Genomic DNA, 57,538 nt, shown 5'->3' with positions numbered 1-57,538 from the left:
ATTACTTCCTTTACAATGTATTCGTCACGCAACGCTTCTTGCTCGACTATGCCCGCTTTTTCCAAAGCTTCAACAAAAAATTTGGAAGATCCGTCCAAAATTGGAGGTTCTGGGGAATCAAGCTCGATGAGCACGTTATCGATTTCCATACCGACCAAAGCGGCAAGCACGTGTTCCGATGTCATAATTTTGACCCCTCTTTTTTCAAGGTTCGTGCCACGTTGCGTATTCACCACATAGTTGGCATCGGCCTCGATAATCGGTTCGCCTTCAAGGTCGACGCGTTTGAAGGCATAACCATGATTTTCAGGTGCCGGAACGAACCTTAACGTCACGTTCTCCCCTGTATGCAGGCCTACACCTTTTAAGGTGGCCTCAGTGGCTATTGTTCGCTGTCTAGTTTTTGTCGTGCTCACCGTCAATCCTTTTTTTCAATTTGGTTAATAGCATTCACAATTTTTGGTAGATTTTTAAAATGGACGTATGATTTGTTATAATCGCCGTAATTTATAGCGGGAGACCCCTGCAGTACTTCACCGTTCTTGACATTTCTACCGATACCTGACTGTGCCTGTATCTTTACATGGTCTCCTATTGTAATGTGGCCCACAATTCCCACCTGTCCACCGATCATACAATGCTTTCCGATTTTGGTGGATCCTGCGATTCCGGTTTGGGCCGCAATGACCGTATGTTCCCCGATTTCAACATTGTGGGCAATCTGAATCTGGTTGTCAAGCTTTACCCCTTTTCGCAATATTGTAGAGCCTAAAGTCGCCCTGTCTATTGTAGTTCCGGCACCCACATCTACGTCATCTTCAAGTACCACATTACCTGTTTGGGGCACTTTTTTGAACGATCCGTTCTTGTTCGGCGAAAACCCGAATCCGTCCGCCCCAATAATTGCACCACTGTGAATAATGCAATTATTGCCTATTATTGTTTCTGAATTGATCTTGGCACCTGCCAAAATCACTACATTGTCGCCAATATTGACATTGTCACCGACATATACGTTCGGATAGATTTTCACGCCATTACCAATGCTGACATTATTGCCCAAGTAAGCAAAGGCGCCCAAGTAAAAATCCTCTCCGTAAGTGGTCGATTCAGAGATATATACCGGGTTTTCCAGGCCGACCTTCGTATTTTTGACTTGATTGTAATACTCCAATAATTTTGAGAACGATTCATAGGCGTCATCAACTTTTATGAGCGTTGTCTCAAGGCCATGTTCTGGAATAAAATCTTTATTGACAATGGTGATCGAAGCTTTGGTGGTATAGATGTACGAAGTGTATTTGGGATTGGCCAGAAAAGTAAGTGAGCCTTTTTCACCTTCCTCGATTTTAGCGAGTTTATGAACGGCTATCTCTGGATTTCCTTCGATTTCACCCTCCAGAATACCCGCAATCTGACCAGCTGTAAACACCATGGGCACAAAAGTAAGAAAAATAGTTATACAGATTCCTTGGGGTAACACATATAATATTTGATCACTTTTTTAGAGAGCGCTTTCAAGTTCAATTGATCGGATGCCTTGGCCACATCGACCAATTTTCCATTCTTTTTCAAAATATTGATGTTCTGCCTATCACGATCGTAAGCTTGATTTTCAATGATGCCCGAAAAAACGAAATATGAGGTCTCTTCATCGGTTAGGCGGTGCCGTAATTTGAACGCTTGAAAATGTTCATCTAACTTAGCTTTGTCAATCGGCCGGTTTTTTAATTTGATGTTCAGCAACCTGCGGTTAATGACCATTTGACACAATCTGGACAGTACAAAATCAGGATGGTCTTGCCACTGCTTGACGGCTGCCAATAGGTCAATATCATCCATTTGCGCAAATCTGACCAATACCTCTTTATCAAAGTTTTCTTGGTTTATTCGTTTCGATATAAAGTAGTAGAGCGTGCTGTCGCAGTTTACCACCACTCCATTCGACACCAACCCTTTTACCCTTTTCAAAATAAGTATGAGCAACTGTTCTGCGACCAAACCTGTTTTATGCAAATAAACCTGCCAATACATGAAACGTCTGGCCATTAAAAACTTTTCGACCGAGTAAATGCCTTTTTCCTCCACCACAAGATTGCCGTCGATCACGTTCAGCATGGTAATCAAACGCTCGGCATTGATATTACCCTCGGCCACACCGGTGTAGAAACTGTCCCGCTTTAGATAGTCGAGACGGTCCATATCCAGTTGACTCGATACTAAATGGTTCAGGAATTTTTTTGGGTGACGACCTTTGAATATTTCAATGGCGAGCGTTAAACTTCCGTTAAACTCACGGTTCAGTTGCTCCATAAAAAGTAATGAAATCTGCTCGTGCGAGATATTTTCCACCAGACTATGTTCCATAGCATGTGAAAAGGGGCCATGCCCGATATCATGCATAAGTATCGCACATAAGAGGCCGGCCTCCTCCTCATCAGTAATTGCAACACCTTTAAAACGAAGTACTTGTATCGATTGGCCCATTAAATGCATACTGCCCAAGGCGTGGTGAAAACGGGTATGATGGGCACCTGGGTAAACCAAATACGAAAGCCCCATTTGTGATATGCGGCGAAGTCTCTGAAAGTACGGATGTTCAATCAGGTCGAAAATAAGGGGGCTGGGAATTCTAATAAATCCGTAAATTGGATCATTGAAAATTTTAAGCTTCTTTGAGGTTGTCAAAACGGTTTTCGATTTGCTTAATTCATAAGGCAAAGTTAACCAAAAGCATGACTATCGAATTTGCAAAATTGCGAGTTTGACGATTTAGCAAAGTATCATGTGATAATATTGTCAACTTCATAACCCGATAACCCTTGCAAAAAAATGAATGAAATAACCATTCTCTGGGTCGACGATGAAATCGATTTGCTAAAACCCCACATCTTGTTCCTAGAAGGAAAAAACTACAAAGTAATTACCTGTAAAAGTGGACAGGAAGCCCTTGAAGAATTGGAGAACCAGCGCATCGACATTGTTTTTTTGGATGAGAACATGCCCGGCATATCGGGATTGGAGACCTTGAACGAAATCAAGATCATCGATTCTTCGATACCCGTTGTCATGATCACAAAAAGTGAGGAAGAGTTTATAATGGAAGAAGCCATTGGCTCAAAAATTGCCGATTATCTAATTAAACCAGTGAATCCCAATCAAATACTTTTATCACTCAAAAAAAACTTGGACCACTCGCGATTGGTATCCGAAAGAACTACGGCCAATTACCAACAAGAATTTAGAAAAATTGCCATGGACCTTTCAATGGTCAATAGTGTCGAAGAATGGATCGACCTCTATAAAAAACTGATTTATTGGGAGTTGCAGCTTGAAGAAATCGAAGATAAGGGCATGTTCGAAATATTGGAATCGCAAAAGGTCGAGGCCAATAACCAATTCGGAAAATTCGTCGAAAAAAATTATGCCGATTGGTTCGTTAATCATGATGGCCCCGTAATGTCACACACCTTGTTCAAAGAGTGGATTGTACCGGAAATCAAGGACAGGCCTACCCTTTTGGTCGTGATCGATAACTTACGCTACGACCAATGGTATGCTTTTGAAGACACGGTAAGTTCGTTTTTCAAAAAGACCAAAGAAAAATCGTATTTCAGCATTTTACCTACCGCGACCCAATATGCGCGCAACGCGATTTTTTCGGGATTGATGCCATTGGATATGGAAAAAAAATATCCGCAATGGTGGAAAAATGATACCGATGAGGGTGGAAAAAATCTTTTTGAGAACAAATTTCTCAATGAACAGATCAAACGATTAGGACTTGATATAAAGTGGGAATATCATAAAATCAGCAGTCTGAAACAGGGAAGACAGTTGTCACAAAATTTTAGATCTCAAAAAGACAACGACCTTACCGCCATAGTATATAATTTCGTCGATATGCTTTCACATTCAAAGACCGAAATGGATGTTATCAAAGAATTGGCATCCAACGACAAGTCATATCGTTCGTTGACCCAAAGTTGGTTCAAGAATTCCCCGCTATTGGAAATCATTCAGCAAGCCCAGGGAATGGGCATGAAACTGATCATCACGACCGACCATGGAACCATCAATGTAAAGCAACCGTCAAAGGTCATCGGCGACAAGGATACCAGTCTAAATCTGCGCTACAAAACAGGTCGAAGCCTATCTTATGAAGAAAAGGATGTTTTGGAGGCCCGTGATCCGCGCCGTATTCATTTACCAAGCATAAACATGAGCAGTTCGTTTATTTTTGCGAAAAATGACCTTTTCTTTGCATACCCGAACAACTATAACCATTATGTAAATTATTACCGAAACACCTATCAGCATGGCGGCGTATCTTTGGAGGAAATGATCATTCCCTACATTGTGTTAGAACCAAGATGAAAAGTATATTAGCAATTCAATGCTTCAACGACAGATTTACTTCGAACTCTTTGTCGTTGTTGCGGCAAGTAGAATTAATGAAATCGTAATGTAGTGCTGTCAAAACATTATAACATCGGGCAATTAAAAGAAACCGCCGAGCTAATATTAAATGCCGCTACCTCAAAAACTTTATGTTTTTATGGCACCATGGGTGCGGGCAAGACAACATTGATCAAAGCATTGGTCAAGCAACTGGAGGGACACGACACGGCCAATAGCCCTACCTTTGGCATTGTCAATGAATATCACTTTCAAGAAGGAAATCTTTTAGGGTACCATTTTGATTTTTACCGCCTTAATGATGAAACCGAGGCCTTGGATTTGGGGCTCGAAGATTACTTGGCCCAAGACTGTTGGGTCTTTATGGAGTGGCCTGAAAAAATACCCTCTTTTCTACCGATCGAAAGGACTGAGATCCAAATTGAAATTTTGGACGAGGTAACTCGTGAACTTCATATCACCAACATTTGAACTCGACCATACTTAAATACATCCCTTAAAAAGAGAGGGTCTAAAAAATACGATCGAATGTCATATTGAGCCTGTCGAATTATTCTGACTTATTGACCGTAAATAATTTGGGTTTTGACAAGATCAACCTGACAATAGGTTTAAATTGACTTTTTTAGATGCCCTCTTTTATCCCGTAATTCCGATGAAATGCATTTTTTTGGGACAAAATGTTTAATTTTTCCGTTGAAATACACATTTTAATAGTTTTTATTCTTACATTCGCAGCAAGTAGTTGTAAGAATTCTAAACTAAAAACCCCAAAAAGATGAACACTAGAAAAATTTTATTCGCCTTGATGGCCAGTTTTGCATTATTGGCCGCTTCTTGTACACCAAATACCGCCGAGGACGATTTGTACGATAATGGCGTAGATAAGACCAAAATACCATCTCAAAAGGATTAAGTTTGGAGGGTTAGGCGTATCACCTAAAGCAACAAACATTTATAGTTAGAGGAAACTTGACGATTTATTTAAGTTGTAGATGGTGGGTTAAATACTGCACTTAATCGATTTTAACGTATTTAGTAATTAGGGCAATCAATAAATTGCCCTTTTCTTCGTTACAAGAATTAATGCCATAATGTAATTCCAAGGTACGATGAAGAAGAGATTGTCAGAAAAAAGTGCTAAGGCCAAAAGAAGGCTCCTGATTGATTCTATTGGTATATTCCTAATTATTATTTCTCCTTTCGTCTTTAAATTACATCAATATCTTCCCGGCAACCCAGAAGCAACAATAGAATTTCTTGGCCTTACGTTCGATCGAAATGGTTTTGCAGACCTGAGTACCTATGGTTGGTTTCTTTTGAGTAAAATAGTTCCTTTCTACCTGTTGATAATGTGGTTTTTCACCTGTAAGCATTGGTGGTATCACATTATTTTAATCCCTATTTCGATGTATGCCTTTCAACTTTTCGAGGTAATCTATTCGGATGACAACATTGTTGACACGGACAACTTGCTTTGGCTCTTACCCGTTTGTATGGTAGTAATACCCTTCGTTTATTTGATTCGGATTAGATTATACGACCGTCATGTGCATGGTATCGATTTAGAGGCCATGGAAGCCGAATTGGAAATGCTTAGGGAAAAACATAAGGATAACGACTCATCCCCTGCAAATAAAGACATTGAGGAAGACCCCGTTGATCTTACCGAGCTATCATTTTCGGAAAGAATCGATTATTTATTGTCAACAAAAAAATTGGAATCGTATTTCAAGCAATTTCAACACTACGTACAGAATCATCTTCACTTAAAATTCTAGAGAGTAGTTGATGTTATAGCCCTTCGTTTCATCAAAAAAGTGTAATTTTAATTTTCTTGCTGCTATTGCAGTCCCTGACTTTATTTTGATTACATGGATCGACCAACTTCGCCATTTAGCAGGCAGCAATTGCTTCCACAAGAAGAAACCCTAGAGGTCTTAAAACAAAAAGGTGAACTTTTCATTGGTATACCAAAAGAAAACCAATATCAGGAAAAGCGTATTTGTCTAACCCCCGACGCCGTCAACGCGATTACGGCGCACGGGCACCGTGTACTTATTGAGGCGGGGGCCGGTGAAGGTGCCCATTATTCAGACATCGAATACACCGATGCCGGGGCCGAAATCACCAAGGACACCAAAAAAGTTTTTGGTTGCCCCTTACTTCTAAAAGTCGAACCGCCGACTTTGGCCGAAATCGATCTCATGAACCCCCAGACCACCATAATATCGGCATTGCAGATCAAAACACAGTCAAAGAACTATTTTGAGGAATTGGCAAAAAAAAGGATAACGGCCGTGGCGTTCGAATATATTCGTGATGAAGACGGTAAGTACCCTGCTGTGCGGTCACTAAGTGAAATTGCGGGAATATCCTCGGTGCTCATTGCTTCGGAGATCATGTCGAAGACCAACAAAGGCAATGGACTTATGTTCGGAAATATAAGTGGGGTGCCTCCCGTTGAAGTTGTTATCATCGGTGCCGGTACGGTCGGTGAATTTGCGGCAAGATCGGCCCTCGGCCTTGGCGGAAATATTAAGGTGTTCGATAATTCGATAACCAAATTGCGTAACATTCAGACCAATCTTAAACAGACCGTTTATACATCGACGATCCAGCCCAAAAACCTCCTAAAGGCTTTAAAACGTTGTGATGTCGCGATTGGAGCCACTAGGGGAAAAGACCGCGCGCCCGTAGTTGTTTCCAGCAGTATGGTCGAGCATATGAAGAAAGGGGCCGTGATCATCGATGTCAGTATCGATACGGGTGGCTGTTTTGAGACCAGCGAGATAACCACTCATGACAAACCTACCCGCGAAAAATTCGGGGTCATTCATTATGCCGTACCCAATATTCCATCAAGGTACCCGAAAACAGCGTCAATTTCTATCAGCAATATCTTTACGCCCTACCTATTGAAGCTCGGAGAGGATGGTGGACTCGAAAATTCACTACGGTTCGACAAGGGTTTGCGAAATGGGCTGTATCTTTACCACGGAATTTTGACCAATAAATCGGTCGGCGAATGGTTCGACTTGCAGTACAGCGATATTAATTTCCTCATATTTTAATCAAAACAATGGCTTTTTTAAAGCGTTTGGGATTTTACCTTCTCGGGCTTTCTATAGGAATGGTTTTTTTGGCATTCTTCTTCAAGAAAAAATCGGAAGAAACCGGGGTTTCTTTCTGCTATCTGCCCAATTGTAGAACATTAAAGGATATTAGGTCGAAACCTTTGGAATATTCAGATCGGATTTCTGATATGATCGCCGATAAAATAATAGATTCAACCGATATAGCACATTTTTTTCTTGAAGGGGATGTAGATTTTGGAAGCAGCGATACCAAATCAAAGCCTTGTAAATTCTACTTTATAGAGGGCGAAATCAACAACGGGCCTGCCGTACTCGAAGTCAAGAACTGCGAAGATAAAGTCGTGGCGGTCGATCTGCATCAATAAAGCCTGGCAGAATGGCACTGGATTCTTTTGTGTATCGACTATATTTTCCGTCGCTTGCGTTCTTTTTTCAATAAGGATAGCTCTCGTGTTGTCTGGCCGGCAACCGAAGTATTTTCTTCCGCCCTTCTTATCAGATAGGGCATCACATCGCGCACGGGGCCGAACGGAAGGTACTTGGCCACATTATATTTTTTTGCGGCCAGGTTGAACGATATATGATCGCTCATACCATAGAGTTGACCGAACCAGATTCTTGGGTCTGAGTTGGCAATTCCTGCCTCTTTCATGAGCTGCATTAATTTGTAGCAACTTTCTTCATTATGAGTTCCCGCAAAAAGTGATATATCGTCAAGATTATCTATCATATAGCTGACGGCAGTATCAAAATTTTCATCGGTTTCTTTTTTCGATGCACAGATAGGGGAAGGATATCCTTTTTTCTCGGCCCTTTCATTCTCTTTTTCCATATAGGCCCCGCGAACCGCTTTGATTCCGATTTTAAATCCGCCTTCCTTAGCTCTTTGATGTAAGGCCTTGAGATAGTCAAAACGGTCCCACCGGTACATTTGCAGAGTATTGAACACGATGGTTTTCTTCTTGTTGTACTTTTGCATCATAGCTTCGGTCAAAGTATCGGCGGCATCTTGCATCCAGCTTTCTTCGGCGTCTATTAGCAACGATACGTCCAAATCATAGGCTTTTTTACAGGTCTTGTCGAAACGTGCCACTACCCGGTCCCATTCCGCTTGTTCCGAAGCATCGAGTATTTTTCCTTCCCCTATTTTTTTGAAAAGAGCGATTCGACCATACCCGGTTGGTTTGAAAACGGCAAAGGGAATGGCCTCTTTTTCTTTCACAAAGGTGAGTACTTTCAGGATCATCTGAAGTGCATCGTCCAAAGGGTCTTCGGTATCCTTTCCCTCGACCGAATAATCCAAAATGGAACAAACTCCTTTTCCCCACATCTTATCAACTACCGGAAGGCAGTCAATTTCGTTGACCCCTCCGCAAAAATGGTCAAAAACGGTCGCACGAATCAGACCTTCGACGGGCAAGTGCGCCTTAATGGCAAAATTGGTCACAGCGGTACCCATGCGCACCAAGGGCTCGTTCGCTATCATTTTGAACAAAAAATAGGCACGCTCCAACTCAGAATCGGTCTTCAAAGCGAACGCCGTTGCAGTATCCTCAAAAATCCTGTCCATTTTTGTCGATTTTTTAGCGACCCAAATATAAAGACGTTAATTGTATTCTTTTGATAAAAATTAACCTTTATTTTGTGTCATAATCCTGATGGATAAACCGTTTTATGAAAGCCATGCAAAGAACCGACAAGCACTCGATTATCACATCTGAATACGCCGTGTATTTTAACACTCTTGCTTTTCAGGCACTTAATGAGCACTTGAAAAAGATCGCGTACTCAAAAATATTCATACTGGTGGACGAGAATACGAAAAGACATTGTCTACCCCTATTCTTTCAAGCGGTAAGCGGTTCAAAATCAATGCAGATCATAGAGATAGTTTCTGGCGAAGCCAACAAGAACATATCAACTTGTCTTAACGTTTGGAATACGCTTTCTGATTTCGATGCCGATCGTAAAAGTCTTTTGATAAACCTTGGGGGCGGGGTAATAACGGATTTGGGCGGTTTTGTGGCCTCCACTTTCAAGAGGGGCATTAAATTCATCAACATACCCTCTACTCTCTTGGCCATGGTCGATGCTTCGGTAGGAGGAAAAACGGGTGTAGATCTTGGTGCCTTAAAGAATCAGATCGGGGTGATCAACCAACCTGAAATGGTTCTTATAGTGACCGATTTTCTTTCGACCCTTGAACCACGACAGCTTCAGAGCGGCTTTGCCGAAATGCTGAAACATGGATTAATACTGGATCCCCAATATTGGAAAATACTTAATAAGGTTTCCGATTTCAATGGTTTGGACGAGTCGATCCATAAATCGGTTCAGATCAAAAACCATGTGGTCATGAAAGATCCGACCGAACTGAACCTTAGAAAAGTCTTGAACTTCGGCCATACATTGGGACATGCTATCGAGTCGTATTTTTTGGATAGTGAATCGCACGAACTCTTGCTGCATGGCGAAGCCATTGCCATAGGCATGGTAATGGAAGCATATCTTTCTTATAAACTAACAGGGCTTCCTGAAAATGAATTGACCGAAATCACGACGTCGTTCGTAGGTCGGTATGGCAAAGTAGAATTTTTGAACGATGACATCAAGCAAATTCTATCCCTTTTAAAATTTGACAAGAAAAACAGCCATGGCAATATCAACTTCGTACTTCTTGAAACCATCGGATCTCCTAAGATCGATGTCCGTGTTCCTGAGAATTTACTAGTGGAAGCCTTTGCTTACTACGCGGAACAATAACTTCATATACTAAAATCTACATTTGACAACTCTTTGCGCGAACCAATCTGAAAAATATATAGATTGGTTGAAAGTTTTCGTTATCGGTATAACTGTTCAAAACGATTAAACTGAAGATGTGATTAACCGCTTTGTCTAACCAACAAGCCAAACGACCTACTTATGTTACGTAAAATTGTAGATTACAAAAAGTTGGACCACCAGTTGGCCGCATTACTGATCGAGACCTACCCCGACGGGTACGGAGATGACGATATCATATCGTTCAAGAACCTTAGCGGTGAAATTGTAGAAGCCGTAGAGTTAAGGACGGACGATGTCATGTACCTTGTCAAAATCAGCAAAAGTTTGGCGAACTTTATTTCGAACTTCGAAGACAACATTGAAAAAGAACTGGAAATCGACGAGGAGGTCGACGCGGACCCAGTGCTTGAAGAAGTTGATTCAAATGGTATGGAGCTGGAAAAGGGCATCGATTCTGATACCGAAGACGAGTTCGACTTTGACTAAGCCTTCAGGTATCTTTCCCTTATAACATTTCTGTGATAGCGCTGATGGCCACATATTACAAAACCCAATGCAGCAACGCTCCATTCCAGATCACTGGCCAACCCTTTTAGCTCAAGCTTACTTCTATCGAGATTAGCAAAAAGTGCAATCGTAGATCTGCGAACCGTTTTGTATTCTTCGATTATACTTTCTTTGGTATATCTTTTTGTATTAAGACCGGCAACATAAAGGTCTTGTTCGAAACCTGGCAATGGTGTTTTGTCCCCACGACAAAAACGCAGGGCCCGATACTGAAAAACACGTTCAGAATCGATTATGTGCAATAGCACTTCGGTAATTGTCCATTTGCCTTCGCCGTACGAATAGTCCATTTGATCATCCGGGATGCTTTCAATGAACTTTGGGAAGTTGTTCATCTGCCTCCTGAGCATGTCCATCAATTCGACATCACCCAATGTATCAATATACTTTTTATAGAATGGTTCTGGTAAGGGAAGTATTATGTCGGTGGTTCTCATAGCTAAAAAAGTTCCGGTTACGGAACATGGTCAGAATTCGACGATAAATCTTTAGTGCTATATTTCGTTAAAAATCGTATGCATCAATCTTTTTTTATCATTGATGCTTTCTTCCAATGAAATCATGGTTTCGGTACGACTTATTCCATCAATGTCGTCGATCTTGAAAATAATGTTTTTCGCATGATTGGTATCCCTAGCACGTATTTTGCAAAAGATGTTGAATTTGCCCGTTGTTATATGGGCCACAGTAACATTGGGTATTTGATCCAACCGTTCCAAGACAAACTTTGTTTGGTGGGTCTTTTCTAAAAAAATACCGACATAGGCGATAAAGGCATACCCCAATTTTACATAATCAAGTGTCAGTGACGACCCTTTTATTATTCCGGCATCCTCCATCTTTTTTACCCGAACGTGTACCGTTCCGGCCGAAATAAGCAATTTTTTAGCAATATCGGTAAAGGGAGTTCGCGTATTATCTATCAATAAATCAAGAATCTGATGATCTATTTCGTCTAACTTAACTTTGGCCATATTCACAAAATTTTAGCAAAAATAAGGAATTGAAGAATTAAATTCATTCAAACTTGATTTTTTTTAACGAAAATGTAATATTTCGTTCCAATATGCCAAAGAAGTGCATTGTTACCTAAATATCAGTTCCATTATCCGGGTATCTTTTTTCAATGCGTTCAAACTTTGCTCGTCAGCACAGTCATATTCCCGATGCCCGAAAAAGTGCTTTAGATTTCCTTGTAAATCGATTTTGGGATTAAAGCTGATCTTGCCATTTGCCAATTCCTCATGATAAAGTATGCCAAGCGTTTCGTCTTTTTGACGTTTAGAATCGACCACATGGGCATTGTAGATCAGAATATCGCAGAATCTTTTGTTGTTCTCGGGTATTTGAAAATAAAGCTCCCTGTTAAAGTCTTTGAAAAGCCCATTTGCTATGGTATATAGCGCCTTTAGCATGGCGAAAAAAACAAACTTGCGCGTTTCTTCGCGTTGATAGTCCCCTTGGTAATGTCCTGCCTCAAAAAGTACGGTTGGTGTTTCCAGAATTTGAAAAGTATCACCGACACAGTTGGCGTTGAAAGCATCATCGTAGCGCCCTACCTGGCCGGGTATTATTTTTTGAAGCTCTTCATTCATGGCATGGATCAGGGCCATACTTTTCAATCTGGCAGGTGATAGGTCACGATTATCATTAAAAGCAGGCGACAGAAACGAGACCGTGGCGGGTTTATCGGTTTCACCGACATTGTAAATCGTGCGTTGGTCATGAAGGTTGAAACAATAGTTTGGCAAAAAATCATGATATACCTCTCGAAGCACCTGGCTTTCGGGCTGCGTTCTTTTTTGTGCATCACGGTTGAGGTCTACACCATTGGCATTGACACGCGTGTAGGCCTCGGCGCCATCAGGATTCAGCATAGGTATGATCTTGATCGTACAATTGTCGAGCAAATATTCTCCCTGTTGTGTGTCGTTGGCAAAATAATTGATCAGATCGACAACCGCTTTGGTAGTGGTCGATTCATTACCATGCATTTGCGACCACATCAAAACCTTTTGTGGCCCCGTACCCAAAATTATCGCTTGAATAGTTCTTTGTTCAACAGACCTACCGATCGTTTCGATATTGAAAGCGGTATTCTCTAGAAACCCCGAAATCTGCCCATGCGTTATATATCTTCCGGTTAGCGAATTCTCCTTAATAGAGATATAAGTCTCATCTGATATGATCATAAGCATTTAATACTAGAGCGTAAAAATACATGCAATATAAATTACATTTGTAAACATGGAGGTTATTTGCCTTGCACTTATCGATAGCTGTAACATTCATTCTATCTACATTTGTAATCAAAATTTTTTTAAATTTAAAATACTGTACATATATAATTAGTATTCAGATTTTTAAATTTACCTATTTTAAGCTTTAATTAATGATAATAAGTATTATGAACAGGGCTTCGTTGAATAAATCTTCAACCTTATCATTACTTTTGACGAACATATTTTACAATAGTGAACTCAGAAGACTTCATCAAACGTTTGGAGGAGATATTTCATTATCATGGAATATCGGCCTCGGTATTTGCCGATAGGATCAATGTACAACGCTCCAGTATTTCCCATTTGCTTTCGGGAAGGAATAAGCCCAGTTTAGAGTTCGTACTCAAAGTTGTCAAGGCATTTCCAGAAGTGGACTTGTACTGGCTTTTGCAGGGCAAAGGTACTTTTCCAATGGACCATAAGAAATTGGAGGACTCCGCCCCTACCGATCCCATGACGCAAAATCAGCTGAACGAAAAATCATTCAGGTCTGAAAAACAAATAGATCGAATCATTATTTTGTATAACGACGGAAGCTTTGAATCTTTCAATCCTTTTAATCATTGACCATATTGGTTTGATGATTCCAAAATTGCAGATCAAGAAATAAAATCCGTTATTTTGCATTATGAAAAAATCATTATGGCTTCTTGTTGTCATGGGGACTATGCTAGCCTCATGCCATCAGCCCGAAAGATACTGTGAGGCTTACCGAAATGGGGTGTTTTCATTTGACTATATCGCTGATGGAATTGCCAAAACCGGCAAATTTACGAGACAGGGAGATTTGAGCATCGAATACTACGACGGAAAAATAGATAGCTCTTCGGTACGGTGGATCAATGATTGTGAATATGTGGTCAAGAAAATAAATCCTAAAAACAAATCTGAAGAGCGTTCCATTCATATGAAAATATTGTCCACAACGGAGAATTCTTATACATTTGAGTATAACATTGTTGGAGATAGCAACAAATCTAGGGGAACCGCGATTAAAACCAACTAAACACTAAAACCATGTTTGAAATCTTCACAAGTCCAGATGCTTGGATCGCCCTTTTGACCTTAACATTTTTAGAGATCGTACTCGGTATCGATAATATAATATTCATATCGATAGCGGCCGACAAATTGGAAAAGACCCAGCGCAGAAAGGCCACGAACATCGGATTAATACTGGCCATGGTAATGCGGATCGTGTTATTGTTCGGAATAACTTGGCTAACGGCCATGAAAAAACCTTTTTGGGAGTTTGAACATGATTGGATATCGGGAGGTATTAGCGGACAAGCGTTGATACTTTTTGCAGGCGGACTTTTTTTATTGTTCAAAAGTACCAGGGAGATACACGAAAAAGTAGAGCACAAAGGGCACGATGAGGTTGAGATAAAACGGTCTCAGTCCAGCTCGCTATCCAAAGCGATTGTACAGATAACACTTATCAACATCGTTTTTTCTTTCGATTCTATCTTAACGGCCATAGGAATGACCAATGGCATTTCACCTAATCCGAACGATGCGCTGGTATTGATGATCATCGCCGTCGTAATTTCAGTAGTGATAATGATGCTCTTTGCGAATCCCGTCGGGGAGTTTGTCAACAAACATCCTTCGATTCAAATTTTAGGACTCTCGTTTTTGATCCTTATCGGTTTCATGTTGATAGCCGAAGCCGCGCATATTGGCCACCTTGTCGTGTTCGACCAAGAAGTAGGCGTAATTCCTAAAGGGTATCTCTATTTCGCCATTGCATTCTCACTATTGGTCGAATTTTTGGATCTGCGGATGAAGAAAAACACAAAATCGGAAATTCGGGAAATTACCGAGAACGACCAGTAAACATTCGAAAAAGGACCAAGCGCTTCAAACCATGATCGACAACATCCCCGATAAGAAGGGATATCTTTGTTGGAATGGAAATCGCTCATAAAGTCCAAAACCTTTGGAAAGCACTCGGAAGCATTCAACTTTCTCAAAAAAGAATATGGTGTCATCCACGGCTACGTGAATAATATTGTGCTCCTATCAAAAGAGAACGATGGCGACGACAATAATTTGGTGCTCAATACATGGAAAAAGAAGGTTTGCTACCCATACACAATAAGCATATTACCGTAATCGAAAACCTTGGCAATGATGTCAAGAAGTCTCTAAAAAGGCAAGTGTAAGCCTCGTACGGAACAAATAATTCGCATTGATAAGGCCTGCTACGAAGACAAGAATCGACTTAGGACTCAAAATTCGTGACAAGGGTACAACCGCAAGATTGGAAAATTCAGGCCCCTTTGGCAATATGTGCACGCCTAGGGTGCGAACAGATTCTGTTGACCAAATCGACGAAGAACTATTCAAATGGTTAAGGGAAGCCTATGAACAGGCCAACTGACCGTTGCGCTAATTTAAACCTTAGTTCGGTCGTTCGAACACCATATCAGGATTCATTTTCTTTTGCATTTCAAACAAACGTTGCTGTTGTTTGACGGTCAAAGTACTCCCATCATGGCTCCATCCTGGTGGGCCAAAAACATACATGAATTTGTGATATAGTTTTGGAGATTTCTTCATATCCTTCCAAATATCCTTGTACTCATGGGTCAAAATCTCTAAAGGGTTGTGATTCTTGGGTGGATGGATAACCCCGTATTTCACATCGATGTCATCATCAAGTTCTTTCCAAGTGCCGAAAAGCTTATCGAAAATATTCAGGAAGCCCCCATGGTTCTTGTCCAAGTACTCGACGTTCTGAGCGTGATGTACCTGGTGCATCGTATGGGTATTGAATATTTTTTCGATAATTCCCATCTTAGGCACGTATTGGGAATGTAGCTGAAATTGCCATAGGGCCTCGATGCCGAGACAGACCATCACCACTTCCGGAGGGAAGCCTACTGCTGGCAGCCACATGTAGAACAACGGTTTATAGAGTATGGTGAACCATCCGTTGCGAACGGCCGTGCCCAAATTGAAATTATCCGAAGAATGATGTACGATGTGTGCGGCCCACAAGACACGTATCTCGTGATTGGCCCTATGGAACCAATAATAGGTAAAATCATCGGCCAACTGGCAGAGCAAAAACACCCACCACGCATAGCCGAATGATTTATAGCCCAAAAGATTGGTACGCACGCCATCAACTTCTGGATTAAAGAATTCGAAAGTCGCCTCAAAAAGTACAATGGCAAAGACAACCTTGAAAAAGGGCCCGATGATCGCCGAACCCACACCCATGAATCCACTGGCGAACAAATCCTTCCATTCGTACAGATCATCATCTCCGTGGGTCTTGCTATAGGTGAGCTCTAAAAGAATAAAAGCAATAAAACAAGGTACTCCGTAAACCAGGGGGTTGGTAAAATCCATTTAAAATAATTTTCGTCTAAAGATAATCGAATATAATTTGTATGCAGATTTATTTCTTTATATCCCTCAAAAGTTCGTTCTGCTCTTTCATCAATTTCTCCAAGTTCGACAACAATTCGATATTTTTTGGGGTTTCGACTTCCGGATCTTCTGGGTTCTCCGCCTTATCGCGAAAACGATTGATTCCCTTTAATAGGATAAAAATTGTGAACGCAACAATTCCGAAATCCACAAAAACCTCTATCATTTCGCCATAGCCGATCGCGACCTCTTCGACGGTGTCGGTGGCTTCTCTGAGAACCATTTTTTTGTTCGATAAATTGACCCCATCAGTTGCCAGGGACAAAGGCGGCATGATGATTTTTTTGACCAGGGTATTGACAACGGCATTAAAAGAGGCGCCAATGATAATTCCAATGGCCATGTCGATCATATTTCCTTTGATCGCAAAATTCTTGAACTCCTGTACAAAGTTTTTCATTTATTAGAAATTTTATGCATTGATCAACCGCCTCGCTTTCGCATAAAAAATTTAACTATTTGAGTGGGTATGCAAAAAAAAAATGATTTTAGGCATGCCCATTTAATGGCGTTCTAGAAAAGTGTCGTTTGCCCATCTCCATCTATTTCTTCGTCTTTATCCGGTATGGCGCCTTTCGTGTTCGAGGATCCTTCTTGCCCCTCACTTCGGGCAGAAGAGGACACATTTTCTTCGTCCACGACCTCAATTTCTTCCGGTGGTTGTTGTTGAGGAGGTTCATAGGGCAATGCCTCAAGTGCATTGATCTCCAAAACCTTTTCCTTTGTCAATTGATTTCCCATTGCCGTTATACCTTTCACCGCAATGAATTCTTCAAGGTTTACCTCCATATTTTCCTTACGCTCGTGCCCTCTCTTCTTTGCAAAGACTACCTCGGTTCGAGGCCGATAATCTGTAAAGATCGTTTCGAGGTGCGATTTCGGATGGTCGGTAATGACCGTTTCTTCTTTATCGGGATTCTCTATCAAAAAGCGTTTGACATAATAAAGCTCTTTTTCTCCTTCCCAGTAGATGGCTGTCAAAGGTTTGGCGGGATCCCATTTTTCAAGTACTATGATATCGTCCTCAAAATGAAGGGTCAATTCAGGAATTACGGTTTTTACAATTCCTTTTTGATTGACGATCAATAATCGGTCGTCACTGGTGAATTCACCTAAAAACTCACCACGCTCATCGATATTCAAACGCTGAACGGTGTCGTCGAACCATAGTTTTCGAGGCTTTAGGGTAGACAACCCTTTCTCTTTCAGTTCAATACGTTTAACCGTGTATTTGGTGACAATATTTCCCTTTGACGCCCTGCCCTTGATTAACACATCGGCAAAATCCATGTCCCATTTCAATTTTTTGATGCTTCCGGCCTGACGTAAGTTGACCGTGACAATCTCTGCTTCTCCATTCGGATTGGCAGAAAAATAAAGCACGTCGGTACCTGCCTTGTCATTGGTAAGGTCGTACATTTTATCACGGGTGATACTGGTTACGGCGAATCTTTTGATATAGGTTGCACCACCTTTACCATCCTTGTAAATCATATTATAGATGGTGCGCTTGTCTTTTTTCTTAAAAACGGCGACATGAATGATGTTTTTGCCTACAAAGGTCTTTGAATCGACCTTGAACACCATCATCTTGCCTTCTTTTGTGAAAGCGATGATGTCGTCGATATCGCTACAATCGGTGACATATTCGTCACGCCTGAGCGAAGTGCCCACAAAGCCTTCTTCGCGATTCACGTAGAGTTTGGTGTTGCGGATCACCACTTTGGTCGCCTCGATATCATCGAAAATCTTGATTTCCGATTTACGCTCGCGGCCCTTGCCGTATTTATCTTTGAGATTTTTGAAATAATCTATCGAATATTCGATAAGATGGGCCAGATGGTGTTTGACCTCAGCAATTTTCTGTTCTAAATTATCAAGGTTTTGCTGGGCCTTGTCCAAGTCGAATTTTGAGATTCTCTTTATCCTTATTTCGGTCAACCGAACAATATCTTCTTCGGTAACGGCCCGCTTAAGATGTTTGGTGTGCGGCTTTAACCCCTTATCGATGGCAAGGATCACGCCCTCCCAGGTCTCCTCTTCCTCAATGTCCCGATAAATACGGTTTTCAATGAAAATACGTTCAAGTGAAGCTGCATGCCATTGCTCCTCGAGTTCACCCAACTGCAGTTCAAGCTCTTGTTTCAAAAGGTCGACCGTGGCATCGGTAGAGCGCTTGAGCATTTCGGTCACACCTATAAACAGTGGTTTATTGTCTTCAATGATACATGCCAAAGGTGATATGGAGGATTCACATGCCGTAAAGGCATATAATGCGTCAATGGTCTTGTCTGGGGAGATTCCGGCAGGCAAGTGCACCAAAATCTCGACTTCGGCGGCGGTGTTGTCCTCGATTTTTTTAACCTTGATCTTTCCTTTATCGTTCGCCTTTAGAATAGAATCTATTAAAGAAGAGGTATTGGTTCCATACGGTATTTCATTGATTACCAATGTATTTTTATCATGTTGGGATATTCGTGCGCGCACCCGTATCTTCCCTCCCCGCATACCATCATTGTAGTTTTCGGTATCGATGATACCACCCGTCGGAAAGTCGGGATACAACTTGAACCTTTTGCCCTGTAAATGTTTTATCGACGCATCGATCAGTTCATTGAAGTTATGAGGAAGTATTTTGGTCGAAAGTCCAACGGCAATACCCTCTGCACCTTGGGCCAATAGCAATGGAAATTTTACCGGAAGATTTATCGGTTCTTTCTTTCTGCCGTCATATGAAAGCTGCCACTCGGTAATTTTCGGACTGAAAACGACTTCTAGGGCAAATTTTGAAAGCCTTGCCTCGATATATCTTGACGCAGCGGCACCATCTCCGGTAAGAATGTTCCCCCAGTTTCCCTGCGTATCGATCAACAGGTCTTTTTGCCCGATTTGCACCATGGCATCGGCTATACTTGCATCGCCATGGGGGTGATATTGCATGGTGTGGCCCACTACATTGGCCACTTTATTGTAACGCCCGTCGTCAAGTTCTTTCAGGGCATGCATAATACGCCGCTGCACAGGTTTGAACCCGTCTTCAATCGCCGGTACGGCACGCTCTAGGATTACGTAAGAGGCATAATCCAAGAACCAGTCCATGTACATTCCCGAAACGCGCGTAAGTGCGTCATCGGCCACTGGCTGATTATTTTCTTCCCCTAAATTTTCGGTTTCATTGGTATCTACATCCGCATCACCACCGGTTGTCCCCTTGTCTTCAGAAGAGCCTCCTACCCCGTCATTCGGTAATCCTTCATCTTCGGGAGGCAGGTTCAGTTCGTCATTTTCTTCCATTCAGAAGTATGCCTATTTATTTAGTTAATAATTTGTTGTCATCTACAAGGTCAACTTCTACTTTAAGGTTTTCGATTATGAATTTTTGACGATCGGGCGTGTTTTTGCCCATATAAAAATTCAACAATTCCTCTATCGACATTGCCTTGTCCAACATTACGGGTTCCAAGCGGATATCGTCACCTATAAAATGTTGGAACTCGTCGGGCGAAATTTCGCCCAATCCCTTAAAGCGCGTTATCTCAGGTTTTCCGCTCAACTTTTCGATAGCCGCCCTTTTCTCTTCATCACTATAACAATAAATGGTCTCTTTTTTGTTCCGGACCCTGAACAGCGGCGTTTGCAGAATATATAGATGTCCTTCTTTGATCAATTCTGGAAAAAACTGTAAAAAGAAGGTAATCAAGAGCAATCGAATATGCATGCCATCAACGTCGGCATCTGTGGCGATCACGACGTTGTTATACCGCAGATCTTCCATGGATTCCTCAATGTTCAATGCGGCCTGCAACAGGTTGAACTCTTCGTTTTCATAAACGATTTTTTTTGACATCCCATAAGAGTTCAAAGGTTTGCCGCGCAAACTGAAAACCGCCTGGGTATTGACATCGCGCGATTTTGTAATAGAACCTGAAGCCGAATCCCCCTCCGTAATAAAAAGTGTGGTATCAAGGCGATTATCTTTTTTCATATCGCCCAAATGTACACGGCAGTCACGGAGTTTCTTATTATGCAGGCTCGACTTTTTTGCCCGATCACGTGCCAATTTACGAATGCCCGAAAGTTCTTTCCGCTCTTTTTCGGCCATCATGATCTTGCGCTGCAATTTTTCGGCCGTATCGGGATTTTTGTGCAGGTAATTATCAAGGTATTTGCCCACGAAATCATTGACATAAGTGCGTACTGTCGGAAAATCGCCGCCCATATCGGTAGAACCCAGCTTTGTCTTGGTCTGGCTCTCGAACACGGGCTCCATTACCTTAATCGAAATGGCCGAAATAATGGACTTTCGAATATCGGATGCATCGTAATTTTTGCCATAGAAATCGCGGACCGTCTTCACTATCGCCTCACGAAAGGCCGATTGGTGCGTTCCGCCCTGTGTGGTATGCTGCCCGTTCACAAAAGAATGGTATTCCTCACTGTACTGGGTCTTGCTGTGTGTTATGGCCACCTCAATGTCATCACCTTTCAAATGGATGACCGGGTAGAGCATATCATCCATATTGTTATTGTCTTCCAACAGATCCTTCAGGCCGTTCTCGGAATGGAATTTTTCTCCATTGAATACGATGGTAAGCCCCGGATTCAAATACACATAGTTCTTGAGCATACGCTCTACATATTCCGTACGGAACTTGTATTTTTTAAAAATGGCCTCGTCGGGCGTAAAGGAAACTTTTGTACCCTTGCGCTTTGTACTTGTCTCAGGCCCTTCTTCGGAAACAAGGTCTCCTTGTTTGAACCTTGCCGTCTTGACCTGATTGTCACGGGTGGATTGTACCTCGAAAAAACTTGAAAGTGCATTGACGGCCTTCGTACCTACTCCGTTGAGCCCTACCGATTTCTTAAAGGCACGACTATCGTACTTGCCCCCGGTGTTCATTTTCGAAACCACATCGACTACCTTGCCCAAGGGAATACCGCGACCGTAATCGCGGACTTTTACCACATTATCCCTAATACTGATCTCGATGGTCTTTCCGGCCCCCATGACAAATTCGTCGATGCAGTTATCTATGGTTTCCTTTAATAGAATATAAATGCCATCATCGGCGGAAGATCCGTCGCCCAGTTTACCAATGTACATGCCCGGCCGCAATCGGATATGTTCCTTCCAATCGAGCGAACGTATGTTTTCTTCGGTATACTGGTTTATTTCGGCCATTTGACGGGATTTTGGTTAAGTGATGCTAAAGATAACACGACTCGCAAAAAGATAAAACCCCTATACGTTAAAGTAATTAACAATGAAAATGGGGGTTTTGTTGATATTACCCATTCGCAGAAGGTCGGTTCAAGTGGTTGTCTTTTTTCTCGAAACCAAGGTTACACCTGCAATTACAATGTACATTCCGAATATTTGCACATAAGTGATACGCTCGTTCAAAAAGAAAAATGCCAAAATAATGGTCGATACCGGACCAAGGCTTCCAAAAATGGAAAAAGTTGAGGCCCCCAATCGTTTGATGGCCCCAGATACCATAAACGAGGGCAACAATGTAGAGAACAATGCCATAGCCGATCCCAAATAATAAACCTCTTTTGGATAATCGAACAAGTCAAAATCAAGCACTAGGGAATAATGAATCAAAATACATAACGTCGATACGATCATCGCATATGAGGTGAAGCGAAGCACCCCGAATTTTGGTATCAGCCAACCACTACCGACCAAATATGCAGCGTAGGTAAAGGCACTTAGAAAAATTAAGAAACCGCCCCAATATACTCCTTCCGTGGAAACCCCGATTTCATCCCAAAACGTAATGAGCACTCCCAAATAAGTGATGAGAATTGCCATAAATTGGTTCGAAGTCAGTCTTTTTTTAAAGAACAGCCAAGAAAGTAAGACCACAATGGTGGGATAGATAAAAAGAATGATCCTTTCTAAGCCGGCCTTGATGTATTTCAATCCCATAAAATCAAAAAGACTTGCCAAATAATAGCCTAGAAAACCGAAAAGAAACAGCCACAAATAATCTTTGGGTCTTAATTTTTGACCCGGTTCGGGTTTGGTGACCATAACGATGACCAAATAAAACGGTAAGGCGAAGACCATACGAAACAAAAGCAAGGTCAAATGATCCACTTGGTAGGTATAGGCCAATTTTACCATGACCGCCTTTGCGGAAAAAAGAACGACGCCTAGAATCGCAAGAAGGACACCAACACCAATTTCAGAAGGTCTTTTAAGCATCCGACGAAAATAGTGTCTACCAAAATATCGAAACATAAACTTGGTATAAGAATACGAAGTTCAGAAGAACATTGGGTCTTGTTAAACATTAAACCTGAAGTGCATCACATCGCCGTCCTTGACAATATACTCTTTGCCTTCGACGCGCATTTTTCCCGCTTCCTTGACCTTGACTTCGCTACCATATTTTACGTAATCATCATAGGCGATTACTTCAGCCCGGATAAACCCTTTTTCAAAATCGGTGTGTATAACGCCTGCCGCTTGTGGTGCGGTAGCACCCACGGGAATCGTCCATGCCCGTACTTCCTTTACCCCTGCCGTAAAATAGGTCTCCAAGTCCAAAAGTTTATACGCCCCACGGATCAGCTTGGCCGAACCGGGTTCAGAAAGCCCTAGGTCTTCCAAAAACATTTGGCGCTCTTCATAGGTTTCCAGTTCGGTGATGTCGGCCTCGGTACTTACGGCCAATACCAATACTTCCGCGTTCTCGCTCGCCACGGCCTCTTTTACTTGGTCAACATATACATTTCCTGAAACCGCCGATGCCTCATCGACATTGCAAACGTACATGACGGGTTTGTCGGTGATCAGTTGCAAGGGTTTGACAAATTCAAGATAATCATCCTGGGCAATTTTGATCGCTCGCACAGATGTTCCCGATTCCAATCCCTTCTTAATTGCATCTAGTACGGCCGCTTCTTTTTGGGCATCCTTGTTTCCCGTGCGGGCAGCGCGCCCTACCTTGTCCAACTTTTTTTCAACGGACTCCAAATCCTTTAACTGCAACTCTATATCGATGGTTTCCTTGTCACGAACAGGGTCGACCGAACCATCGACATGAACAATGTTATCATTGTCAAAACACCTCAAGACATGAAGAATGGCGTCGGTCTCACGAATATTTCCTAAAAACTGGTTTCCTAACCCCTCACCTTTACTGGCCCCTTTTACCAATCCGGCAATATCGACGATTTCAACCGTAGCGGGCAATACCCTTTCAGGATTTACCAATTCTTCAAGTTTTTGCAAACGCGTATCGGGCACATTGACGACACCAATGTTCGGCTCGATCGTACAAAAAGGAAAGTTGGCGCTCTGCGCTTTGGCATTCGATAGGCAATTAAAAAGGGTGGACTTACCGACATTTGGCAATCCGACGATACCTGCTTTCATTTTTTTTGGTTAGATACTAGACTTTAGAAGCTAGTTTGTTATTTTCGGGCGCAAAGATAACTTTTACTTATGTATTAACATCAAATAAAAAGCCCGAACAAAATTCGGGCAAGTCAATTGTTTGGCATCTAAAGATGGAATGGTCTATAATTATTCCTCAGGGTGCATAAATCGCTGTTTGCCCAAAAGTGTTTCCTCCGATTCCACGTGGTCCTCATCGGGCACGCAGCAGTCTACGGGACACACCGCGGCGCATTGCGGTTCTTCATGAAAACCTTTGCACTCGGTACATTTGTCAGGAACTATATAGTATATTTCATCACTAACAGGTTCTTGTACGGCATCGGCGTCGACCTCCTTGCCATCGGTAAGCACCACATCGCCCTTTAGTGAAGTACCATCTGAATAGCGCCATTCATCGGCACCCTCATAAATTGCCGTATTTGGGCATTCTGGCTCGCAAGCCCCACAATTGATACATTCATCCGTAATAATAATGGCCATAATCTTCTTTTTATGCCGCAGTTGTTGCGGTATCTCTTTCAATGAATTCCAAATCTGGATCCAACGGCAATTTTTGCTTTTCTATTGCTATTTTTGCGCAAAGGTAAAATGCAAAACCAATTCCAGCAAATATATGAACGACCGTCTGAAAACATTTATTGCTTTCGCTAAACTTGGCCAATTTCTTAGGGATTTCATAAATAATACACCTAAAGAAACCGAATGGTCGAATAAACTTCAAGATGCTATCATTTTGGCCGGTCATAAAAACGGATGGTTCACCGAAGAAAACATTAAATATACTTTAGGCCAATGGTCTGAATTGCTTACGGAAGATCGTTTGAACGAATGGTTTTCAAAATACGATGTCGAAAAAAACAAACTAAAAAAGGTAGCCCTGATCATGGCCGGAAATATTCCCTTAGTGGGGTTTCACGATTTTTTGGCGGTTCTGCTAACGGGCAATTCGGTACTTATCAAACTATCATCGAACGATTCGGTTTTACTCCCCTTTCTTTCGGAGTATCTCATTGAAGTCGAGCCTTCAATTCGCAATAGAATTGAATTTAAAAAGGATCAGCTAAAAGATTTCGATGTGGTAATCGCAACGGGAAGTAACAATACGGCCCGTTATTTCGAATACTATTTTGGGAAAGTGCCCAATATCATCCGAAAAAATCGAAATTCGGTGGCCGTACTTACCGGTGAGGAATCTATGGAACAATTGGAGGCCCTAGGAGAAGATATTTTTAGGTATTACGGCCTTGGGTGCAGAAGTGTTTCGAAATTATTTGTACCCCAAGGCTATGACTTTGATCCTTTTTTCAAGGCGATCTATACCTATCGCGATATCATAGAACTAAAAAAGTACGCCAATAACTATGATTACAATAAAGCCGTCTATTTGATGAGCGAATTCAAGATTTTGGACAATGGTTTTCTCATACTCAAGAAAGATAAAAGCTACGCCTCGCCCATTGCCTCGTCGTTTTATGAAGAGTACGCTTCCTTGAGCGGGTTAAAGCAACGTTTGGAGTCGGATGCCCAAAAAATTCAATGTATAGTCGGTGCCGGTATCGACGACAATGAAATTGCCTTTGGGCATACGCAGAGGCCGCGCTTGACCGATTATGCCGATGGAATCGACACTGTTGAATTCCTGTTAAAAACATAACAGAAATTTAGGTTTTCGACATTCTTAGTTCCCCATAAATTTAAGACCTTTGGTTTCTTATTGTCACTTTGTCTTTTTTAAGTAAAATAAACCAAATGAAAAAACACAATTTCAGTGCAGGCCCCTGTATACTGCCACAAGAAGTCTTTTTGAAGGCTTCTGAAGCCATAATGGACTTTAACGGATCGGGGCTTTCAATAATCGAAATATCGCATCGTAGCAAAGATTTTGTGGCGGTAATGGAAAACGCCCGTTCGTTGGCATTAGAGCTTTTAGGGCTCGAAGACCAAGGGTATCAGGCTTTGTTCTTACAAGGTGGTGCCAGCATGGAATTCTTAATGGTCGCATACAATCTTTTAGAAACTAAAGCTGGTTACCTCAACACGGGAACATGGAGCGACAAGGCCATAAAAGAGGCCCGTCTATTTGGCGAAATAGTTGAAGTAGGCTCCTCAAAAGATGAAAATTATAACTACATACCCAAGGGCTATAGCGTGCCCAATGGGCTTGATTATTTGCACCTAACTTCAAACAATACGATTTTCGGTACGCAATTCAAAAAATTCCCAAAAACCGATACCCCGTTGGTCTGTGACATGAGTTCCGATATTTTTTCGAGACAGCTCAACTTTTCTGAATTCGATTTGATCTATGCAGGGGCCCAAAAAAATATGGGGCCTGCGGGTACCACCTTGGTCGTTGTCAAAGAAGATATTTTAGGGAAAGTCTCACGAAAGATCCCGTCGATGCTTGATTATTCCGTTCATATTTCAAAGGATAGCATGTACAACACACCCCCTGTTTTTGCCGTGTATGTATCGATGCTGACCTTAGAGTGGTTGAAAAATCTAGGGGGAATTTCAGCCATCGAGGAAATCAATGATAAGAAAGCTAAATTACTCTATTCCGAGATCGACCTGAACCCTGTTTTTGAGGGATTTGCAAATAAGGAAGATCGTTCAAATATGAACGCTACCTTCAACCTTACCGACGACAAACTAAAAGACGAATTCGACGCTTTATTGAAAGAAGCGGGAATCAACGGATTGAACGGACATCGGTCGGTCGGGGGGTACCGCGCATCGATGTACAATGCACTTTCATTGGAAAGTGTTGGAACCTTGGTAGACGTTATGAGTGAAATGGAACGTAAGGGTTAAAGCATAATCCTAAATTTTGAATTTTAAGTTCTAAATCATTAATCAATAAACTTGATAGAGGAAAGGAGTTTTCAATTTGCACTTGAGGTAATCAAGCTTATCAAGGTTCTTCGAGCCAAAAGAGAGTATGTTTTTGCCGATCAACTTTTAAGGTCTGCAACAAGTATCGGGGCAAATGTTTCTGAGGCCTCTGCCGGACAATCAAAGAAAGATTTCATTGCAAAAATGGCCATTGCATCCAAAGAATCAAGGGAAACAAGATACTGGCTTCGTCTTATCAAAGAAGGCAATATCGTTGAAGAAAATTTGGACGGTTATCTTGATGAAATCGAACAAATTGTAAAGATGTTGACCAAAATTGTCAAAACCAGTCAATTGAACGTCAAAACTCAAAACTGAACATTTAACACTTATAAATGAAAATATTAGCGAACGACGGTATTTCGCCATCCGGTGTTTCAGCTCTTGAAGCAAACGGATTCGAGGTGCTAACAACTACCGTGGCCCAAGAACAATTGGTCAAATTCATAAACGAAAATGCAATTTCAGGATTGTTGGTGCGAAGTGCGACCAAAGTACGCAAAGATATCATCGACAATTGTCCTAGCTTAAAATTGATCGGGCGTGGTGGCGTCGGAATGGACAACATTGATGTAGCCTATGCCAAAGAAAAAGGGCTACATGTTATCAATACTCCCGCCGCCTCTTCAGGATCGGTGGCCGAACTGGTCTTTGCCCATTTGTTCGGTGGTGTCCGTTTTTTGCACGATGCCAATCGCAATATGCCATTGGAAGGCGACACAAAATTCAAGCAGCTTAAAAAATCATATGCAGGTGGCTCCGAACTGCGTGGCAAAACTCTTGGGGTCATAGGTTTTGGGAGGATTGGTCAGGCTACCGCCAAAATCGCCATCGGTATAGGGATGAAGGTTGTCTATTTTGACCCATTTTTGGAGAAAACTTCGATAGACCTCACCTTCTTTGACGGGCAAAATGTATCTTTTGATATTGTTTCCAATGCGAAGGAAGAAGTGTTGAGATCGTCCGATTTCGTTACCCTTCATGTTCCGGCCCAAAAAGAATATGTAATAGGCAAAAAAGAAATCGAAATGATGAAAGATGGTGTCGGTATCGTGAACGCTGCCCGTGGCGGGGTTCTCGATGAAGTGGCATTGATCGACGCTTTGGAAAGTGGTAAGGTTTCTTTTGCCGGTCTTGACGTATTCGAATCTGAACCCAATCCCGAAATAAAAATTTTGATGCATCCCAATTTATCGTTGACCCCTCATATCGGGGCGGCGACAAGCGAGGCGCAAGATCGGATCGGTATGGAATTGGCCACTCAAATCATCGATTTGCTCAAGTAATTTCTTTACGTACATTTTATGGAGATACTGGAACACTTTTTGTACATTACGAATCGAATTTTAAATTAACTATAAAATGTCAGGATTATTAGATTTATTAAACAGCCCTATGGGCAAACAACTGATCAGCGGCGTTGCCGGACAGACAGGCCAGCCAGAGAACAAAACGGCCGATGTGCTGAGCATGGCCATGCCCTTGATTTTGGGGGCGATGAAAAAGAACGTAGCAGAACCTCAGGGTGCACAAGGGTTGATGAGTGCCTTATCATCAAACAAGCACGATGGAAGTATATTGGATAATTTAGGTGGACTTTTCGGAGGAGGGGTCGATGATGATGTCGTTCAAGATGGTGCCGGAATCCTGGGCCATGTTTTTGGCAACAAACAACCACAAGTCGAGAACGCCTTGAGTCAAAAATCAGGAATCGATGCAGGCTCGATTGCAAACATTCTTAAAATAGCCGCACCTATTGTAATGGGCTATTTAGGGCGCCAAAAGGCACAAAGTAATGTAAGCGATGCCAATGGTCTTAATAGTTTGTTGGGAAGTATGCTGGGCGGACAACCCCAGCAAAACCAAAGTTTGATCATGAGTCTTATCGATGCCGATGGTGATGGAAGTGTTTTGGACGATGTTGCAGGCATGGTAATGGGAACCAGCCAGAAAAAAGGCGGTTTGGCTGGCCTTTTAGGAGGGCTTTTCGGAAAGTAAACACTTATTAACTTAAATTTATAAAAGCTGTTGGAACAAACCAACGGCTTTTTTTGTATCTTTTTCTTATGCGGAAAATAGGTTTGTATTTGGGCATTATTTTCGGAGTACTTCTGTTGGCCTCTTCGGGTTGCAACAGTTCCAAAAAAGTTGTGGAAACGACCGAAATGGAGAAAAAGGCCTTTGCCCAAAAAAAAGGTGATACCGTTGAGATCGCCAGTGATGAAACCGAATATCAAATAATTATTATCGAACCCGGTTTTAATTTTTGGCTGCAGAGCATTGCGAGGCCCGAAGGTTACTATTCACAGTCGTTTCTGGAAAATAGAAATCAAATCTATGTCATCAATTGGAACCAACGGGTGCTATCACCTTCACAGTATAGTCCGGACCTTTACGTATTGCAGATCGACTACGACCCCAATATTGACTATGGCTACGAGGTAAACTACAAACTGTACAACTATTTTATTTATTTTCAAAGAAAGTACAACCAACGTCTCGGCCCTTTTCTACCACGTATTTAAAAAGTATCTTTGACGCCTATTTGTCTTTCCATGAAAAAATTAAGGCGTCGTTGGGGAATAACTTCCAATTTTCAACTTATCATAATTTTGGTAGTATTCGCGATAACCGGTTCTTCTTCGGTTTACGTGGCCAAACCTTTTCTTGAACTCATAGGAATGCAAAGGGACAGCTTTTCGAATGCTTGGTGGGGCGGCACTTTGTATTGGACCCTGCGTATCTTATTGATCTTTCCGTTCTATCAAATTCTTTTGGTAATTTATGGTTGGCTTTTCGGACAATTCAAGTTCTTCTGGGATTTTGAAAAAAAGATGCTCCGTCGTATGGGACTCGGCTTTCTTTTTAGGTAAGTTTTATCAAGAATTGCCAATAATGGATACGGTCACTTTACAAAAACCTTTTCGAAGTCTAATAAAATTGTTCTGTAAACCGGATTACACATAAATCTACTACTTGGTTTTTGCTTTGAAAAAGCCGTACCACAATTGGTGAAAGAAATCTTTTGGCACCGATTCGTCACCGGGGAAGCCTAATGGCGTTTCACCGTTGTCATCGGGAATATAGTTTGTTCGGAACAAATAGTCCCAAAGGCTTAGGCTAATACCGAAATTGACACCATAGCTGCCTTTGGGCAAAGTATAGGCATGATGATGTAGATGCATCACCGGGTTGTTCAAAACATATTTAAAAGGCCCCCATGTCAACTTGATATTGGCATGGTTCAAATGCCCTATGGTTATGGCCACAAAGTGGACGATATAGGCCTGTTCGGGTTCAAATCCTCCCAATACCATTACTCCCAGGGTCTTAAGCGGTTTATACAAAATGTTTTCCATCCAATGGTAGCGCAGATGGGCCGCGAAGCCCATTTCCTTGACACTATGGTGTATATGGTGAAATTGCCACAGAAAAGAAAATCGGTGCAAAAGAATATGGGTAAACCATTGCACGAAATCAAGTACAACGAAAAAGATCATCAATTGGGCCCAAGCCGGCCAATCGGACATATCGATAATGGTCAAACTGGAGATGGATATGCCAATGTCAAGAAAAAACAGTTCCAACAATTTATAAAAGCCGCTGATTACGATAGCGAAAATGAAAAAGTTGAAAAACATGTAGAATGCATCCAACCAAAAATCCTTGCGAAAAATCGATTGCTCTTTCCGCCATGGAAACAAAATCTCCAATCCCCAGACCAATAACGAAAGAACGATCAAGCCCCAAAAATAATTCGTATACCAGGGCACTTCAACAAGAATGGACTTCCATGTCCATTGCAATGAACCGAGAAAAGAATCGATAAATCCGTTAATATATCTTTCCAAAAAATGAATGTTTTAAGTGATTTCTTTTGTCGTTAAGTCTTGATCAATCTTTCAGCTGGTACCAATCGATATCCGACAAAGCCTCCCTTCTGCCCTTTTCAACAGGTGGGTAATTGGTGACCAGATAATTCACGATGATTTCTTCATTGTCGCCCAGGTCCCATAAATTTTGTGTCTTTTGCATCCATCGGATCGTTGAAATCCAACGTTCTTTGTTCATTCGATTTTGCATGACCAATTCGGCGGAATGGCAATTGGTACAGTTGTTCACGACGGTCATAAGACCCTCTCCTTCAACCAACCCTGTACGTACATGAATACCATCGACTATTCTATTCGGGTCGCCATTATCCGGCAAGGTACTGTACTCTGCATTCGAATCTTGAACGTTCAATTGCTCGCCGTTCATCAAATAAATAGCAATGATCGAAAATATCACCAATACCGCACAAACAACGATGAGCGTGCGATAGACCCTTCTCGAACCTTTCCAAAAACCCTTATTCTCCATTTAGGTCACTTTTACCGCAATTCGATGGCACGCATTGTTCAGATATCCTTTGGGGTTCCAACCCGGTAACAACATTGGCTGTGCTTTTCCATTTGAATCGGTAGCCCTCGCCCAAACTTCATAGTAACCAACCACCGGAAAACGTATTTGTGCCGAAAAGTGTTGCCAAGCCAAACGATTGGCCGGTTTTTCCAATGTGCAGGGCGCCCAGGTCGATCCAAAATCAATGGAATATTCCACTTTTGAAACTTCGAGCTCACCGGCCCATGCATGGCCCTTTATATTCAAGCTTTTTGATTTTGGGAACGTCGCCCCACTTTTAGGGTAGGTAATCAAAGATTTTACGGGCATTGATTCGATTACGCACATATCCTCGTCCTTTACTTTTTCTCCCGGGGCGACAGGTTTGCAGGGTACTCGGTACGAGGAGCCTCCCATTTTTTCACCATCGTGTTCCTTATTTCTTATACTGATCCGATTGATCCATTTGCCAGACACCGAAGCGGGCCAACCTCCTGCCACCAAACGCAACGGATGACCATGGGCAATCGGAATATCTTCACCGTTCATCTGAAATGCCAAAAGTGTTTCGTCTTGTAGAGCCTTCTGCATTGGGACACCGCGTGAGATAGGCTCCTTGTTGGGGTCCCTGCTCAAATGCATATCGGCACCATGATACCCCACGTATACCGCATCGCTTCCTATACCGACATCCTCCAAAACATCACGAAGCCTGACACCCGTCCATTCGGCACATGAAACGGCCCCTATCGTCCATTGATTGCCTTTTGCGGGCGGGTCGAATTCACTACGACCGTTTCCGCCACATTCTAAAGTAAGTTGATAGGTATGGTGCTTGAATTTTGATTTCAGTTCAGCAAGCGAGTAGGTTTTTGTTTGATCAGCGGACTCACCATCAATGGTCAACGTCCAATTTTGGACATCTATTTTTTCGGGGATGATGCCATTGTTGCGTATGAACATGAATTTATTGGGGGTAACCTTATCGTTCAATAAATGGGCCCTTGCCTCCATATTCCAGGGCTTACTGTTCAAAACGACCATTTCGGGGTCTTTATCGAACATTTTAAAAGGGTCTGGGTCTTGTAAAGCCAAAGGTCGATAGCCTTTTGGCAAGAGATTGCCAAAAACAATCTCGGCCCCTATAAGCCCGGCCATCGAACTCAAAGTGGCTTTTTTGACAAAGTTTCTTCTTTGCATGAAGCGGGAAATAATTTAGTGATTGCGTAAAGTTAGGACATTTTACGGCAATCTAAAGTAACCTATGTTACCGTGCATAATCGAATTTAAAAGGAACTATAATATTACGCCTATTTGGCCTCTAGAATTTCTTTTTTCCTAGAGCCTTTAAAAACATATGTATATAACCACATTATCGTAAATGTGGGAATGACGTCTAGCCCCGGAATTATTTCTTCCACGAAAGTAATTACCCCGGCGGCCTGCCCGATCTTACCCCTATACATTTTTGTCATCAACCAAGCTGAAAGCGGGGCCCATACGATATCGGAAAATTCGCCTACCAGGGGTATCGTGAAAGACAGAAGCCCGATCGCGTCGAACAAAAGCCCCAGCAATAATTTTTTTATCTTTTCGTCTTTTTCTTTAGCCATGCTTAAATATATTGATTCTCCTTATTTAAGAGCAATAAAAATGCCAAAAACAAGACGTTTCGCTATTCAATAATATTTATGACAAATCTGAACTTATCAGCTTGAGAAATTCATTTCGGGTTTCTTCTTTTTCAAAAGTGCCCCTAAAGCCCGAGGTGGTCGTCACCGAATTTTGTTTCTGAACCCCTCTCATCATCATGCACATATGCGATGCCTCGATGACCACCGCCACGCCCTGAGGCCGTAAGGTATCGTTGATGCAATCGAGTATTTGCTTGGTGAGCCGTTCTTGGACCTGTAATCTACGGGCAAAAACATCGACGATTCGCGGTAGTTTGCTCAAGCCGACAATATGTCCGTTGGGAATGTATGCGATATGGGCTTTCCCGAAAAAAGGCAATATGTGGTGTTCGCAAAGTGAATACAGTTCGATATCCTTGACGATGACCATTTCGTTATAGGATTCTTTGAACATGGCACTTTTCAATATTTCGGCGGCATTTTGCTTGTAACCCTGGGTCAAAAAAAGCATCGCTTTAGCTGCGCGCTCAGGTGTTTTTAAAAGTCCTTCCCGCGTCGTATCCTCCCCTATTTCATCGATTATAGACGCGTAGCGGTCCCTGACTTCGTCGGTAATCTCTAAATTGTACTCTTCCAAACTTTGATAAGGTGCCATATTTTATGTCAATTTTACCGTTAATATGCTCGGGGCGAAATTAAGCTATATTTCGCTTATCTCCCAGCGTCCTATCGATTACCGCCCTTTTATTATCAAGACATTAAAAATTAACTTTTGAATGATTCATCTTTGGTCGGTTCTGTATTATTTTGCCGTGTACGCGTTAATGTTTACATTTCCACTTTTATTTCCTCTTTATGATAAAGGCAAGCAATATTCAAAAGTTTTATGGAAAATTACAGGTCCTTAAAGGTGTCGATCTACACATAAAAAAAGGTGAAGTGGTTTCAATTGTGGGTGCATCGGGGGCCGGTAAAACCACTCTATTACAGATATTGGGCACCTTGGATACACAAACCAACAAAACAGATAGTAAATTGGTGATAAACGATGTGGAGGTCACCAATCTTTCTGACAAGGATCTTGCCAAATTTCGAAACCAACATATCGGATTCATTTTTCAATTTCACCAGTTGCTTCCCGAGTTCACGGCATTGGAAAATGTCTGTATTCCGGCCTTCATCAAAAAGACCCCGAGGGGGGAAGCTGAAAAAAGGGCAAAGGAACTTCTTGACTTTTTGGGACTGAAAGCGCGTTATGAACATAAGCCCAATGAGCTTTCGGGCGGTGAACAACAGCGGGTCGCCGTGGCGAGGGCGTTGATCAACAATCCTTCGATTATTTTTGCCGACGAACCCAGTGGAAATCTTGATTCGGAGAGTGCCGACAACCTTCACCATCTTTTTTTTGAACTTCGCGACCAATTCGGGCAGACCTTTGTCATCGTTACCCATAACGAAGAATTGGCCGATATGGCCGATCGTAAATTGACGATGGTAGACGGTTTGATTACCAGTTCAGAACAAGTCGTGCAGCAATAAAAAGTCATAGTCGACCTAGCCGCACAATGATCTCAATAACCCGCGATATGTCGATCCGCTAAAAAGTATTACCGAATTTTAATTTGGAATGACAAAAAAAGAGCTTAAAGAGTTTCTCGACGCCAAAGTTGCACAATACAACCAACCCCGGTTTTTAGAGAGCGATCCGATTCAGATTCCCCATCGATTTGATAAAAAGGAAGATGTAGAAATCAGTGGCTTTTTGACAGCGACCATCGCATGGGGCAATAGAAAAAGCATCATAAACAATGCGGAGAAAATGATGGGTCTATTAGGTGATAGTCCCTATGATTTTGTAATGAACCACAATGAATCGCATCTAAAGGCCTTAGAGAACTTTGTTCATAGAACCTTCAATGGTACCGACCTTACCTATTTTGTTCAGAGTTTGAAAAATATCTATAGTCGCCACGGCGGCTTGGAAGGTGTTTTTACATCGCACCAGTCAGCGTCAAACTTACAACCGACAATCTCTAAATTCAAGGAGATTTTTTTTGAACTTCCCTTTGAAAAGCGCACCACAAAACATGTTTCCGACCCATTAAAGGGTTCTGCCGCCAAACGTATCAATATGTTTTTACGTTGGATGGTACGAGCGGCGGATACCAATGTTGATTTTGGGTTATGGAAAAATATTTCACCCTCAAAATTATCTTGCCCCCTGGACGTCCATTCTGGAAATGTAGCCAGAAAACTGAAATTGCTGAAAAGAAAGCAGAATGATGCCATAGCGCTGGCAGAACTTGACAAAAATCTGAGAAAACTAGATCCTCTAGATCCTGTCAAATATGATTTTGCACTGTTCGGGCTAGGTGTTTTCGAGAAGTTTTGACCACAAACGCCATAGTGTTCAAAAACGACCTTGTTTCTGACCCAAAATCCCTATTTTTAACAAGAGACAGAAAAACATATAAAATGAGAACATTATTACTTTTATCCCTTTCCCTATTTTGTTGTTCGCTAAGAGCACAAGAACGTAAGCTGCCCATTGACACTACGGTTACCACACAGCATAGTGTAACTATTAATGGAACACCGATCAACTACACCGCAACAATCGGTACCCAACCCGTTTGGGATGAGTTGGGAAAGCCGATCGCTTCTTTGAACTATACCTATTACACGAGAAGCAATGTCAAGGATCGAGCCTCAAGACCTCTTTTGATATCGTTCAATGGCGGGCCTGGATCAGGTTCGGTATGGATGCATTTGGCGTATACGGGTCCCAGAACGTTAAAAATAGATGAAGAAGGATATCCTGTTCAGCCGTATGGAGTCAATGAAAACCCTTTTTCGGTTTTGGACGTTACCGATATCGTTTATGTTAATCCAGCGAATACCGGATATTCACGAACAATACCGGAAACGGGCGATGAAGTAGACCGTAAAAAATTCTTTGGTATCAATGCTGATATCAAATACTTGGCCGAATGGTTGAATACTTTCGTTACTCGAAACAACCGCTGGCGATCCCCGAAATACTTAATTGGTGAAAGTTATGGCGGGCCACGGGTAATGGGGCTTTCATTGGAGCTGCAAAATGCCCAATGGATGTATCTCAACGGGGTTATACTGGTTTCCCCTGCCGATTATACCATAATCAGAAATAGCGGACCCGTATCCGATGCGATAAAATTACCTTATTACACCGCAGCGGCCTGGCATCATAAGGCCCTTCCCAATAGCCTGCAACAAAAAGACCTCCTTGAAATTCTTCCTGAATCAGAAGAATATACCATAAACACTTTGCTTCCGGCAATTACGAGAGGTGGATTTCTCGGTGAGACCGAAAAAAATGAGATTGCCGAAAAGATGGCCTATTACTCAGGCCTTAAAAAAGAAGATATCATCGACCAAAACTTAAGGGTTCCAACTCCCTATTTTTGGAAAAATCTGCTAAAGGACAAGGGCGGTTACAACATAGGAAGGCTAGATTCACGCTACCTTGGCATCGACAAACAGTTGGAAGGCATGAGGCCCGATTACAGTGCAGAATTGACGTCATGGTTGCACAGTTTCACTCCTGCGATAAATTACTACTTACAGGAAGAACTGAAATTCAAGACCGATATCAAATACAATATGTTCGGGCCGGTACATCCATGGGACAATTCTGATGAGAATACCCGTGAAAACCTTCGTCAGGCCATGGCGCAAAACCCATATTTAAATGTTTTGGTGCAGTCAGGTTATTATGACGGTGCAACGACCTATTTCAATGCAAAATATCTAATGTGGCAGGTCGATCCAAGCGGTCGAATGAAAGAACGTTTTGATTTTAAAGGATATCGCAGTGGGCATATGATGTACCTACGTAGAGAAGACCTAAAGAAGGCCAATGAAGACATTAGGGACTTTATTAAAAAGACCATGGCCAACGGCAAGGCCGCCAAATATTAATTAAAAATAAGTTTTAAGGTAAAAAAGATGAGAAAAATTATAAGCATTATACTTGTATTCATGGTCACAATAGGTGTTGGTGAAAGCATACAGGCGCAGGATTGGGCAGCATTGGATCATTTTAAGGAAGCGAACCAAAAGATAACACCACCAAAAATGAATGAAAACCGAGTAGTCTTTATGGGGAATTCCATCACCATAGGATGGATCCAGGCACGCCCGGATTTTTTTGAGGGCAAACCATATATCAATAGGGGTATCGGTGGTCAAACGACCCCACAAATGTTGATACGCTTTCAACAAGATGTTGTCGATCTAATGCCCAAAGTGGTTGTAATATTGGCTGGAACCAACGATATTGCCGGAAACACCGGACCGATGACATTGGATCAAATAATGGACAATCTAAGGTCAATGTCCGAAATCGCGAGCCAGAACGGCATCAAAGTAGTGCTTTCCTCTGTTTTGCCTGCCTTTGACTATCCCTGGCGGCCCGGACTGAAACCAAATGAAAAAATACCTGCGCTGAACGCATTGATCAAAGCGTATGCCAAAGAGGCCGGGCATGTTTATTTGGACTATTTTTCGGCCATGGCGGATGAGCGCAACGGACTTCCGAAAAAATATGCGAGCGACGAAGTGCACCCGACCGTAGAAGGCTATAAGGTAATGGAACCTATGGTAGAAAAGGCAATTGCAATGGCCTTGGAGTAATTTGGCCAATATCATTTACACAAATAACACCACAAATAAAAAATATTGGAACATACTCCTAAAGATGACTCTGATGCGCATTACGATACGATAATAGTTGGCTCCGGAGCTGGGGGGCTAGCATCGGCCATTTGTTTGGCCAGGGCCGGCCAAAAGGTATTGGTTTTGGAACAGCATGATGTTCCTGGCGGATGGTGCCATAGCTTTTATCTCAATGGGCACAGATTTACACCAGGTGTCCATTATGTCGGGCTACTTGAAGAAGGCCAAGCTACGAGCGATCTATACCGAGGCCTCGAGATTGCGAATGACCTCGTTTTTTTTAGAATGAACCCTGATGGTTATGAACATGTACATATTGGCAACCATCGATTTGACTATCCTGCAAACCTAGATGAACTTATAGAACGCCTTTCAAGAAGATTTCCAAAAGAAAAAGAACATATCAGAACCTACCTGAACTTAGTACAAAAGGTAAGTAATCAGTTATTCTCGATACCTTACTACAAGGGTTTCTGGAGAAAACTAACGCTTCCGTACCATATTCGTCACCTTTTGCGGTATATGTTTTTCAATCTTAAACGTGTGGTCGATTGGCATATCGAAGACCCGCTTTTAAAGAACATTTTGAACATTCAATGTGGCGACCATGGCGTACAACCGCGAAAAGCCGCTTTTCCATTACACTGTGCGGTTATGAACCATTATTTTCAGGGAGGATTTTATCCTATGGGCGGTGGTGGTGCGTTGATCAAGGCCATGACCAACGTATTAAAAAAGTACAATGGCGAAATTCAAACCAGCACCTCTGTTTCAAGGATCCTGATTCAAAACGGTGCCAAAAAAAAGGCCATCGGTGTGCAACTTGAAAATGGGGTACAGCTTTTCGCAAAAAACATAATCTCCAATGCAGATCCTGGAATCACATATCTTGAACTGATCGGGCGCGAACATATAAGTGCCAAACTTCAAAAAAAACTGGGCAATACCAAATACTCCAGCACTACCCTAATGCTATTCTTGACCGTAGACATGGATTTGCGAAAAGCGGGACTCGATTCGGGAAATATTTGGATGATGCCCGATACCGATATCGATGAATTTTATGACGGGGCACTTGAAAACGACCTTGCCCAAGGAGATGCCTTCGAAGGTATGTTCATTAGCTTCACTTCGCTAAAAGACCCCACGAGCTATGACGGCATACACCATACCATCGAGGCCATAACCCTTGTCAACTATGATGCCTTTGAAAAATTCAAGAATGAAAATGAAAATCGTTCCGATTCGTATTTGAGGTTTAAAGACGTTTTGACAAATAAAATGATCAAAGGGGTGGAAAAAGCGATACCAAATGTCAGCGAACATATCGTAAATGTCGAATTAGGTACGCCCATCACCAACGAATATTATGTAAATACCACGAGGGGTAACATTTATGGTACCGAGAAGAGTTTGAAACATATTGGCCCTTTTGCCTATAAAGCGAAAAGTGAAATCGAAAACCTGTATCTCTGCGGTGCGAGCATTCTTTCACATGGCGTGGCCGGTGCATCGCACTCCGGTGTTGATACAGCGGCAATTGTTTTAGGCGAACATCCTGATGAACTCAAAAAACCTAGAGCCGACCAGCATATATGTATTTATCCGGCAGATGATGATTCGGATTATCCGGAATGGATAAGAAAAATAATAGAGGTGAAAAGGGCTCGTGCCGCTTCCAAAAAACAAAGGCTTACGATCTAGCGAAAATCATTGGTCAAAAAGTAGCGGAAAAAACTTTCCTTCCATTTTTTCTCCCTTGGGTATCGGGGGCACTCCCTTTAGAAGTTCATCATCGGTATTGCTGACCGTACCGTCGGCAAATACATTCAGTACAAACGCTCTTCGACTCCTGTCCGATTTATTCTCATACGATCCATGTACCATTAAAGGGTGGTGAAATGTCGCATACCCTTTTTTCAATTCAATGGGCACTGGTTTGAATTCGGCTTTCTGTTCTTCGGTCAGATAATCCATTAATCCGTTCATATCTCCTGCCAATTCCGGGGCATTCAATAATCCCCATTTATGGCTTTTCGGAACGTAGTGTAAGCAACCGTTCTCCGTCGTGGCGTCATCAAGACCTGTCCAGCAAGTAAGATGTTGCATGGCCACGGTACGTGTCCAATACGAATAATCTTGGTGCCAGGCCACCACCCCACCGTGTTTTGTGGGCTTGTAAAACAACTGGTCATGCCAAAAACGAACCGGCCTGTTTTCCAACAATTGGTGTGCAGCCATTACAAAGGCCGGATTCCAAAGCACGTCATGAAACCCCTTGGTAATTCGCCAATGCCCAAGCGAATGGAACAAAACCGAATTGGTGTTCGATGATTCATTACTATGAAATTCATAAAATAAATGATGGCCCGGATGTTCAGGATCGATGAGTTCTTCAAGTTCTTTGCGCAATACCTTGATTTGCCGGTCATCAAGAAGTTTGATTCCCGATAGGTATCCGTATTCATGAAAATGGGCGACTTGTTCATCACTTAAACGATATGGCTCCCATTCCTCTTTTGATTTCGGCCAATCGAACAATGAAGAGACCATCTCATGCTTTTCGGCGAAGTCTTGTATGCCTGTCATTTTTGAATATTTTATGTTGTTATCACGAATAACTTTCTATTGCACAAAATTGACCAAGGTACCAATAGGCCCGATGGTAATTCGTATTTCGTCTTTTGATTGCAAGGTAAACTCGTCGGGCGGTATGATTCCGGTTCCGGTCATTAGAAAAACCCCATACGGAAAGCTGCATTCCCGAAAAAGATAATCGACCAGTTCTTGATGGTTTCTTTTCATATTGCTGATAGGAATTTCACCCTCAAAAGCGGTATTGCCATTTCTCTTGATCTCTAAACGAATTAGAGTGTCGGGAGCTATTTCCTTTTCAGAAATATAGATACACGGCCCAAGACCAGCGCACGCATCATAGGTCTTGGCCTGAGGCAAATACAAAGGATTCTCCCCCTCGATGCTTCTTGAACTCATATCGTTGCCAATGGTATATCCTTCTATAGTTCCCTTTGACGTTATAAAAAGTGTCAGTTCGGGTTCAGGAACATCCCAATGCGAATCTTTTCTTATACGAACCTCGCCCAAGTTGCCTACAGTTCTGTGCGGGGTCGCCTTAAAAAAAAGTTCTGGCCGATCGGCATCGTAGACCTTATCGTAAAACGTGCCTCCGCCTGCATCTTTTGATTCTTCCATGCGTGCCTGCTTACTGCGCATATAGGTTACACCCGAAGCCCAAATTTCTTGGCCTCCAACAGGCGCTACCATATGGTTTTCGACATCGAAACCATTCATTGGTTTTTGCCCCGAGAGGTCACGTATAATGCTTTTGTAAAGTCCTTTTCTATTGATGAAAGCGTTCCAATCGACATTTTCGAACTGATAATAATTTCCCTCATTTTCGACAACGGCACCATTTTCGATTTTAAATATTCTCATGCGCTTTGTTGTTTTTAATTTAATGAAACGCTTTCCAGAATTTCTTTCATTATCGGATAGTTGGCATCATCGTCCCGGTATTTCTTACGCTCCTCTACTAATGCTTTTTTCATTTCGGCAATTGTTTCTTTGTATTCGATTTCATCATATGCATTATGAAGTTCTTTAGGGTCTTTTTGTAGGTCATAGAATTCCCAAGCAAAGGGGGTCGTTTCTTTAGAAGTGCCTTTCATTCCTAAATCTTGACCGTAAAAAAAGGCCAATTTGTACCTTTCGTTGCGTATACCGAAATGCGCCGGGCGATCAGGATGGTGTAACCAATACCGATAATACATTTGTTTGCGCCAATCTTGGGGGGTATTTCCCGTTAAATTTTCGCGAAAACTATGACCCTGAATATACTCCGGTATTTCAATGCCCGCATAGTCGGCCATCAAAGCCGAAAAATCTATATTTAGTATGATATCGTCGATTCGCTGTCCGCCATTTATTTCTTTCGGGTAGCGAATTACGAACGGCATTCGCAACGATTCTTCGTAAATCAAACGTTTATCAAAAAAACCATGTTCTCCCAAAAAATACCCTTGATCTGCGGTATAGATCACGATTGTATTGTCGGCAATACCTTCAGATTCTAGATAATCGAGCAATTTTCCGATGTTATCGTCGATGGCCGCCCCGCTCCTCATAAAATCCTTTACCAATTTTTGATAGATTTTCTTTCGCTTTTGAACCGAATCCAATCCTTCCAAAGGATAAGGAAGTCCTGGATAGGAGGTCCAAAAATTTTCATCTTCCGTGGCCCGTTTCCAACGATCGGCCAAATGTTCGAGTATCTGTCCTTTAAATGTGCGTCCGGTCGTTTCCTTGCCAAAGTCAAAAAGCGATTCCGGTTCGGGAATCTCCAAACCTTCGTACAAATTCTTGTGCCTTTCGGGATAATCGAAGGGCTCATGGGTGGCCTTGAAATTGCAGAACATTAAAAAAGGTTTGCCGGCATCACGTTTTTCAAGATGTTCAATGGTCAAATCGGCAATAACATCGGTTGAAAAACCCTTGTATTCCTTTCCTGCCGAACCATCAGGACCATCTTTCCAGTTTTCCTTTGTCTTAAGTATGGGGTTCCAGTACCGGCCCTGTCCCGGAAGTACATTGAAATGATCGAAACCCTCAGGGGGCTCCACCAAATGCCATTTACCGATTATCGCCGTCTGATACCCGTTATCGGAAAACGTTCTTGCAATATTCGGATGACCTTTCGGAAGCGGTTCGTTCAAGGTATAAACCTGATTGACATGGCTGTACTGCCCTGTTAAAATACTGCCACGACTGGGCGTACATATACTATTCGTACAAAATACATTTTCGAGAACGGCCCCTTCACGGGCCAAACGTTCAATGTTATCGTTTTGCACATAATCTTTGAGCAAACCACCGTATATGCCCCAAGCCTGAGAAGTATGGTCATCGGAAAGAATAAAAAGTATGTTCGGTCTTTCAGGTAGTTGTTTTTCCTTACTGGCGCAGGCGAACAAAAACATTGATAAAGATAAAACGGCAAGGTTTCGGAAAGGACTAATCAAATTGCTCATCGGTCGGAAAAAATTGAACAAACAAGATACTAAAGATTTGTTTACCCGAATCGTATTGCAAACGGAAAGCCATAAAATTTGCCGATGCTAGAACCTTCTATCCGGACTCAGTGCCGAAATATCCATTGAAGTCTTTTTTTCGTTTATGATTTCAGCGACCAATTTGCCCGTGGCGGGGCCCAAACTCCAACCCATCATGGCATGCCCCGTGGCAAAAGTCAGGTTTTTGACCTTTCCCGACTTTCCGATATAGGGCAAACCATCGGGTGAAACAGGGCGCATACCCGTTTGGGCATCGGCGATTTCTTCATCGGTAATCGATATTTCAGGGTAAAAGGTTTTTGCCCCGTTCGCAATGGCCGATACCCTTTCTTTTCGTACCACATTGTTTATTCCCGAAAATTCCATAGTACCTGCAAATCGGGTAAAACCTTTCATGGGCGTAACCGCCATGTTTCGTTCCATAAGGATCGCGGGCATTGAGATGCCCAAAGGCCTGTGGACATTGATCCTGTACCCCTTGCCGGGTTGCAACGGCAATTTGACTTTAAGCTTTTTCGAAAGTTTACCGCTCCATGATCCGGCGGCCATAACTACCTCGTCCGCATCATAATTCCCTTTGCTGGTTGTGATTCTTTTGATCTTATCATTTTCAAGCAATAGGTCCAAAACCTCTTCATTTGTCAAAATATGCGCCCCTACACTTTTCAAATGGGCCAAGAGTTTTGGCATCAGTTCATTCGGCGTTGTATGGCCATCACATTCATAATGAATGGCTCCATTGGCGTTAATCTTAACGTTGGGTTCGATTTTTTCGAGTTCCGATTTATTCAATTCCGATACCTCTAACCCTAATGATCTGGCCTTTTTCGCAACTTCAATTTCATGATCATAAGCCGCTTCGGTCTGATATAACATGAGCAGTCCGCGACGTTCCAGATGAAAATCGCCCATATCGCCCGAAGCTTTCATCTCTTCGAACAAACCTCTGCTCAATAGGTTGATGTCTTTGATAATGGGTATCGCCTTTTCTACTTTTTGTATGGTCGAGGATCTATGAAAATACCATGACCATTTGAAGAAATCGATATCCCATCTAGGCTTCATATAAAAAGGACTTGAAGAATCGAACATCCATTTAATACCTTGGGCTATTTTGCCAGGCGATGCCAACGGAATGATATGGCTTGGCGTAATGTAACCGGCGTTTACGAAAGAGGCCCCCGAAGCGATATCTGACTTATCCATTACGGTAACCTGATGCCCCTGTTTTTGCAAAAAGTAGGCGGCGCTCAAGCCTACGATGCCCCCGCCTATAATGATTATGTTTTTGCCCATTCTTGAAATCTAATTAAACCATGCCGACAAGCCTATTGTAATCAATGCTATGGCACTAAATAACTTGAAATCCGTGTGCATAGGGATCGTCGTCATCGATGGTTATGGTGTTGCGGCCATATATTTTTGCCCATCCTTGAATGCTAGGTATTATCGCAGGGATATCTTTTATGGTCGTTATTTCTTCCACTTTTCCTATAAACTGGGATCCAATAAAACTCTCGTGTATGAATTGCTCGCCTACGCTTAACCTACCTTTGGCATTCCACTGCGCCATTCGGGCAGAAGTTCCGGTACCGCAGGGAGAACGATCGATTGCCTTATCTCCGTAGAAAACGGCATTTCTGGCGGTTGCTTCGGGCGAAGTTGTATCACCTGTCCACAGTATATGGCTGACATCCCTGATTTTATCATCTTCGGGATGGATAAATTTGTCTGGATATTTTTGGTTTATCTTTTTGCGCAGTTCTTGGCTAAGCTGGATCAATTTACCTGCCGTATAATCCTGAATTCCAGAAAAATTCGCCTGCGGATCGAAAATGGCATAAAAATTCCCTCCGTATGAAACGTCAAAGGTCAACTCACCTAGTTCAGAACTTTCAATGGTCAAATCGGAAGCGGCCAAATACGATTTCACATTGGTCAACCTGACCCAATCGACTTTTTTACCGGTTTGTCCATAATCGATCTGTACCAGACCGGCCGGAGTTTCCATTCGTACCTTGCCGACCGTTTTCGGTTGTATCAATCCTTCTTCGATTCCGATGGTAATCGCCCCGATAGTGCCATGGCCGCACATGGGCAGGCACCCACTGGTCTCGATAAAAAGAATACCGAAATCGTTTTCAGGATCCGATGGTGGATAAAAAATACTGCCGCTCATCATGTCATGACCTCTCGGTTCGAACATGAGCCCTGTTCTGATCCAATCGTATTCCTTCAAAAAGTGCTGGCGCTTTTCTGCCATGGTAGGGCCCAAAAGTTCTGGGCCACCACTTTTCACAACTCTTACAGGGTTTCCACAGGTATGGGCATCGATGCACTCAAAAACGGTTCTCGCCATTCGAAATTTATATTTTCTTTTTAGAGGAAGTGATATACTTATTGACGCGCCTTTCCAAAATAGGCAATGTGACCGTGCCTTGTTCCAAGATCACTTCATGGAACTTTCGAATATCGAAATCGGCACCCAAGGCATCCTCGGCCTTTTTTCTTAGTTCGCGAATCCTTATCTCGCCCATTTTATATGAAATCGCCTGTCCGGGCCAAGCAATATAGCGATCGGTCTCCGTGTTCACTTCGTGTTCAGACAGGGCCGTATTGGAAAGCATATAATCCAAAACTTGTTGTTTCGACCATCTTTTGGCGTGAATACCGGTATCGACCACCAATCGGCAGGCGCGCCACATTTCATAGGTCAGTTTGCCGAATTCTTCATAAGGTGTGGTATAGATTCCCATATCGTTACCCAAAAATTCAGTGTACAAGGCCCACCCTTCGCCATAGGCGGACAAATAAAGTCTTTTTCGAAAATCAGGAATGCTATCGCCAAGCTCTTGGTTCAAAGCACCCTGCAAGTGATGCCCCGGAACGGCCTCATGTGCCGTAAGCGATGGCAGCACATATAACGGGCGACTGCCCAATTTATAGGTATTTACCAAATAGTATCCCGGTTGGGTCGCGCTCGACGAACCTGAATATCTTCCGCCTGTGTATTTTGGGGCAATGGCATCCGGCACCTTTTTGACACCGTAGGGTTTTCTGGGTAGGGTAATAAAATATTTTGGCAATTCGGCATCGATACGTTTCGCAATATCACGTGCCTCTTTCAACAGGTCATCACCGGTTTTGGCATAAAACCGTTCATCGGTGCGCAGAAAGGTCAAAAATTCCTGAAAACTTCCATTGAAACCTACTTTCTCGATAATCTTTTCCATTTCAGCCTTGATGCGGGCGACTTCTTTCAATCCAATATTGTGAATATCATCGGCCGTATATTCATCGGTGGTGGTATAATAATTGATCCTGTTCTGATAGAATTCGCTACCATTAGGCGTTTGGGAAACGCCAATGACCTCTCTTGTGTTCGGAATATATTCTTCTTCGAAAAAAGCCTTTATTTTTTTGAAGGAAGGCACCACGCTCTTCTCGATGGCCGACTTGGCCGCCAATAGAACGGAGTCTTTTTGCGCACCGTCCATTAAATCCGGTAAATTATCAAAAGGACGAAAAAAACTACTCTGGGTATAATCGTCCACTATATGCTCGTCATAGGTCGATTCATAGCCATCGAAAATCACCTTGGGCTGTGAAATCCCTTTTTCCAATCCTTTGCGCAACAATACCAAATGCTGTTCCGTAAATCGGGGAATGGCATTTAACAGGTTCAAGTATTCTTTGGCCCCTTCATGGTTCAAAATCGGTTTAACCCGATAGTTCAAATTAAGGTGAAAGCCCTGATCTGATTGTATCGGATTCAAATACGTTTGGTAGGCGTATTCATCGACTTGGTTTTGGAGTTTGAACTTTAGAAGTGCAAGGGATATCTGTTGCGTTTCCGATAGGTCTTCGGCAGTGATTGAAGCAAGTTTTGCAAGCTGCTTTTCGGCAAATTCTGCTTCTTGACGGTAAACCGATTCGTCATAATTCCCCAAAGGATATTCTTCCCGATCGAACGGTTTAAAATTATAGGTGGAATCTATTATCGCGGCCAATCGTTCCGAACTATCGAACTTTTTTCCTCCCTTACAAGAAATAATAAGGGCCAGTACGGCAATGGGCACAAAACCTATCCTGGAGAATTTCATACTGATATGGGTCAGATTTCTTGTTTGGAATATGTACCGTTTACATTACGCATAATACCCAACGGATTCTCATTTTTTAATTCTTCGGGAAGAAGTTCTTGAGGCCAACCCTGAAACGATATGGGTCTGACCCAGCGTTTAATGGCCGATTCTCCCACCGATGTAAACCGGCTATCCGTCGTGGCCGGAAAAGGCCCACCATGATGCATGGCAGGGCAGACTTCGACCCCGGTAGGCACCCCGTTAAAAATAATACGCCCTACCCGACCTTTAAGGGCCTCGACCACTTCTTCGTATTTTCGTAAATCTGCAGTATTACCGAGCAGGGTTCCGGTCAACTGACCTTCAAGTGCGTGTAGTACCTGTGTAAGTTCTTGAGCGGTCTCACACTGTACAACCATTGAAAACGGACCAAAAACTTCTTGATGGAGTTTCGGGTTGTTCAAGAAATTTGCCCCATCAACGGTCAATACCGCCTGTCGCCCGTGGTTTGGAGCCACTGATCCATTATTTTGTGACACTACTCGAACTCCGTTTTGCTCGACAATTTCCTTTTTTCCTTTTTCGTAATTTTCATGGATATTCGGATGGAGCATACAGTTCGGTTCCAATTTTGAAATTTCAGTTCCTAAAGTTGTGATAAACTCATCCAAAGAGGAACCCTTGATTCCTAGAATCAAACCTGGATTTGTACAAAACTGGCCGGCACCCAACATGATCGACCCAGCATATTTAGAGGCCCATTCAGCACCGTTCTCTTCAAGTGCCGAAGGCAAGACCACAACCGGATTTACACTTCCCATTTCGGCAAAAACAGGTATTGGCTCTTTACGCGCGGCGGCCAACTTATACAAGGCCATACCTCCGTTCATGCTACCCGTAAAACCGACGCCCTTTACCTTAGGGTGCATGACCAAATGCTTTCCGACTTCAATACCCCTGCTGTTCAAATTGGAAAATACCCCTTTCGGCATTTCGGTTTTTCTTGCTGCCGTCGCGATCGCCCCCGCAACCAGTTCACCGGTACCGGCATGCAAGGGGTGACTTTTTACGATGACCGGACAACCGGCCGCCAAAGCACTGGCAGTATCGCCGCCCGCCGTTGAAAAGGCCAAAGGAAAATTACTTGCGCCAAACACTGCGATCGGCCCGATCGGAAATAACATTTTTCGAATATCGACCTTCGGTAGCGGCTCGCGGTGCGGAATTGCGGTGTCAATAGTTGCCTCGACCCAGGAACCTTCTTCCAAAAGCGTTGCGAAAGCCCGCAATTGACCTATGGTACGGCCTCTTTCGCCCATTGCCCTTCCTACCGGAAGTCCAGATTCTTTGACATAGACATCGATAAGTTCATCACCAAGTGCCTCAATTTCGCCGGCAATCGCCCTAAGGAATTCGGCTTTTCTTTTCCCTGAAAAATGCTTGTAAGTCTTGAATGCTTCCTCAGCCAATCGTACCGCATCGTCAATTTCTGTTTTGGTAGCTTCGTAAAATTGCCAGCCGGTTTCCTTATTGGTTTTCGGGTCGAACGTAGAAAAAATCGTAACCCCTTTCGCCGATACTTCTCCCCCAATATAATTATGGCCTTCTATCATTTTATTCCTTGAATTATTAGTTTTCGCACAGACATTTTCGCAACATATTTGGTTTCAATAGCATAGTTTTTCAACCGTTCCTATATGTTCAAAAACCCCGCCCCGATCTATATCGAATCAACATTATTAAAATACGGCAGGGGCTGTCTCAAAAATATCCAATTATTTTCATTTCAAAGGTGAAACACTCATTTACCGATTTTGCCCAAAAAGTTCAATTCAGCGGTACTTTTACATTGACCGCAAATCTATCTATGTCGTATCCGCGAGGTCGAATTTACTACAAACTCGCCGTCAGCGACTTATAGTCGGGCATTGTCGGCCTTGTTCGAAGCGCATCGTCGATAACCTTCAAGACCCTTTCCCTTTCTTTGCCCTGCAAAGGCAGTCTCGGGGCCCTAACATTTTCGGTGCCTATGCCGGTGGCAACTTCTGCGAGTTTAATGTTCTGAACCAATTGCGGACTAATGTCAAGCTCCAACAAAGGAAGGAACCAACGATAGATTTCGGTCGCTTCTTGTGCGCGGCCCGCTTTCGCAAGTTCATAAATAGCAACGGTTTCCCTTGGAAAGGCACAGACCAATCCCGCGACCCATCCATCGGCACCGATCAATAGACTTTCAAGAGCCAAAGGATCAACTCCGGTCAAAATCTTAAGATCATTGCCGAACCTATTTCGTAACCTCCCGATGTTTATTATATCACGTGTCGACTCTTTTACGGCCTGAATATTATCTAACTCCATTAGCTGCTCGAACATCGCGACCGTTACCTCTATTTTATAATCGACTGGGTTGTTATAGACCATAATCGGCAATGAAGTACTTTTGGCAAGCTCTTTAAAGTAGGCCACGGTTTCAAAATCCGTGGATTTGTATCGCATGGGGGGCAATATCATCAAGCCATCGGCACCCGAAGACTCTGCATGTTTAATGGCTTCGACAGCGACTTTTGTGGCCTGTTCGGCAACCGTCATTATTACGGGAATCTTTCCTTCAACGATATCGATCGTTTCCTTTACCAAAATGTTCTTTTCGTCTTGGGTCAAGGTACTTGCCTCTCCCAACGATCCTCCTAAAACAATTCCATGAACCCCTGCATCTACTTGCGCATCGATGTTTTTTCGGAACATGGCCAGATCTAATCGATCATCTTCGGTAAACTTTGTTGTCACAGCGGGCATGACGCCCTCCCATTGTACTTTCATCTTTCTTTAAGTTTATTTTCAATTGCAAAAATAAAGTCATTACATGCCGGATGGTTAATTCAATTTTAACTCCTTTTGGGAATATTTTAACCTATTTTAAATAAATTTTATAAATATTATACAATATTTGCTTAGTATTGGATATGAAAGTACTTCCTTTTAAGATTCCCAAACCTTTTGAGAATACCTTGCACGTGCAAGAGGACAAGGTCGATATTTTCTATGACCAGCTGCACCAACATGCCGAGATACAGATAAGTTTGATAGTACAGGGAGAAGGTAAGTTGATGGTCGCCAACAGCATCAAAACCTTTGGCAGCGGAGATATTTTCATAATAGGCAGTAATATTCCCCATTTATTCCAAAGCGTTCCCCATCAGGGCAAATCGCACATGATTACCCTGTTTGTAAGTAAGGAAGGCTTTGGAAACGATTTTTTAAAAATACCCGAACTAGAAGAAATAAATCGGTTCTTTGAAATTTCTTCAAAAGGATTAAAACTTCTCTCAAGAAAGAAACGGGTACAGAAGATTATGAATAAGTTCACGAAAGTGGATAAATTAGGGAGATTTCTATGCTTTTTACAGATCATTCAAAAAATCAATCAGTCCCGATCAGAGGAGCTGACATCTTTTGTTCCGTCAAAAAAAAATATCTCTAATATTGAAGGGCGCCGACTCCAAATCGTATTCGACCACGCCATGAATCATTTTGACAAAGAAATCACCTTGAACCAAGTGGCGGCAATGGTGCACATGACGACTCCGGCCTTTTGTCGGTTTTTCAAACAACGGACCAACAAGACCTTTTTCGAGTTTTTGATCGAACTACGTCTAGAGCATGCCTGCCAATTGCTATCCACCCACGAAAAGCTATCCATCGCCCAAATTTCGGAAGCTTCCGGCTTCCAATCGATTTCGAATTTCAACAAGAAGTTCAAAAAGGCAAAGTCTTTATCACCTTCCCAATACGCCAAGAAAGTCAGAACACCAGCAACTTTTTAACAATTCTAATTTTGGGCACTGGGTCCAATATGGAATAATCGGTCCGGTGGTCCGCAAATCAACAGGTTTTCACTACTTTTGGTAAATTTTGAAAACCTTAACGAGATAAAATGAAAAAAGCATTTCTTGTTGTGACAGCACTGGCCATGGCCTGTAATTCTTCACAAAAAACGGTCAGCGAAAAGGCCGGTGATATAGTAAAACCAATGGTTGGCCCGACTGAATACGCCGGGACCATAACCGAAGCGGAGCTCAAAGAACACTTGTACACCTATGCATCTGATGAATATGAAGGTCGGGAAACTGGCGAACCGGGACAGAAAAAAGCGATCGCCTATTTAAAATCCGAATATGAAAAAATGGGCATTCCACCGGCCCAATCGAATGGCGACTATTTCCAGAATGTTCCATTAGAAGTCAAAAACCTGCCAACCGGTACAATGACCGTAAACGGAAAAGAATTTCCCATAGGTGAGAACATGCTTACTTTTTCGAAAGCGACCGGAAACGTTGATGAACTGGTCTTCGTAGGATTTGGCATCGAAGAGGGAGATTACTCCGATTATAAAGATGTCGATGTTGACGGCAAATGGGTCTTGGCAAAAGCAGGCGAACCAATGGGCGATGATGGAAACTACCTATTGTCCGGAAGTGAGGAAAAGTCAGCTTGGAGCAATATGTCAGAAGCTCCGGGCATGCGCATGGAGCTTGCAAAGAATAAAGGAGCAAAGGGTTTTATTTATTATGACGAAGCCAACTTTTCGAGATATAAGGGGTACTACGATTATATGCAAAATAATGATAGTGGCCAGATGGGACTTAAAAGCGATGGTGACGATAGTTGGGCCAGCCTTTTCATTAATGGCGTGCTGGCCAAGGAAATTTTAACATCCATTGATACGGATAATGACCCTAAGACAATAGCCGCAAAAATCGTACTTGATTTAACGAGTGAGAATGAGGAGGTATCGTCGGAAAATGTGGTGGCCGTACTAAAAGGATCCGAAAAACCCAACGAATATGTGGTAATATCATCGCATTTGGACCATATTGGCATTTCGGCCAATGGAGAGATCAACAATGGGGCCGATGATGATGGGTCTGGAACAGTTGCGTTATTGGAAATCGCCGAAGCTTTTAAAAAGGCTGCCGACGAAGGGAATGGCCCTAAAAGATCCGTTGTGTTTCTTCACGTAACAGGAGAGGAAAAAGGGCTCTTGGGATCTCAATATTACACCGATGTAGAACCAATTTTTCCGCTCTCTCAAACGGTCGCCAATCTCAATATAGATATGATCGGGCGAATCGATCCAAAACGCGAAGGTGACCGCAATTACGTCTACTTGATCGGCAGTGATAAATTAAGTACTGAACTACACGAACTTTCTGAGGAAATCAACGACAAGTACATGAATATCGAGTTGGACTATACGTACAATGATGAAAATGACCCCAATCGTTTCTATTATAGAAGCGACCACTACAATTTTGCCAAGAACAATATTCCGATAATATTCTACTTTAACGGTACCCATGATGACTATCACAGACCGGGCGACACACCTGATAAAATCAACTACGACCTTTTAATGAACCGAACCCAGTTGATATTTTACACGGCTTGGGAAGTAGCCAACCGGGCGAACAAGGTAATAGTCGATAAGGCGACCAAGTAACCGGTAAGATTCAAGAATGCATAAAGGCCCTTTCAAAAATTGAAAGGGCCTTTATGCATTCTTGAAAAAACAAAGTCCCGCCTTTCAGGGCAGGACCTTGACCAACATATGGGTGGAAGACCGGTTTCGAACCGGCGACCTCTAGAACCACAATCTAGCGCTCTAACCAGCTGAGCTACAACCACCATTTGTAAGCGATGGCAAATGTAATTTTTTTTAGGTATTCAATCAAAATAAAACCGATTCAATTTTACCATTGCGAGACACTACCATAAATCATCCTGATTTTTGAAACATAGCCAGACAAAGTCGTTGAATCATCGATGAAATACGGTTTTTACAGGTTAAAACACACAAAAAATGGCGTTTCACAACAAATTTTAGATTTTAAGACCAAGTAGGAATAAATTTATTCTTTGATAATTATCATTACAATGACCCCGGCGCTAACCTACTTTTTGCCATCAATTGAACTTTCTAAAAAGAAAACTACTCTTTTCATAGTGGTGTTTCTATTGTTCGCATCTCTTCAGGGCCAACATGCCAAAGATAGCTTACGAAAGGAAATTGCAACATTGCAAAAGCAGCAAAATTTCAGTGTCAAAGACACCGCCTATATTAATTTGTTGGCGAACCTTGGATCAGAACTGCGATTCTACCATGCAGACAGTATGTTGCTACTGTCAAAACAAGCTTTAAAACTCAGCAAGTCAGTAGAATATTTGCATGGCGAGTGTAAATCATATTTCATCTTGGGCAACTACTTTTCAGATCATGGAGATAGTGCCAAAGCCATTGAATATCTAAAAAAGGCAAATGAATTGGCAACGGAAATCAATGATAGAAGTTTTGCCGTACGCATTCAAAATGACCTGTCCGGTGAATATGCGTATAGCGGTGATTACTCCAAAGCACTGAACGGATATCTGCTCGGTATTGAGAAGGCCGCTGAAATCAACGATCTTAAAATGCTCTCGATAATCAATGAGAACATCGCCAATCTCTACGTTTCTCAAAAAGACTATACGCAGGCCCTTGAATTTTACAAAAAAGTTAAAAAGATCAATACTAAAATCGGCGACGAAGTTATAATGGCCGAAACCATGAGCAATATGGCATCTGTTTATGCCGATATGAACGAACTTGAATATGCAATGTACAATATCAACTCCAGTATTTCAGCTTTCGAAAAGAACGAAGTTACCGATTGGCTAGCCTTTGCATATGAAGTAAAAGGAAAAATATATCTCAAAGAAGGAAAATTCAAATGGGCATTGTTTTGGTATCGCCAAGGCGAGATGCTGCATAATAAACTACAGGATGAAAGGGGGCAGATAGATCTCTATAATGGCATGGCAGAGGCATATCTGGGGCAAGAAAAAGATAGTATATCAAAAAGTTATGCCCTTAGAGCCTTTGATATTTCGCAAAAGCTGAATTTCAAGGAAGGAACACAAAAGTGTGCCAGTACACTATACAGAATAAGTAAGAAACACAATGACTTTAAAATGGCCCTTGTCTATCACGAACTCTATAAGAGCCTATCGGATACACTTTCGAGAAACGAGAATAAGAAAAGCTTGACCATGTTCAAGACAAAGCTGAAATATGATAAACAAAAACAGGATCTAATTCTTGAAAACGAGAAGGCTTTGGCGAAACAAAAGAACTACGTTTACGCCGCTCTTGGCATCCTGATTATTTTTTTGGCGGTCACTTTCTTGATACGACGAAATGAGCACCTTCAAAAAAAGCTGAATATCGAACTAAAGTCAAATCAAGAAGAACTTGAAAAAAGTGAGCATAAATTAAGGGAGCTGAACAGCACTAAAGACAAACTTTTCTCCATTATCGGCCACGATCTCAGGGGACCTATCGGTGCCTTTCAAGGTTTGTTGAAGTTATACAAAGACGGAGAAGTCAATCAAAAGGAATTTTTGAGCTTTATACCGAAATTAGGTGCCGATTTGGACCATATTTCTTTTACTCTCAATAATTTGTTGTCTTGGGGCCAATCACAAATGAACGGCGCGATTACAAAACCTGCTGTCATTTCATTGGATAATCTTGTTGTCGACAACATTAAATTATTATCTGAAATAGCGACGAACAAATCCATAAAAATAGTAAGTCGGGTTTCTGCAAACACTTTGGCCTGGTCCGACGGGAATCAAATTGACATTGTTATCAGAAACTTGATGAGCAATGCCCTAAAGTTTACACCAGAAAACGGAATGATCACAATAGGCGCCTCTGAGAAAACCAATCATTGGGAGATTTATGTCAGGGATACCGGTGTGGGCATGGATCGTGAGACACAGGCGAAAATTTTTGCCGAAAACTCGAATCACACTACATATGGAACCAACAATGAAAAAGGAACAGGTCTTGGGCTTTCATTGTGTAAAGAAATGGTCGAAAAGAACAACGGAACCATTTGGGTAGACAGTATTCCAAGAAAAGGGTCTTCCTTCTTTTTTACCTTGCCCAAAGCCAAAAACGAGTATCAAAAAACGGCCTAGATCAGGTGGTATAGACTGGCAACGGCCACAGGTCTCTCAACCGTAAAACCTTCGGCATGGTCAGTACCGATGAGCCTACCCAAATCCCTGGCCCTGTATTCCACACTATCGGTAAAATTCTTGCTGCTGATCGGCGTTTGGGGTTCTTTACTCGCCGGGTCATAGAACTGCGAGGAATATGCATGAATAGCTTCAATCTTTTTTTCGATATAGCCCGATACATCGACGACAAAATCGGGTTTCAGGTTTTTCCACTGAATATAATGGTACACCTGTTTGGGGCGCCATGGATCCTGCCAATTATCATCACCTTCAAATTTGGTATCGATCTTCACTAGTCCGCTCAAAAAGCAGGCATCGCTGACCAATTTGCTCCCTTTGGCATGGTCGATATGGCGATCTTCGACGGCATTGCACAATACAATTTCTGGTCTATATTTTCTCAATATCCTGATTATCGCCAATTGGTGATCTCGATCGTTGACAAAAAATCCATCTGCGAATTCAAGGTTTTCGCGTAGCGAAACCCCGAGGATCTTTGCGGCTTCGGTTGCTTCGGCATCCCTAATCTCTGCCGTTCCTCTTGTTCCCAATTCTCCACGGGTCAAATCAATGATCCCTACTTTTTTGCCTGCCGCCACTTCTTTGGCGATCGTTGCACCGGCGCCGAGCTCTGCATCATCGGGATGCGACCCAAATACCAATATATCAAGTTTCATTTGTTCTTATTTAGGCACTGTCTTTAGTGTACGGTCACATGACCCGATTTAACGGTCATCAAAGCTTGTTCGATATCATAAATAAGGTCTTCCGGTTCTTCGATACCTACGGAAAAACGGATCAGTCCATCCGAAATACCCCTATTTTTACGTTCTTCGGCCCCTAAAAGGGCATGCGATGTCTGTGCCGGGGAAAGTACGGTACTTTCAACGCCGGCCAAACTCATTGAGGCCTTTATCAATCGGAGTGATTTTTGGAATAGTTCGGCATCGAGTCCTGCATTGAGCTCAAAAGACATCATTCCCCCAAAGCCCTTCATTTGCGACTTTGCAATTTCATGATCAGGATGGCTCGGCAATCCTGGATAGTAAACCGCATTGATATCTTTATGGACGTAAAGATATTCCGCCATTTTTTGTGCATTATCGTTTTGGGCCTTTACACGGACCCCCATGGTTTTTATACTTCTTTCCAACAACCATACCGTGTAATCGCTGAGGCTTCCCCCAAGATTTTTTGCCAAATGGAATATACGTTCCATATGTTCGGAAGAGCAGGCTACCGCGCCTGCGCAAATATCGGAATGACCTCCCATATATTTTGTGGCACTGTGTATGATGACATCAATGCCAAACTTGGCCGGAAGCTGATTTACGGGACTCGCAAAGGTGTTATCGATCATTGAAACAAGTCCGTGCTTTTTGGCAAGTCGTGAAACCATTCTCAAATCGGTAATCTTCAATAGCGGATTCGAAGGTGTTTCGACGTAAATAACCTTGGTATTCGATTTTATGAGCGTTTCAAAATCGGTCTCACTAAGACCCCCTGTAAAGGAATATTCGATTCCGAATTTATTGAATTGTTCAACGATAAGGTTGTAAGTGCCCCCATAAATATCCCCTTGCAATACTATATGGTCCCCGGCTCGAAGAAAGGCCAATACCGCAGTGCTGATGGCCGCCATACCGCTTCCAAAGATCATGGCCGATTCAGTATTTTCCAGGGCGGCGATCTTCTTTGACAACGCCTCCTGGTTCGGGGTGTTGAAATATCTGGGGTATCTTTTGACATCTACATCCTGAAAAGCATAAGACGAACCCATGTACAGCGGTGATATGGCACCCCTAAATTGCTTATCCTCCAGTTCACCGACATGAGTACAAATTGTATTCAGACCTTGGTTTTCCTTATTCATCGATTAGTTATTAATGAGGAAGCTAAAGTAACAAAAAACATCATACCTGAACTTTTTTCCAGTTACCCTTTCGAAACCATACCATGGCAATAATGGCCAATAATACTTCGGCAAGGGTGATGGCCATAAAGACTCCCATAGCGCCCATATTAAAAGTTATAGCGGCCAGATAGGCGAAAGGCAATTGAAACAGCCAAAAAGCGAAAAGGTTGATCTTGGTCGGCGTCTGTGTATCACCGGCCCCGTTGAAGGCCTGGGTCACCACCATGCCATAAGCATAAAAAATGTAGCCCGCGGCGATAATCTGCAAACAAAGCCCCCCGTTGGCCACCACCACTGGATTTTCATTGAACCAGCCGACAATCGTATAGGCAAAAAACAGGTAGATCAACGAGACGATTCCCATAAATATGGCATTGTATTTTCCTGTCTTCCACACCGATGTTTCGGCCCGATCGGGTTGTTTGGCCCCTAGGTTCTGTCCGACCAAGGTAGCGGCCGCATTGCTCATTCCCCATGAAGGCATCAGGGTAAAGAGCATTACCCTAATGGCAATGGTATATCCGGCCAATACCTCGCTTCCGAATTCGGCCATCATCCTCATGAGAAAAACCCAGCTTGAAGTTCCTATTAAAAATTGGGCGATTCCACCCAAGGATACTTTTATAAGGTTGAACATTACCTTAATGCGAAAGACAATATCATTGAGTCCGATCTTGATCCTACTCCATCCGAAAAACAAAATGGCCAATTGAAACAAGACCGCAGTACCCCTTCCTATATTTGT

57 protein-coding genes, 1 tRNA gene and 1 pseudogene (2 of these 59 cut by a window edge) are annotated in these 57,538 nt (G+C 42.5%); 28 read left to right on the top strand and 31 right to left on the bottom strand.

What is annotated here, in order from left to right; genetic code table 11:
- The 3 genes in view from ACEZ3G_RS09785 to ACEZ3G_RS09775 are tightly spaced (at most 23 nt apart) and all read right to left on the bottom strand, a layout consistent with a single transcriptional unit that may run on beyond the window.
- On the bottom strand, positions 1–416 hold the start of the coding sequence (locus ACEZ3G_RS09785; RefSeq protein ID WP_432425305.1) for a bifunctional UDP-3-O-[3-hydroxymyristoyl] N-acetylglucosamine deacetylase/3-hydroxyacyl-ACP dehydratase. 991 nt of this gene lie to the left of the window's left edge; the window shows 416 of its 1,407 coding nt (coding positions 1–416); the start codon lies at positions 414–416; the stop codon falls past the left edge of the window.
- 2 nt (positions 417–418) lie between these two features.
- A complete protein-coding gene (lpxD, locus tag ACEZ3G_RS09780; protein ID WP_432425304.1) occupies positions 419–1,435 on the bottom strand; it encodes a UDP-3-O-(3-hydroxymyristoyl)glucosamine N-acyltransferase in 1,017 nt (338 codons plus the stop codon).
- Positions 1,436–1,458: 23 nt separating this feature from the next.
- Positions 1,459–2,688, bottom strand: a complete 1,230-nt coding sequence (locus tag ACEZ3G_RS09775; RefSeq protein ID WP_432425303.1) for an HD domain-containing protein — start codon at positions 2,686–2,688, stop codon at positions 1,459–1,461.
- Positions 2,689–2,832: 144 nt separating this feature from the next.
- Between ACEZ3G_RS09775 and porX the strand changes: the two genes are divergently transcribed.
- The 6 genes from porX to ACEZ3G_RS09745 all read left to right on the top strand — a co-directional run bounded on the left by porX (position 2,833) and on the right by ACEZ3G_RS09745 (position 7,882).
- Entirely contained in the window at positions 2,833–4,377 is a 1,545-nt protein-coding gene (gene porX, locus ACEZ3G_RS09770) for a T9SS response regulator signal transducer PorX (RefSeq protein ID WP_432425302.1), read from the top strand.
- 93 nt (positions 4,378–4,470) lie between these two features.
- Positions 4,471–4,890 carry a tRNA (adenosine(37)-N6)-threonylcarbamoyltransferase complex ATPase subunit type 1 TsaE gene (gene tsaE, locus ACEZ3G_RS09765; RefSeq protein WP_432425301.1) on the top strand — a complete coding sequence of 140 codons (420 nt, stop codon included), beginning with the start codon at positions 4,471–4,473 and terminating at the stop codon, positions 4,888–4,890.
- 307 nt (positions 4,891–5,197) lie between these two features.
- Positions 5,198–5,335 carry a hypothetical protein gene (locus tag ACEZ3G_RS09760; protein ID WP_432425300.1) on the top strand — a complete coding sequence of 46 codons (138 nt, stop codon included), beginning with the start codon at positions 5,198–5,200 and terminating at the stop codon, positions 5,333–5,335.
- Between the two features lie 196 nt (positions 5,336–5,531).
- On the top strand, positions 5,532–6,200 hold the full coding sequence (locus ACEZ3G_RS09755; RefSeq protein WP_432425299.1) for a hypothetical protein: 669 nt from the start codon (positions 5,532–5,534) through the stop codon (positions 6,198–6,200).
- 93 nt (positions 6,201–6,293) lie between these two features.
- A complete protein-coding gene (locus ACEZ3G_RS09750) occupies positions 6,294–7,493 on the top strand; it encodes an alanine dehydrogenase (RefSeq protein WP_432425298.1) in 1,200 nt (399 codons plus the stop codon).
- A gap of 8 nt (positions 7,494–7,501) precedes the next feature.
- Entirely contained in the window at positions 7,502–7,882 is a 381-nt protein-coding gene (locus ACEZ3G_RS09745; protein WP_432425297.1) for a DUF4258 domain-containing protein, read from the top strand.
- Positions 7,883–7,920: 38 nt separating this feature from the next.
- Here the strand turns inward: ACEZ3G_RS09745 and ACEZ3G_RS09740 are convergent, their stop codons facing one another.
- Positions 7,921–9,087: a proline dehydrogenase family protein gene (locus ACEZ3G_RS09740; protein WP_432425296.1), complete on the bottom strand. Its 1,167-nt coding sequence runs from the start codon at positions 9,085–9,087 to the stop codon at positions 7,921–7,923.
- Positions 9,088–9,200: 113 nt separating this feature from the next.
- Between ACEZ3G_RS09740 and aroB the strand changes: the two genes are divergently transcribed.
- Positions 9,201–10,280 (top strand): 3-dehydroquinate synthase, encoded by a 1,080-nt coding sequence (aroB, locus tag ACEZ3G_RS09735; protein WP_432425295.1) that lies wholly within the window; start codon positions 9,201–9,203, stop codon positions 10,278–10,280.
- Between the two features lie 162 nt (positions 10,281–10,442).
- The gene (locus ACEZ3G_RS09730) at positions 10,443–10,790 is read left to right on the top strand and encodes a hypothetical protein (protein WP_432425294.1); all 348 of its coding nucleotides are present in this window, start codon (positions 10,443–10,445) and stop codon (positions 10,788–10,790) included.
- On the opposite strand, the gene ACEZ3G_RS09725 is transcribed toward ACEZ3G_RS09730, so the two are convergent.
- The 3 genes from ACEZ3G_RS09725 to ACEZ3G_RS09715 form a co-directional block, all read right to left on the bottom strand.
- Entirely contained in the window at positions 10,787–11,308 is a 522-nt protein-coding gene (locus ACEZ3G_RS09725) for a DinB family protein (protein ID WP_432425293.1), read from the bottom strand. The genes ACEZ3G_RS09730 and ACEZ3G_RS09725 overlap by 4 nt on opposite strands.
- Before the next feature lie 57 nt (positions 11,309–11,365).
- Complete coding sequence (locus tag ACEZ3G_RS09720; protein WP_432425292.1) at positions 11,366–11,845, bottom strand: Lrp/AsnC family transcriptional regulator; 480 nt, start codon at positions 11,843–11,845, stop codon at positions 11,366–11,368.
- Between the two features lie 111 nt (positions 11,846–11,956).
- Positions 11,957–13,063, bottom strand: a complete 1,107-nt coding sequence (locus tag ACEZ3G_RS09715; protein ID WP_432425291.1) for a M14 family metallopeptidase — start codon at positions 13,061–13,063, stop codon at positions 11,957–11,959.
- A 279-nt stretch (positions 13,064–13,342) separates the two neighbouring features.
- On the opposite strand from ACEZ3G_RS09715, the gene ACEZ3G_RS09710 reads away from it, so the two are divergent.
- The 5 genes and pseudogenes from ACEZ3G_RS09710 (at position 13,343) to ACEZ3G_RS09690 (ending at position 15,539) form a co-directional block, all read left to right on the top strand.
- The gene (locus ACEZ3G_RS09710; protein ID WP_432426057.1) at positions 13,343–13,720 is read left to right on the top strand and encodes a helix-turn-helix domain-containing protein; all 378 of its coding nucleotides are present in this window, start codon (positions 13,343–13,345) and stop codon (positions 13,718–13,720) included.
- A gap of 61 nt (positions 13,721–13,781) precedes the next feature.
- Positions 13,782–14,159, top strand: a complete 378-nt coding sequence (locus tag ACEZ3G_RS09705; RefSeq protein ID WP_432425290.1) for a DNA topoisomerase IV — start codon at positions 13,782–13,784, stop codon at positions 14,157–14,159.
- Positions 14,160–14,170: 11 nt separating this feature from the next.
- Positions 14,171–14,992 carry a TerC family protein gene (locus ACEZ3G_RS09700; RefSeq protein ID WP_432425289.1) on the top strand — a complete coding sequence of 274 codons (822 nt, stop codon included), beginning with the start codon at positions 14,171–14,173 and terminating at the stop codon, positions 14,990–14,992.
- 66 nt (positions 14,993–15,058) lie between these two features.
- Positions 15,059–15,115 (top strand): annotated as a pseudogene (locus ACEZ3G_RS09695) (hypothetical protein); the annotation flags it as partial.
- 232 nt (positions 15,116–15,347) lie between these two features.
- Positions 15,348–15,539 carry a DUF5655 domain-containing protein gene (locus ACEZ3G_RS09690; protein WP_432425288.1) on the top strand — a complete coding sequence of 64 codons (192 nt, stop codon included), beginning with the start codon at positions 15,348–15,350 and terminating at the stop codon, positions 15,537–15,539.
- 20 nt (positions 15,540–15,559) lie between these two features.
- On the opposite strand, the gene ACEZ3G_RS09685 is transcribed toward ACEZ3G_RS09690, so the two are convergent.
- The 7 genes from ACEZ3G_RS09685 to ACEZ3G_RS09655 all read right to left on the bottom strand — a co-directional run bounded on the left by ACEZ3G_RS09685 (position 15,560) and on the right by ACEZ3G_RS09655 (position 24,491).
- Positions 15,560–16,516 (bottom strand): sterol desaturase family protein, encoded by a 957-nt coding sequence (locus ACEZ3G_RS09685; protein ID WP_432425287.1) that lies wholly within the window; start codon positions 16,514–16,516, stop codon positions 15,560–15,562.
- Positions 16,517–16,565: 49 nt separating this feature from the next.
- Complete coding sequence (gene mscL / locus ACEZ3G_RS09680) at positions 16,566–16,997, bottom strand: large conductance mechanosensitive channel protein MscL (protein WP_432425286.1); 432 nt, start codon at positions 16,995–16,997, stop codon at positions 16,566–16,568.
- 113 nt (positions 16,998–17,110) lie between these two features.
- Entirely contained in the window at positions 17,111–19,702 is a 2,592-nt protein-coding gene (locus tag ACEZ3G_RS09675) for a DNA gyrase/topoisomerase IV subunit A (protein WP_432426056.1), read from the bottom strand.
- Between the two features lie 205 nt (positions 19,703–19,907).
- Entirely contained in the window at positions 19,908–21,779 is a 1,872-nt protein-coding gene (locus tag ACEZ3G_RS09670) for a DNA topoisomerase IV subunit B (RefSeq protein ID WP_432425285.1), read from the bottom strand.
- Positions 21,780–21,908: 129 nt separating this feature from the next.
- Complete coding sequence (locus ACEZ3G_RS09665; RefSeq protein WP_432425284.1) at positions 21,909–22,811, bottom strand: DMT family transporter; 903 nt, start codon at positions 22,809–22,811, stop codon at positions 21,909–21,911.
- 81 nt (positions 22,812–22,892) lie between these two features.
- Positions 22,893–23,987: a redox-regulated ATPase YchF gene (ychF, locus tag ACEZ3G_RS09660; protein ID WP_432425283.1), complete on the bottom strand. Its 1,095-nt coding sequence runs from the start codon at positions 23,985–23,987 to the stop codon at positions 22,893–22,895.
- 150 nt (positions 23,988–24,137) lie between these two features.
- Positions 24,138–24,491: a 4Fe-4S dicluster domain-containing protein gene (locus tag ACEZ3G_RS09655; RefSeq protein ID WP_432425282.1), complete on the bottom strand. Its 354-nt coding sequence runs from the start codon at positions 24,489–24,491 to the stop codon at positions 24,138–24,140.
- A gap of 133 nt (positions 24,492–24,624) precedes the next feature.
- On the opposite strand from ACEZ3G_RS09655, the gene ACEZ3G_RS09650 reads away from it, so the two are divergent.
- The 7 genes from ACEZ3G_RS09650 to ACEZ3G_RS09620 all read left to right on the top strand — a co-directional run bounded on the left by ACEZ3G_RS09650 (position 24,625) and on the right by ACEZ3G_RS09620 (position 29,779).
- On the top strand, positions 24,625–25,665 hold the full coding sequence (locus tag ACEZ3G_RS09650; protein ID WP_432425281.1) for an acyl-CoA reductase: 1,041 nt from the start codon (positions 24,625–24,627) through the stop codon (positions 25,663–25,665).
- Positions 25,666–25,760: 95 nt separating this feature from the next.
- Positions 25,761–26,825 (top strand): 3-phosphoserine/phosphohydroxythreonine transaminase, encoded by a 1,065-nt coding sequence (gene serC, locus ACEZ3G_RS09645; RefSeq protein ID WP_432425280.1) that lies wholly within the window; start codon positions 25,761–25,763, stop codon positions 26,823–26,825.
- Positions 26,826–26,876: 51 nt separating this feature from the next.
- A complete protein-coding gene (locus tag ACEZ3G_RS09640) occupies positions 26,877–27,224 on the top strand; it encodes a four helix bundle protein (protein WP_432425279.1) in 348 nt (115 codons plus the stop codon).
- Between the two features lie 17 nt (positions 27,225–27,241).
- Positions 27,242–28,192, top strand: a complete 951-nt coding sequence (locus ACEZ3G_RS09635) for a D-2-hydroxyacid dehydrogenase (protein ID WP_432425278.1) — start codon at positions 27,242–27,244, stop codon at positions 28,190–28,192.
- Between the two features lie 76 nt (positions 28,193–28,268).
- Entirely contained in the window at positions 28,269–28,904 is a 636-nt protein-coding gene (locus tag ACEZ3G_RS09630; RefSeq protein ID WP_432425277.1) for a DUF937 domain-containing protein, read from the top strand.
- Positions 28,905–29,071: 167 nt separating this feature from the next.
- The gene (locus ACEZ3G_RS09625; RefSeq protein WP_432426055.1) at positions 29,072–29,431 is read left to right on the top strand and encodes a DUF6146 family protein; all 360 of its coding nucleotides are present in this window, start codon (positions 29,072–29,074) and stop codon (positions 29,429–29,431) included.
- A gap of 30 nt (positions 29,432–29,461) precedes the next feature.
- A complete protein-coding gene (locus ACEZ3G_RS09620; RefSeq protein ID WP_432425276.1) occupies positions 29,462–29,779 on the top strand; it encodes a DUF6787 family protein in 318 nt (105 codons plus the stop codon).
- A gap of 99 nt (positions 29,780–29,878) precedes the next feature.
- On the opposite strand, the gene ACEZ3G_RS09615 is transcribed toward ACEZ3G_RS09620, so the two are convergent.
- From ACEZ3G_RS09615 to folE, 5 genes are all read right to left on the bottom strand, one after another.
- Complete coding sequence (locus ACEZ3G_RS09615; protein WP_432425275.1) at positions 29,879–30,757, bottom strand: sterol desaturase family protein; 879 nt, start codon at positions 30,755–30,757, stop codon at positions 29,879–29,881.
- Between the two features lie 43 nt (positions 30,758–30,800).
- Positions 30,801–31,268, bottom strand: coding sequence for a monoheme cytochrome C (locus ACEZ3G_RS09610; protein WP_432425274.1), 468 nt, complete (start codon positions 31,266–31,268; stop codon positions 30,801–30,803).
- Positions 31,269–32,489, bottom strand: coding sequence for a sulfite oxidase (locus ACEZ3G_RS09605; RefSeq protein WP_432425273.1), 1,221 nt, complete (start codon positions 32,487–32,489; stop codon positions 31,269–31,271).
- A gap of 110 nt (positions 32,490–32,599) precedes the next feature.
- The gene (locus tag ACEZ3G_RS09600) at positions 32,600–32,902 is read right to left on the bottom strand and encodes a hypothetical protein (RefSeq protein ID WP_432425272.1); all 303 of its coding nucleotides are present in this window, start codon (positions 32,900–32,902) and stop codon (positions 32,600–32,602) included.
- A gap of 76 nt (positions 32,903–32,978) precedes the next feature.
- Positions 32,979–33,578, bottom strand: a complete 600-nt coding sequence (gene folE, locus ACEZ3G_RS09595) for a GTP cyclohydrolase I FolE (protein ID WP_432425271.1) — start codon at positions 33,576–33,578, stop codon at positions 32,979–32,981.
- A gap of 200 nt (positions 33,579–33,778) precedes the next feature.
- Between folE and ACEZ3G_RS09590 the strand changes: the two genes are divergently transcribed.
- The 5 genes from ACEZ3G_RS09590 to ACEZ3G_RS09570 all read left to right on the top strand — a co-directional run bounded on the left by ACEZ3G_RS09590 (position 33,779) and on the right by ACEZ3G_RS09570 (position 39,343).
- On the top strand, positions 33,779–34,462 hold the full coding sequence (locus tag ACEZ3G_RS09590) for an ABC transporter ATP-binding protein (protein WP_432425270.1): 684 nt from the start codon (positions 33,779–33,781) through the stop codon (positions 34,460–34,462).
- Positions 34,463–34,550: 88 nt separating this feature from the next.
- The gene (locus tag ACEZ3G_RS09585) at positions 34,551–35,315 is read left to right on the top strand and encodes a TIGR02757 family protein (protein WP_432425269.1); all 765 of its coding nucleotides are present in this window, start codon (positions 34,551–34,553) and stop codon (positions 35,313–35,315) included.
- Positions 35,316–35,398: 83 nt separating this feature from the next.
- Entirely contained in the window at positions 35,399–36,883 is a 1,485-nt protein-coding gene (locus ACEZ3G_RS09580; RefSeq protein WP_432425268.1) for a S10 family peptidase, read from the top strand.
- A gap of 27 nt (positions 36,884–36,910) precedes the next feature.
- A complete protein-coding gene (locus ACEZ3G_RS09575; protein WP_432425267.1) occupies positions 36,911–37,597 on the top strand; it encodes an SGNH/GDSL hydrolase family protein in 687 nt (228 codons plus the stop codon).
- Between the two features lie 45 nt (positions 37,598–37,642).
- A complete protein-coding gene (locus tag ACEZ3G_RS09570) occupies positions 37,643–39,343 on the top strand; it encodes a phytoene desaturase family protein (RefSeq protein ID WP_432425266.1) in 1,701 nt (566 codons plus the stop codon).
- Between the two features lie 6 nt (positions 39,344–39,349).
- Here ACEZ3G_RS09570 and ACEZ3G_RS09565 read toward each other — a convergent pair whose 3' ends face one another.
- The 8 genes from ACEZ3G_RS09565 to ACEZ3G_RS09530 all read right to left on the bottom strand — a co-directional run bounded on the left by ACEZ3G_RS09565 (position 39,350) and on the right by ACEZ3G_RS09530 (position 49,634).
- Entirely contained in the window at positions 39,350–40,228 is an 879-nt protein-coding gene (locus tag ACEZ3G_RS09565; RefSeq protein ID WP_432425265.1) for a phytanoyl-CoA dioxygenase family protein, read from the bottom strand.
- Between the two features lie 36 nt (positions 40,229–40,264).
- The gene (locus ACEZ3G_RS09560) at positions 40,265–41,095 is read right to left on the bottom strand and encodes a fumarylacetoacetate hydrolase family protein (RefSeq protein WP_432425264.1); all 831 of its coding nucleotides are present in this window, start codon (positions 41,093–41,095) and stop codon (positions 40,265–40,267) included.
- Positions 41,096–41,109: 14 nt separating this feature from the next.
- Entirely contained in the window at positions 41,110–42,687 is a 1,578-nt protein-coding gene (locus tag ACEZ3G_RS09555; RefSeq protein WP_432425263.1) for a sulfatase family protein, read from the bottom strand.
- Between the two features lie 87 nt (positions 42,688–42,774).
- Positions 42,775–44,025, bottom strand: coding sequence for an NAD(P)/FAD-dependent oxidoreductase (locus ACEZ3G_RS09550; RefSeq protein WP_432425262.1), 1,251 nt, complete (start codon positions 44,023–44,025; stop codon positions 42,775–42,777).
- 55 nt (positions 44,026–44,080) lie between these two features.
- Positions 44,081–45,088, bottom strand: coding sequence for a 4-hydroxyproline epimerase (locus tag ACEZ3G_RS09545; RefSeq protein ID WP_432425261.1), 1,008 nt, complete (start codon positions 45,086–45,088; stop codon positions 44,081–44,083).
- Between the two features lie 7 nt (positions 45,089–45,095).
- On the bottom strand, positions 45,096–46,832 hold the full coding sequence (locus ACEZ3G_RS09540) for a DUF885 domain-containing protein (protein WP_432425260.1): 1,737 nt from the start codon (positions 46,830–46,832) through the stop codon (positions 45,096–45,098).
- A gap of 11 nt (positions 46,833–46,843) precedes the next feature.
- Positions 46,844–48,427: an aldehyde dehydrogenase (NADP(+)) gene (locus tag ACEZ3G_RS09535; RefSeq protein WP_432425259.1), complete on the bottom strand. Its 1,584-nt coding sequence runs from the start codon at positions 48,425–48,427 to the stop codon at positions 46,844–46,846.
- A 280-nt stretch (positions 48,428–48,707) separates the two neighbouring features.
- Positions 48,708–49,634, bottom strand: coding sequence for a dihydrodipicolinate synthase family protein (locus ACEZ3G_RS09530; RefSeq protein WP_432425258.1), 927 nt, complete (start codon positions 49,632–49,634; stop codon positions 48,708–48,710).
- A gap of 143 nt (positions 49,635–49,777) precedes the next feature.
- Between ACEZ3G_RS09530 and ACEZ3G_RS09525 the strand changes: the two genes are divergently transcribed.
- Both ACEZ3G_RS09525 and ACEZ3G_RS09520 read left to right on the top strand, forming a co-directional pair.
- Positions 49,778–50,638, top strand: coding sequence for a helix-turn-helix domain-containing protein (locus ACEZ3G_RS09525; protein WP_432425257.1), 861 nt, complete (start codon positions 49,778–49,780; stop codon positions 50,636–50,638).
- A gap of 110 nt (positions 50,639–50,748) precedes the next feature.
- Positions 50,749–52,314 (top strand): M28 family peptidase, encoded by a 1,566-nt coding sequence (locus ACEZ3G_RS09520; RefSeq protein WP_432425256.1) that lies wholly within the window; start codon positions 50,749–50,751, stop codon positions 52,312–52,314.
- A 110-nt stretch (positions 52,315–52,424) separates the two neighbouring features.
- On the opposite strand, the gene ACEZ3G_RS09515 is transcribed toward ACEZ3G_RS09520, so the two are convergent.
- A tRNA-His gene (locus ACEZ3G_RS09515) sits at positions 52,425–52,500 on the bottom strand.
- A gap of 248 nt (positions 52,501–52,748) precedes the next feature.
- Between ACEZ3G_RS09515 and ACEZ3G_RS09510 the strand changes: the two genes are divergently transcribed.
- Positions 52,749–54,836: a tetratricopeptide repeat-containing sensor histidine kinase gene (locus tag ACEZ3G_RS09510; protein ID WP_432425255.1), complete on the top strand. Its 2,088-nt coding sequence runs from the start codon at positions 52,749–52,751 to the stop codon at positions 54,834–54,836.
- Here the strand turns inward: ACEZ3G_RS09510 and bshB1 are convergent.
- The 3 genes in view from bshB1 to ACEZ3G_RS09495 are tightly spaced (at most 40 nt apart) and all read right to left on the bottom strand, a layout consistent with a single transcriptional unit that may run on beyond the window.
- Positions 54,833–55,555 (bottom strand): bacillithiol biosynthesis deacetylase BshB1, encoded by a 723-nt coding sequence (gene bshB1 / locus ACEZ3G_RS09505; RefSeq protein WP_432425254.1) that lies wholly within the window; start codon positions 55,553–55,555, stop codon positions 54,833–54,835. The two genes, ACEZ3G_RS09510 and bshB1, sit on opposite strands and share 4 nt — an antisense overlap.
- A 23-nt stretch (positions 55,556–55,578) precedes the next feature.
- A complete protein-coding gene (locus tag ACEZ3G_RS09500) occupies positions 55,579–56,751 on the bottom strand; it encodes a trans-sulfuration enzyme family protein (protein ID WP_432425253.1) in 1,173 nt (390 codons plus the stop codon).
- 40 nt (positions 56,752–56,791) lie between these two features.
- On the bottom strand, positions 56,792–57,538 hold the 3' portion of the coding sequence (locus ACEZ3G_RS09495) for an MATE family efflux transporter (RefSeq protein WP_432425252.1). It continues 663 nt past the right edge of the window; the window shows 747 of its 1,410 coding nt (coding positions 664–1,410); the start codon falls outside the window, past its right edge — the gene reads right to left on this strand; it ends in the stop codon at positions 56,792–56,794.

It is taken from the genome of Meishania litoralis, assembly GCF_042611095.1.
Taxonomy (GTDB): Bacteria; Bacteroidota; Bacteroidia; order Flavobacteriales; family Flavobacteriaceae; genus Meishania; species Meishania litoralis.
The sequence above is the reverse complement of the archived record's forward strand: the minus strand, read 5'-3'. Positions and strand labels throughout refer to the sequence as shown.

What these genes read in the sequence shown, in the direction of transcription:
- lpxD (WP_432425304.1), bottom strand. Translation starts at nt 1,435, where the DNA reads ATGGTGTTTACAGCTGGTCAGATTGCGGGTATTCTGGAGGGTGAAATC.
- porX (WP_432425302.1), top strand. Translation starts at nt 2,833, where the DNA reads ATGAATGAAATAACCATTCTCTGGGTCGACGATGAAATCGATTTGCTA.
- ACEZ3G_RS09760 (WP_432425300.1), top strand. Translation starts at nt 5,198, where the DNA reads ATGAACACTAGAAAAATTTTATTCGCCTTGATGGCCAGTTTTGCATTA.
- ACEZ3G_RS09755 (WP_432425299.1), top strand. Translation starts at nt 5,532, where the DNA reads ATGAAGAAGAGATTGTCAGAAAAAAGTGCTAAGGCCAAAAGAAGGCTC.
- ACEZ3G_RS09750 (WP_432425298.1), top strand. Translation starts at nt 6,294, where the DNA reads ATGGATCGACCAACTTCGCCATTTAGCAGGCAGCAATTGCTTCCACAA.
- ACEZ3G_RS09745 (WP_432425297.1), top strand. Translation starts at nt 7,502, where the DNA reads ATGGCTTTTTTAAAGCGTTTGGGATTTTACCTTCTCGGGCTTTCTATA.
- ACEZ3G_RS09740 (WP_432425296.1), bottom strand. Translation starts at nt 9,087, where the DNA reads ATGGACAGGATTTTTGAGGATACTGCAACGGCGTTCGCTTTGAAGACC.
- aroB (WP_432425295.1), top strand. Translation starts at nt 9,201, where the DNA reads ATGCAAAGAACCGACAAGCACTCGATTATCACATCTGAATACGCCGTG.
- ACEZ3G_RS09730 (WP_432425294.1), top strand. Translation starts at nt 10,443, where the DNA reads ATGTTACGTAAAATTGTAGATTACAAAAAGTTGGACCACCAGTTGGCC.
- ACEZ3G_RS09725 (WP_432425293.1), bottom strand. Translation starts at nt 11,308, where the DNA reads ATGAGAACCACCGACATAATACTTCCCTTACCAGAACCATTCTATAAA.
- ACEZ3G_RS09720 (WP_432425292.1), bottom strand. Translation starts at nt 11,845, where the DNA reads ATGGCCAAAGTTAAGTTAGACGAAATAGATCATCAGATTCTTGATTTA.
- ACEZ3G_RS09715 (WP_432425291.1), bottom strand. Translation starts at nt 13,063, where the DNA reads ATGATCATATCAGATGAGACTTATATCTCTATTAAGGAGAATTCGCTA.
- ACEZ3G_RS09705 (WP_432425290.1), top strand. Translation starts at nt 13,782, where the DNA reads ATGAAAAAATCATTATGGCTTCTTGTTGTCATGGGGACTATGCTAGCC.
- ACEZ3G_RS09700 (WP_432425289.1), top strand. Translation starts at nt 14,171, where the DNA reads ATGTTTGAAATCTTCACAAGTCCAGATGCTTGGATCGCCCTTTTGACC.
- ACEZ3G_RS09685 (WP_432425287.1), bottom strand. Translation starts at nt 16,516, where the DNA reads ATGGATTTTACCAACCCCCTGGTTTACGGAGTACCTTGTTTTATTGCT.
- mscL (WP_432425286.1), bottom strand. Translation starts at nt 16,997, where the DNA reads ATGAAAAACTTTGTACAGGAGTTCAAGAATTTTGCGATCAAAGGAAAT.
- ACEZ3G_RS09675 (WP_432426056.1), bottom strand. Translation starts at nt 19,702, where the DNA reads ATGTACATGGACTGGTTCTTGGATTATGCCTCTTACGTAATCCTAGAG.
- ACEZ3G_RS09670 (WP_432425285.1), bottom strand. Translation starts at nt 21,779, where the DNA reads ATGGCCGAAATAAACCAGTATACCGAAGAAAACATACGTTCGCTCGAT.
- ACEZ3G_RS09665 (WP_432425284.1), bottom strand. Translation starts at nt 22,811, where the DNA reads ATGCTTAAAAGACCTTCTGAAATTGGTGTTGGTGTCCTTCTTGCGATT.
- ychF (WP_432425283.1), bottom strand. Translation starts at nt 23,987, where the DNA reads ATGAAAGCAGGTATCGTCGGATTGCCAAATGTCGGTAAGTCCACCCTT.
- ACEZ3G_RS09655 (WP_432425282.1), bottom strand. Translation starts at nt 24,491, where the DNA reads ATGGCCATTATTATTACGGATGAATGTATCAATTGTGGGGCTTGCGAG.
- ACEZ3G_RS09650 (WP_432425281.1), top strand. Translation starts at nt 24,625, where the DNA reads ATGAACGACCGTCTGAAAACATTTATTGCTTTCGCTAAACTTGGCCAA.
- serC (WP_432425280.1), top strand. Translation starts at nt 25,761, where the DNA reads ATGAAAAAACACAATTTCAGTGCAGGCCCCTGTATACTGCCACAAGAA.
- ACEZ3G_RS09635 (WP_432425278.1), top strand. Translation starts at nt 27,242, where the DNA reads ATGAAAATATTAGCGAACGACGGTATTTCGCCATCCGGTGTTTCAGCT.
- ACEZ3G_RS09630 (WP_432425277.1), top strand. Translation starts at nt 28,269, where the DNA reads ATGTCAGGATTATTAGATTTATTAAACAGCCCTATGGGCAAACAACTG.
- ACEZ3G_RS09625 (WP_432426055.1), top strand. Translation starts at nt 29,072, where the DNA reads ATGGAGAAAAAGGCCTTTGCCCAAAAAAAAGGTGATACCGTTGAGATC.
- ACEZ3G_RS09620 (WP_432425276.1), top strand. Translation starts at nt 29,462, where the DNA reads ATGAAAAAATTAAGGCGTCGTTGGGGAATAACTTCCAATTTTCAACTT.
- ACEZ3G_RS09610 (WP_432425274.1), bottom strand. Translation starts at nt 31,268, where the DNA reads ATGGAGAATAAGGGTTTTTGGAAAGGTTCGAGAAGGGTCTATCGCACG.
- ACEZ3G_RS09605 (WP_432425273.1), bottom strand. Translation starts at nt 32,489, where the DNA reads ATGCAAAGAAGAAACTTTGTCAAAAAAGCCACTTTGAGTTCGATGGCC.
- ACEZ3G_RS09600 (WP_432425272.1), bottom strand. Translation starts at nt 32,902, where the DNA reads ATGGCTAAAGAAAAAGACGAAAAGATAAAAAAATTATTGCTGGGGCTT.
- folE (WP_432425271.1), bottom strand. Translation starts at nt 33,578, where the DNA reads ATGGCACCTTATCAAAGTTTGGAAGAGTACAATTTAGAGATTACCGAC.
- ACEZ3G_RS09590 (WP_432425270.1), top strand. Translation starts at nt 33,779, where the DNA reads ATGATAAAGGCAAGCAATATTCAAAAGTTTTATGGAAAATTACAGGTC.
- ACEZ3G_RS09585 (WP_432425269.1), top strand. Translation starts at nt 34,551, where the DNA reads ATGACAAAAAAAGAGCTTAAAGAGTTTCTCGACGCCAAAGTTGCACAA.
- ACEZ3G_RS09580 (WP_432425268.1), top strand. Translation starts at nt 35,399, where the DNA reads ATGAGAACATTATTACTTTTATCCCTTTCCCTATTTTGTTGTTCGCTA.
- ACEZ3G_RS09575 (WP_432425267.1), top strand. Translation starts at nt 36,911, where the DNA reads ATGAGAAAAATTATAAGCATTATACTTGTATTCATGGTCACAATAGGT.
- ACEZ3G_RS09565 (WP_432425265.1), bottom strand. Translation starts at nt 40,228, where the DNA reads ATGACAGGCATACAAGACTTCGCCGAAAAGCATGAGATGGTCTCTTCA.
- ACEZ3G_RS09560 (WP_432425264.1), bottom strand. Translation starts at nt 41,095, where the DNA reads ATGAGAATATTTAAAATCGAAAATGGTGCCGTTGTCGAAAATGAGGGA.
- ACEZ3G_RS09555 (WP_432425263.1), bottom strand. Translation starts at nt 42,687, where the DNA reads ATGAGCAATTTGATTAGTCCTTTCCGAAACCTTGCCGTTTTATCTTTA.
- ACEZ3G_RS09550 (WP_432425262.1), bottom strand. Translation starts at nt 44,025, where the DNA reads ATGGGCAAAAACATAATCATTATAGGCGGGGGCATCGTAGGCTTGAGC.
- ACEZ3G_RS09545 (WP_432425261.1), bottom strand. Translation starts at nt 45,088, where the DNA reads ATGGCGAGAACCGTTTTTGAGTGCATCGATGCCCATACCTGTGGAAAC.
- ACEZ3G_RS09540 (WP_432425260.1), bottom strand. Translation starts at nt 46,832, where the DNA reads ATGAAATTCTCCAGGATAGGTTTTGTGCCCATTGCCGTACTGGCCCTT.
- ACEZ3G_RS09535 (WP_432425259.1), bottom strand. Translation starts at nt 48,427, where the DNA reads ATGATAGAAGGCCATAATTATATTGGGGGAGAAGTATCGGCGAAAGGG.
- ACEZ3G_RS09530 (WP_432425258.1), bottom strand. Translation starts at nt 49,634, where the DNA reads ATGAAAGTACAATGGGAGGGCGTCATGCCCGCTGTGACAACAAAGTTT.
- ACEZ3G_RS09525 (WP_432425257.1), top strand. Translation starts at nt 49,778, where the DNA reads ATGAAAGTACTTCCTTTTAAGATTCCCAAACCTTTTGAGAATACCTTG.
- ACEZ3G_RS09520 (WP_432425256.1), top strand. Translation starts at nt 50,749, where the DNA reads ATGAAAAAAGCATTTCTTGTTGTGACAGCACTGGCCATGGCCTGTAAT.
- ACEZ3G_RS09510 (WP_432425255.1), top strand. Translation starts at nt 52,749, where the DNA reads ATGACCCCGGCGCTAACCTACTTTTTGCCATCAATTGAACTTTCTAAA.
- bshB1 (WP_432425254.1), bottom strand. Translation starts at nt 55,555, where the DNA reads ATGAAACTTGATATATTGGTATTTGGGTCGCATCCCGATGATGCAGAG.
- ACEZ3G_RS09500 (WP_432425253.1), bottom strand. Translation starts at nt 56,751, where the DNA reads ATGAATAAGGAAAACCAAGGTCTGAATACAATTTGTACTCATGTCGGT.